This window comes from Micrococcus sp. EWR3.9.1 (assembly GCF_052615555.1).
Genome location: NZ_JBQXFD010000015.1, coordinates 1 through 53,914 on the forward strand (window position 1 = coordinate 1; position 53,914 = coordinate 53,914).

The 53,914-nt window shown below is 71.8% G+C and carries 45 protein-coding genes; 21 read left to right on the forward strand and 24 right to left on the reverse strand.

The window, feature by feature from the left end; genetic code table 11:
• A partial coding sequence (locus ACUJ8O_RS09275; protein WP_445373330.1) for an IS256 family transposase occupies nucleotides 1-1,235 on the forward strand: 1,235 nt, incomplete at its 5' end.
• A 576-nt stretch (nucleotides 1,236-1,811) separates the two neighbouring features.
• Here the strand turns inward: ACUJ8O_RS09275 and ACUJ8O_RS09280 are convergent.
• From ACUJ8O_RS09280 to ACUJ8O_RS09300, 5 genes are all read right to left on the reverse strand, one after another.
• Nucleotides 1,812-2,201 carry a heavy metal-responsive transcriptional regulator gene (locus tag ACUJ8O_RS09280; protein ID WP_036334145.1) on the reverse strand — a complete coding sequence of 130 codons (390 nt, stop codon included), beginning with the start codon at nucleotides 2,199-2,201 and terminating at the stop codon, nucleotides 1,812-1,814.
• A 122-nt stretch (nucleotides 2,202-2,323) separates the two neighbouring features.
• On the reverse strand, nucleotides 2,324-3,694 hold the full coding sequence (locus ACUJ8O_RS09285) for a dihydrolipoyl dehydrogenase family protein (protein WP_036336637.1): 1,371 nt from the start codon (nucleotides 3,692-3,694) through the stop codon (nucleotides 2,324-2,326).
• 163 nt (nucleotides 3,695-3,857) lie between these two features.
• Complete coding sequence (merB, locus tag ACUJ8O_RS09290) at nucleotides 3,858-4,520, reverse strand: organomercurial lyase MerB (protein ID WP_036336638.1); 663 nt, start codon at nucleotides 4,518-4,520, stop codon at nucleotides 3,858-3,860.
• Nucleotides 4,521-4,579: 59 nt separating this feature from the next.
• Complete coding sequence (gene merA, locus ACUJ8O_RS09295; protein ID WP_020624860.1) at nucleotides 4,580-6,016, reverse strand: mercury(II) reductase; 1,437 nt, start codon at nucleotides 6,014-6,016, stop codon at nucleotides 4,580-4,582.
• Between the two features lie 112 nt (nucleotides 6,017-6,128).
• Nucleotides 6,129-6,545 (reverse strand): SUMF1/EgtB/PvdO family nonheme iron enzyme, encoded by a 417-nt coding sequence (locus tag ACUJ8O_RS09300; RefSeq protein ID WP_227448837.1) that lies wholly within the window; start codon nucleotides 6,543-6,545, stop codon nucleotides 6,129-6,131.
• Between the two features lie 287 nt (nucleotides 6,546-6,832).
• Between ACUJ8O_RS09300 and ACUJ8O_RS09305 the strand changes: the two genes are divergently transcribed.
• The 3 genes from ACUJ8O_RS09305 to ACUJ8O_RS09315 are packed head-to-tail and all read left to right on the forward strand — an operon-like array spanning nucleotide 6,833 to nucleotide 8,891.
• Nucleotides 6,833-7,498 carry a biotin transporter BioY gene (locus ACUJ8O_RS09305; protein WP_036336642.1) on the forward strand — a complete coding sequence of 222 codons (666 nt, stop codon included), beginning with the start codon at nucleotides 6,833-6,835 and terminating at the stop codon, nucleotides 7,496-7,498.
• Nucleotides 7,495-8,256 carry an energy-coupling factor ABC transporter ATP-binding protein gene (locus ACUJ8O_RS09310; RefSeq protein ID WP_036336644.1) on the forward strand — a complete coding sequence of 254 codons (762 nt, stop codon included), beginning with the start codon at nucleotides 7,495-7,497 and terminating at the stop codon, nucleotides 8,254-8,256. Before ACUJ8O_RS09305 ends, ACUJ8O_RS09310 begins: the two co-directional genes overlap by 4 nt.
• On the forward strand, nucleotides 8,256-8,891 hold the full coding sequence (locus ACUJ8O_RS09315) for an energy-coupling factor transporter transmembrane component T family protein (protein ID WP_036336646.1): 636 nt from the start codon (nucleotides 8,256-8,258) through the stop codon (nucleotides 8,889-8,891). Before ACUJ8O_RS09310 ends, ACUJ8O_RS09315 begins: the two co-directional genes overlap by 1 nt.
• Before the next feature lie 96 nt (nucleotides 8,892-8,987).
• Here the strand turns inward: ACUJ8O_RS09315 and ACUJ8O_RS09320 are convergent, their stop codons facing one another.
• The gene (locus ACUJ8O_RS09320) at nucleotides 8,988-9,440 is read right to left on the reverse strand and encodes an acyl-CoA thioesterase (protein WP_049147545.1); all 453 of its coding nucleotides are present in this window, start codon (nucleotides 9,438-9,440) and stop codon (nucleotides 8,988-8,990) included.
• A gap of 631 nt (nucleotides 9,441-10,071) precedes the next feature.
• Between ACUJ8O_RS09320 and ACUJ8O_RS09325 the strand changes: the two genes are divergently transcribed.
• Entirely contained in the window at nucleotides 10,072-10,221 is a 150-nt protein-coding gene (locus tag ACUJ8O_RS09325) for a hypothetical protein (RefSeq protein WP_155395525.1), read from the forward strand.
• Nucleotides 10,222-10,227: 6 nt separating this feature from the next.
• Here ACUJ8O_RS09325 and ACUJ8O_RS09330 read toward each other — a convergent pair whose 3' ends face one another.
• The 3 genes from ACUJ8O_RS09330 to ACUJ8O_RS09340 all read right to left on the reverse strand — a co-directional run bounded on the left by ACUJ8O_RS09330 (nucleotide 10,228) and on the right by ACUJ8O_RS09340 (nucleotide 14,278).
• Complete coding sequence (locus ACUJ8O_RS09330) at nucleotides 10,228-12,759, reverse strand: HAD-IC family P-type ATPase (RefSeq protein WP_445373331.1); 2,532 nt, start codon at nucleotides 12,757-12,759, stop codon at nucleotides 10,228-10,230.
• A gap of 93 nt (nucleotides 12,760-12,852) precedes the next feature.
• Complete coding sequence (locus tag ACUJ8O_RS09335) at nucleotides 12,853-13,419, reverse strand: DinB family protein (RefSeq protein ID WP_041104677.1); 567 nt, start codon at nucleotides 13,417-13,419, stop codon at nucleotides 12,853-12,855.
• Nucleotides 13,420-13,672: 253 nt separating this feature from the next.
• Nucleotides 13,673-14,278 carry a TetR/AcrR family transcriptional regulator gene (locus ACUJ8O_RS09340; RefSeq protein ID WP_044658732.1) on the reverse strand — a complete coding sequence of 202 codons (606 nt, stop codon included), beginning with the start codon at nucleotides 14,276-14,278 and terminating at the stop codon, nucleotides 13,673-13,675.
• A 218-nt stretch (nucleotides 14,279-14,496) separates the two neighbouring features.
• Between ACUJ8O_RS09340 and ACUJ8O_RS09345 the strand changes: the two genes are divergently transcribed.
• The 10 genes from ACUJ8O_RS09345 (at nucleotide 14,497) to ACUJ8O_RS09390 (ending at nucleotide 28,614) form a co-directional block, all read left to right on the forward strand.
• Nucleotides 14,497-16,179, forward strand: coding sequence for a long-chain-fatty-acid--CoA ligase (locus ACUJ8O_RS09345; RefSeq protein ID WP_036336655.1), 1,683 nt, complete (start codon nucleotides 14,497-14,499; stop codon nucleotides 16,177-16,179).
• A gap of 45 nt (nucleotides 16,180-16,224) precedes the next feature.
• On the forward strand, nucleotides 16,225-17,439 hold the full coding sequence (locus ACUJ8O_RS09350; RefSeq protein WP_036336657.1) for an acetyl-CoA C-acetyltransferase: 1,215 nt from the start codon (nucleotides 16,225-16,227) through the stop codon (nucleotides 17,437-17,439).
• A gap of 46 nt (nucleotides 17,440-17,485) precedes the next feature.
• Nucleotides 17,486-19,663: a 3-hydroxyacyl-CoA dehydrogenase NAD-binding domain-containing protein gene (locus tag ACUJ8O_RS09355; RefSeq protein WP_036336659.1), complete on the forward strand. Its 2,178-nt coding sequence runs from the start codon at nucleotides 17,486-17,488 to the stop codon at nucleotides 19,661-19,663.
• Nucleotides 19,660-20,511, forward strand: a complete 852-nt coding sequence (locus tag ACUJ8O_RS09360) for a CoA transferase (protein ID WP_036336661.1) — start codon at nucleotides 19,660-19,662, stop codon at nucleotides 20,509-20,511. Before ACUJ8O_RS09355 ends, ACUJ8O_RS09360 begins: the two co-directional genes overlap by 4 nt.
• A 47-nt stretch (nucleotides 20,512-20,558) precedes the next feature.
• Nucleotides 20,559-21,740, forward strand: coding sequence for an acyl-CoA dehydrogenase family protein (locus ACUJ8O_RS09365; RefSeq protein ID WP_036336663.1), 1,182 nt, complete (start codon nucleotides 20,559-20,561; stop codon nucleotides 21,738-21,740).
• Nucleotides 21,741-21,779: 39 nt separating this feature from the next.
• On the forward strand, nucleotides 21,780-23,384 hold the full coding sequence (locus ACUJ8O_RS09370) for a long-chain-fatty-acid--CoA ligase (protein WP_256999298.1): 1,605 nt from the start codon (nucleotides 21,780-21,782) through the stop codon (nucleotides 23,382-23,384).
• 83 nt (nucleotides 23,385-23,467) lie between these two features.
• Nucleotides 23,468-24,466, forward strand: a complete 999-nt coding sequence (locus tag ACUJ8O_RS09375) for an LD-carboxypeptidase (RefSeq protein ID WP_316242181.1) — start codon at nucleotides 23,468-23,470, stop codon at nucleotides 24,464-24,466.
• 314 nt (nucleotides 24,467-24,780) lie between these two features.
• Nucleotides 24,781-25,713, forward strand: coding sequence for an HNH endonuclease (locus ACUJ8O_RS09380; protein ID WP_036336667.1), 933 nt, complete (start codon nucleotides 24,781-24,783; stop codon nucleotides 25,711-25,713).
• Nucleotides 25,714-25,941: 228 nt separating this feature from the next.
• Nucleotides 25,942-27,417: an aldehyde dehydrogenase family protein gene (locus ACUJ8O_RS09385; RefSeq protein ID WP_036336669.1), complete on the forward strand. Its 1,476-nt coding sequence runs from the start codon at nucleotides 25,942-25,944 to the stop codon at nucleotides 27,415-27,417.
• 261 nt (nucleotides 27,418-27,678) lie between these two features.
• Complete coding sequence (locus tag ACUJ8O_RS09390; RefSeq protein WP_095347226.1) at nucleotides 27,679-28,614, forward strand: hypothetical protein; 936 nt, start codon at nucleotides 27,679-27,681, stop codon at nucleotides 28,612-28,614.
• A gap of 120 nt (nucleotides 28,615-28,734) precedes the next feature.
• On the opposite strand, the gene ACUJ8O_RS09395 is transcribed toward ACUJ8O_RS09390, so the two are convergent.
• The 6 genes from ACUJ8O_RS09395 to ACUJ8O_RS09420 are packed head-to-tail and all read right to left on the reverse strand — an operon-like array spanning nucleotide 28,735 to nucleotide 35,623.
• The gene (locus ACUJ8O_RS09395) at nucleotides 28,735-30,273 is read right to left on the reverse strand and encodes a DUF1846 domain-containing protein (protein ID WP_445373332.1); all 1,539 of its coding nucleotides are present in this window, start codon (nucleotides 30,271-30,273) and stop codon (nucleotides 28,735-28,737) included.
• A gap of 31 nt (nucleotides 30,274-30,304) precedes the next feature.
• Nucleotides 30,305-31,306: a trimeric intracellular cation channel family protein gene (locus ACUJ8O_RS09400; protein ID WP_095347228.1), complete on the reverse strand. Its 1,002-nt coding sequence runs from the start codon at nucleotides 31,304-31,306 to the stop codon at nucleotides 30,305-30,307.
• A gap of 22 nt (nucleotides 31,307-31,328) precedes the next feature.
• Nucleotides 31,329-32,240 carry a trimeric intracellular cation channel family protein gene (locus ACUJ8O_RS09405; RefSeq protein WP_095347229.1) on the reverse strand — a complete coding sequence of 304 codons (912 nt, stop codon included), beginning with the start codon at nucleotides 32,238-32,240 and terminating at the stop codon, nucleotides 31,329-31,331.
• A 57-nt stretch (nucleotides 32,241-32,297) separates the two neighbouring features.
• Complete coding sequence (locus tag ACUJ8O_RS09410) at nucleotides 32,298-33,479, reverse strand: ATP-binding protein (protein ID WP_010080078.1); 1,182 nt, start codon at nucleotides 33,477-33,479, stop codon at nucleotides 32,298-32,300.
• 38 nt (nucleotides 33,480-33,517) lie between these two features.
• Nucleotides 33,518-34,951, reverse strand: coding sequence for an adenylosuccinate lyase (gene purB, locus ACUJ8O_RS09415; protein ID WP_095347230.1), 1,434 nt, complete (start codon nucleotides 34,949-34,951; stop codon nucleotides 33,518-33,520).
• A gap of 57 nt (nucleotides 34,952-35,008) precedes the next feature.
• The gene (locus ACUJ8O_RS09420; RefSeq protein ID WP_095347231.1) at nucleotides 35,009-35,623 is read right to left on the reverse strand and encodes a GNAT family N-acetyltransferase; all 615 of its coding nucleotides are present in this window, start codon (nucleotides 35,621-35,623) and stop codon (nucleotides 35,009-35,011) included.
• Nucleotides 35,624-35,776: 153 nt separating this feature from the next.
• Here ACUJ8O_RS09420 and ACUJ8O_RS09425 point away from each other — a divergent pair, with 153 nt between their 5' ends.
• Nucleotides 35,777-37,357, forward strand: coding sequence for an AMP-binding protein (locus tag ACUJ8O_RS09425; RefSeq protein ID WP_095347232.1), 1,581 nt, complete (start codon nucleotides 35,777-35,779; stop codon nucleotides 37,355-37,357).
• A gap of 1 nt (nucleotide 37,358) precedes the next feature.
• On the opposite strand, the gene ACUJ8O_RS09430 is transcribed toward ACUJ8O_RS09425, so the two are convergent.
• Complete coding sequence (locus ACUJ8O_RS09430; RefSeq protein WP_095347233.1) at nucleotides 37,359-40,949, reverse strand: TM0106 family RecB-like putative nuclease; 3,591 nt, start codon at nucleotides 40,947-40,949, stop codon at nucleotides 37,359-37,361.
• Between the two features lie 215 nt (nucleotides 40,950-41,164).
• On the opposite strand from ACUJ8O_RS09430, the gene ACUJ8O_RS09435 reads away from it, so the two are divergent.
• From ACUJ8O_RS09435 to ACUJ8O_RS09445, 3 genes are all read left to right on the forward strand, one after another.
• A complete protein-coding gene (locus tag ACUJ8O_RS09435; RefSeq protein ID WP_020624995.1) occupies nucleotides 41,165-41,581 on the forward strand; it encodes a PaaI family thioesterase in 417 nt (138 codons plus the stop codon).
• A gap of 71 nt (nucleotides 41,582-41,652) precedes the next feature.
• Complete coding sequence (locus ACUJ8O_RS09440; protein ID WP_095347234.1) at nucleotides 41,653-43,002, forward strand: phenylacetate--CoA ligase family protein; 1,350 nt, start codon at nucleotides 41,653-41,655, stop codon at nucleotides 43,000-43,002.
• A gap of 98 nt (nucleotides 43,003-43,100) precedes the next feature.
• Nucleotides 43,101-43,712, forward strand: a complete 612-nt coding sequence (locus ACUJ8O_RS09445) for a TetR/AcrR family transcriptional regulator (RefSeq protein WP_069941100.1) — start codon at nucleotides 43,101-43,103, stop codon at nucleotides 43,710-43,712.
• Between the two features lie 13 nt (nucleotides 43,713-43,725).
• Here the strand turns inward: ACUJ8O_RS09445 and ACUJ8O_RS09450 are convergent, their stop codons facing one another.
• The 3 genes from ACUJ8O_RS09450 to paaZ form a co-directional block, all read right to left on the reverse strand.
• On the reverse strand, nucleotides 43,726-44,649 hold the full coding sequence (locus tag ACUJ8O_RS09450) for a hypothetical protein (protein WP_095347235.1): 924 nt from the start codon (nucleotides 44,647-44,649) through the stop codon (nucleotides 43,726-43,728).
• Nucleotides 44,650-44,764: 115 nt separating this feature from the next.
• A complete protein-coding gene (locus tag ACUJ8O_RS09455; RefSeq protein WP_095347236.1) occupies nucleotides 44,765-45,697 on the reverse strand; it encodes a 3-hydroxyacyl-CoA dehydrogenase in 933 nt (310 codons plus the stop codon).
• Between the two features lie 138 nt (nucleotides 45,698-45,835).
• On the reverse strand, nucleotides 45,836-47,956 hold the full coding sequence (gene paaZ / locus ACUJ8O_RS09460) for a phenylacetic acid degradation bifunctional protein PaaZ (RefSeq protein ID WP_095347237.1): 2,121 nt from the start codon (nucleotides 47,954-47,956) through the stop codon (nucleotides 45,836-45,838).
• A 286-nt stretch (nucleotides 47,957-48,242) separates the two neighbouring features.
• Between paaZ and ACUJ8O_RS09465 the strand changes: the two genes are divergently transcribed.
• Together ACUJ8O_RS09465 and panD are read left to right on the forward strand one after the other, a co-directional pair.
• Nucleotides 48,243-49,235 carry a DUF559 domain-containing protein gene (locus ACUJ8O_RS09465; RefSeq protein WP_095347238.1) on the forward strand — a complete coding sequence of 331 codons (993 nt, stop codon included), beginning with the start codon at nucleotides 48,243-48,245 and terminating at the stop codon, nucleotides 49,233-49,235.
• A gap of 193 nt (nucleotides 49,236-49,428) precedes the next feature.
• A complete protein-coding gene (panD, locus tag ACUJ8O_RS09470) occupies nucleotides 49,429-49,866 on the forward strand; it encodes an aspartate 1-decarboxylase (protein WP_036340758.1) in 438 nt (145 codons plus the stop codon).
• Nucleotides 49,867-49,902: 36 nt separating this feature from the next.
• Here the strand turns inward: panD and ACUJ8O_RS09475 are convergent, their stop codons facing one another.
• The 5 genes from ACUJ8O_RS09475 to ACUJ8O_RS09495 all read right to left on the reverse strand — a co-directional run bounded on the left by ACUJ8O_RS09475 (nucleotide 49,903) and on the right by ACUJ8O_RS09495 (nucleotide 53,789).
• A complete protein-coding gene (locus ACUJ8O_RS09475) occupies nucleotides 49,903-50,382 on the reverse strand; it encodes an SRPBCC family protein (RefSeq protein WP_036340755.1) in 480 nt (159 codons plus the stop codon).
• A complete protein-coding gene (locus tag ACUJ8O_RS09480; RefSeq protein WP_036340752.1) occupies nucleotides 50,382-50,765 on the reverse strand; it encodes an MmcQ/YjbR family DNA-binding protein in 384 nt (127 codons plus the stop codon). Before ACUJ8O_RS09480 ends, ACUJ8O_RS09475 begins: the two co-directional genes overlap by 1 nt.
• A gap of 120 nt (nucleotides 50,766-50,885) precedes the next feature.
• Entirely contained in the window at nucleotides 50,886-51,773 is an 888-nt protein-coding gene (locus ACUJ8O_RS09485) for a 3-hydroxyacyl-CoA dehydrogenase family protein (RefSeq protein ID WP_095347239.1), read from the reverse strand.
• Between the two features lie 8 nt (nucleotides 51,774-51,781).
• Nucleotides 51,782-52,567, reverse strand: a complete 786-nt coding sequence (locus ACUJ8O_RS09490) for an enoyl-CoA hydratase/isomerase family protein (protein WP_095347240.1) — start codon at nucleotides 52,565-52,567, stop codon at nucleotides 51,782-51,784.
• 4 nt (nucleotides 52,568-52,571) lie between these two features.
• Nucleotides 52,572-53,789 (reverse strand): thiolase family protein, encoded by a 1,218-nt coding sequence (locus tag ACUJ8O_RS09495; RefSeq protein WP_095347241.1) that lies wholly within the window; start codon nucleotides 53,787-53,789, stop codon nucleotides 52,572-52,574.
• Nucleotides 53,790-53,914: the final 125 nt, after the last annotated feature.

Sequence of the window (53,914 nt, forward strand, 5' to 3'; positions counted from 1 at the left end):
TCGACCCTGCCGGCCTGCTCGGAGAAGCCCTGTCTGAAGCGTCCCCGGACATGATGCGCCATCTGCTGCAGACCATGATCAACACCTTGCTGTCCGCGGATGCCGACGCGGTGGTCGGTGCCGAATGGGGCAAGCCCAGCTCCTCGCGCACTGCTCAGCGGAACGGGTACCGCCACCGGGACCTGGACACCCGGGTCGGCACCCTGGACGTGGCCATCCCCAAGCTCAGATCGGGCACGTACTTCCCGGACTGGCTACTTGAACGCAGGAAGAGAGCGGAGTCGGCGCTGATCACCGTGGTCGCTGACTGCTACCTCGCCGGGGTCTCGACCCAACGGATGGACAAGCTGGTCAAGACTCTGGGCGTCAACGCCCTGTCCAAGTCCCAAGTCTCCCGGATGGCCACCGAGCTCGACGAGCAGGTCGAGGCCTTCCGCCACCGCCCGCTCGGGGTGGCCGGCCCGTTCACGTTCGTGGCCGCCGATGCGCTGAGCATGAAGGTCCGCGAGGGCGGGCGCGTGGTCAACGCCGTGGTGCTGCTGGCCACCGGGGTCAACGCTGACGGCCACCGCGAGGTCCTGGGCCTGCGGGTCGCCACCTCGGAGACCGGGGCGGCGTGGAACGAGTTCTTCGCCGACCTGGTCGCCCGCGGCCTGGCCGGGGTCCGGTTGGTCACTTCTGACGCCCACACCGGACTCAAGGACGCCATCGCGGCGAACCTGCCCGGAGCGACGTGGCAGCGCTGCCGCACCCATTACGCGGCGAACCTGATGGGCATCACCCCGAAGAACATGTGGCCGGCCGTGAAAGCCATGCTGCACTCGGTCTATGACCAGCCCGATGCGGCCAGCGTGCACGCGCAGTTCGACCGGCTCCTGGACTACGTGAGCGGGAAGCTGCCCACCGTGGCTGAGCACCTCGACGCCGCCCGGGCGGACATCCTGGCCTTCACCACGTTCCCGAAGGACGTCTGGACGCAGGTCTGGTCGAACAACCCGGCCGAGCGGCTCAACCGGGAGATCCGCCGCCGCACCGACGCGGTGGGCATCTTCCCCAACCGGGCGGCCATCGTCAGGCTCGTGGGTGCGGTGCTGGCCGAGCAGACCGATGAATGGGCCGAGGGTCGACGCTACCTCGGTCTCGAAGTCCTGGCCCGCTGCAGGCTCACCACCGTGACCAACACCGGAGACGAGGTGGACCCCGACACCGAACTCACCCTCGGCCTCAGCGCCTGACCCCCATGAAGGATCAGACCGCTACACCATCACGAGGGGCTTGACCAGGGGGGACGCTGGTCCATGAGCCGAGCGCAGCTTCCCTGCCGACAGGCCACCAGGGGCCCTGCGGGGCACGTCCAGGCAGGTATACCCCTTTACACGCCCCGCCCGCCCACGAGACCATCACGTCAGAGACGGTGTGAATCGCAGCGCTAAATGGCGTGGTTTTTGTAACGCTTTAAGGCCTGCTAATCAGGTGGGTGATCGGATCTGAGCTTTCCGCAGACGACAGGTTCTACGTCCGGCTGACGGCGGGTTTCATAGGCACCCCTGGCGCAACAAACGTTTTGTCGTGAAATCCTAGATCCCGCCCTAGAGGGCCTGTGGTTGAAGAGTCGGTCTTACGATGGACAATGGTCCAAACCAGCGACACCAGTGCGCACTGTTCGTGCTGTGGGCGGCGTCTGCCGTTGAGCAGGTTGCACGCGTTGGCGGATGGCGCGGCTTACGTCTGCCGGCGGTGCGGCTTATGGATTGCGGTCCGTCGTCGCTGAGTGATTCCGTTGAAACGTCTGGTTGTGGATGTGCCGATGATCAAAGGTAGCTACAGATGACTTCGGCATTGCACTGAGCGGGGTCGCCGGCCGCCGCGGTTCCGTGAAGGCCGGCAACGGTTTCTCTGAGCGCGGTGAGTTCGGCGATGTGCCTGTCCAGGTTCGTCAGGTGCTCGGCAAGCTGATCACGCACGTGGCCGCACGGCGCCGTGCCAGCATCCCGGATTTGGAGGATGTCGAGGATTTCGGCCAGAGTGAGGCCGGCAACTTGGCTGCGCCGGATGAATTCAAGCCTGACGATCGTGTCCTCTGGATAGTCGCGGTAGCCGTTGGTGGCTCGGTCGGCCTGCGGCAGGAGCCCTCGCTCCTCGTAAAACCTCAAGGCCTTGGTCGTCACGCCGGAGGCCGCCGCTACTTCACCGATACGCATGCTTCACCTCGTTCTCGAAAGACTCCGTAATCTTCCATTTTGCTGGAAGATCACGAAGGTGATGGGGGTCTTTGTGGTGTGCCAATTCCTTCGTGCTCCCGCCTGTACGTTTCTCGACCCGGTTAGGGGGTGAGGTCGAGTTGTTCGAGGGCGACCTGGTAGGCCTCGTGGTAGGTCGGGAATTGGGCGACCTGGTCCAGGAGCGTGTCGATCGGCAGTTGCGTGCGGATGGCGAGGGAGGCGTGGTGGATCCACTCTCCGGCCATGGGGCCGACGGCCCAGGCTCCGATGAGGATCTTCCGGTCGGCGTCGGCGAGTAGGCCGAGGTGCCCGCGGGGGTCCTGCTCGTAGGTCCAGGGTCGGGCGATGGCGTCGGCGAGGTCCAGTTCCGTGGCGATGGTGCGGATGCCCTGCTTCGTTGCCTGTTCCTGGGTTAGTCCGGCGCCGGCGATTTCGGGGTCGGTGAATACGACACGCGGTATGCCGTCGTAGGTGGCCGGGTGGGGTCGGCCGAGGATGGCGTCGGCGGCGATCCGGCCTTGGTACTTCGCGACGTGGGTGAAAGGCATGATGCCGGTGACGTCGCCGATGGCCCACGTGTTTTCGCCGGCGCGGCAGTGGTCGTCGATCTGGATTTCTCCGTGGTCGCCGAGGGTTACGCCAGCGTGTTCGAAGCCGAGTCCTTCGGTGCGTGGTGTGCGGCCGGTACCGAAGATCACGACGTCTGCTGCCACCTCACCGGCTGGATCGCCGTCGCGTGTCTGAAGCTCGATGATGCTGTCGGCTCCCTCGCGCCGCGCCTGGACGGCGGAGGTGGCCAGCCGGATGTCGATGCCGGCCTCCTGCAGGTACTGGTGGGCAAGTTCCCCCACCCGGGGCCCTTCGCGGTCCAGTAACCTCTCGCCGCAGTGGATCAGGGTGATGGCCACTCCGAAGCGGGCCAGGAACGTCGCGGTTTCCACGCCGACGGCGCTGCCGCCGATGATGACCGCCCGCTCGGGGAGCGTGCTGGTGGTGTAGGTTTCACGGTTCGTCCAGGCCGTGATCTGGTCGATGCCGTCCAACGGTGGGATCACGGCGTCGGAGCCGGTGGCGATAATGATGTGCTCGGCTGTGATCTCGCGGTCTCCAGCCTGGATCCGGCCCGGTCCGGTAATCCGAGCTTCGTCCTTGATCACCACGGCGCCCTCTTTGATGTACCCGTCGACCTGTGCCTGGTCATCGAGGTTCCGGATCATGTAGTCCCGGTACTTTGCAGTGGCAGCCCAGTCCAGTTCGGCGCCGGAGACACCGGCGGCCCGTTGAACTTCCGTGCGCGCTTCCGGCGGCCGCAGGACGGTCTTGGAAGGGATACACGCCCAGTAGGCGCATTCCCCGCCGATTAGTTCCCGCTCGAAGACCACGACGTTCTTCCCGGCTTTCAGAAGCCGGTCGGCCGCGACCTCCCCGCCTGGGCCCAGACCGAGGACGGCAACATCGAAATGTTCACTCATGAGAATTTCTCCTTCAGATTCAGCGGATCTTTCCCGGCTCTTTCCGGTCCTTCGTCAACATCTCGCACCGGCCCCGGCCCGCCTCCTGCACCGGTACTGAACCCGTGCAAGCCCTCCAGTTGCCAGTGGTGGTCCGGCGGGTAGTGGTGGGTGGTCGGTTGGTTCAGCAGGCGCAGCTTTGGACGCCGTTGCTTACCTGGTCGGTGGCGGGTCCTGGTGTGTGGGTGAGCATCTTCTCAGCCATGGAGGATCCGAGTTCGTAGGCCTCTTTGACAGGCATGATGGTGCCGCCGGGGTGGGTTTCGAGCCAGGGCGCTGCGTCGTCGGGTGAGGCGAAGAAGTGGACCTGGTTGCAGAACGATGAGCGGACGGAGCTGATGTCCTCCGGGTTCACCAGGGACACCACGGCGGTGGCCGGCTCCACGCTGGTGACACCCATCGCTGTGACAGCCACCCGTACCGGGGTGCCTGTGGCCTGATGTGAGGATTCGATACGCGCGGATGCGCCCAGCAGGGTCGGGAAGATCAGGGTGTCCAGCGCGCACCAGGTGTAGAGTTGCTCACCGTTTACCTCGAACCGGTGCTGCGTGGGGCGCTGCGTCAGGCCCTGCCCGATGATCCGCCCGGACCCGTCGTACTCCGTGTCGCCCATCGCCTTGAGGGCAGTGCGGACTTCCTCCCCGGCACGGCCGGTCGCCGCGGCGAGGTCGCTCACGTCGACCGGGTCGCCCAGGGCGAGGAGTTTCAGTAGGGGCATCCACAGCCAGGGCTCCATCCCCGTCTCGTTGGACGCAAGCCGGTCAGTGACCTCGCTGATGTTGTTCATCGCGGTCGTTCCTTTCAAGGCATGGTGTGTCAGTGTTCGGCGATCGGTGGTTCAGGTGTTCAGGCGGCGCAGCAGGAAAGTTTGGAGACATCCGTCTTGAAGGACTGGGCAACGATCTTGATGCCCTCGGCCATGGTCAGGTACGGGCTCCAGAGGTTCGCGACCTGATCGACGGTCATCCCGGCCTGCAGGATGTACACGCCTGTTGCAGCGAGGTCGCCGGCTTCCTTCGCGACGGCGGTGATACCGACGATCCTGCCGGTGTCGGCGTCTGCGACCATCTTGATGAATCCGCGGGTGTCCCGGTTCACCACGGCGCGGGGTATGTATTCCAGCGGTACAACCCGGCATTCGCACCTGATCCCGGCGTCTCTTGCCTGCTTGTCGGTCATGCCGACAACCGCGAGGTTAGGGCTGGTGAACGTGACGCGGGGCAGGTGGCTGTAGTCCACGGCGCGGCCGGCGTCGCTGAAGGCGTTGTCGACCATCAGGGTGCCGTGGGATGCGGCGACGTACACGTATTCGGGGTGCCCGGTCACGTCCCCCGCAGCCCAAACGCGTGGGTTAGAGCTCACCAGGGTGTCCTCGACGACGACTTCCCCCTTGTCCCCGGTCTTCACGCTCACCCCGGCCAGGTTTAGCCCGTCGGTGACCGGGCGCCGACCCGTGGCGATGAGGACCTTGGAGGCCCGGAGGGTTTCGCGCCCGCCGGCGATGTCGGCCTGGGCGGCAATGCCGCCGTCCGTGTCCTGGGTGATGGAGGAGACGGTGGAGCGGCGGATGACCCGGATGCCCTCGTTGGCGAAGACGCTCATCAATGCCCTGGATGCTTCGGGTTCCTCACCCGATGCCAGGCGAGAGCGCACCAGCATGGTGACCTTCGAGCCGAGGCGGGCGAAGAGTTGGGCCTGTTCCAGGGCGACGTACCCGCCGCCGATGACCAGCAAGGACTCGGGTACCTCGTCGAGTTCCATGGCCGTGGTCGATGTCAGGTAATCGACCGTGTCCAGACCATTGATCGGTGCGGCCCACGGGGTGGAGCCGGTCGCGACCAGATAGTGGGCGGCCGTGATCGTCTCCCTGGTCCCGTCCTGCGCGGTGACCTCCAGCGCAGGGTCCGCGGCGGTGCCGGTGAATACAGCATTGCCGTGGCGCAGCTCCCACCCGTAGTCCGCGACGAGGTCCACGTACTTATCGGAGCGCACGTTCTCCACCAAGGCGCGCTTTCCCGCGATGAGTGCTTCCATGTCCACGGGTCCCGCGGTGGCGGTGAGGCCGGGGAACCTGCCGGCGTCCTGGGCGGTGTGGCGTGCCTCGGCTGCGGCGAGCAGAGCCTTGGAGGGGATGCATCCGGTGTTCACGCAGGTCCCGCCCACGGTCCCGCGTTCGATCATGACGACCCGTTTGTCGAGGTTCGTTGCCCTGATCGCGGCAGCGAACGCGCCACCACCGGAACCGATGATCGCCAGATCGAAATGCGGTACTGCCTCGTTCATGCGAATCTCCCTACACTGCCATCGGGCACCGGTTCATTGCGTGACGGCAGAAGCTGATGGCTGGTTTTCCAGTGGTTGATCTTCAGTCTGCACCTTCCCCTACGGGGGAAGGTCAAGGGTTCTCTGAACGGACGACGGGCTGGGGGCCCTCGAGGTGGTCGAGGCCGGTCCAGGCGATGTCTTCAAGCGGCCCGTAGGCGGGCGAGGTCGTTCCGGCGCGGCAGGCGTACTCCCACTCGGCCTCGGTGGGCAATCGGTACCCGTCAGCGCTCGTGTTCCAGGTAACGGAGCGTCCGTCCCCAGCACGCGTGTAGGCCGGCTGCAGCTCTTCGGCATTGGATAGCTCGTTGCAGAGGTTGATGGTCTCGAACCATGTCAGAGGCGTGAGCGGGCGTCCGGTGCTCCGGTCATGGAGGGGGTGCACTGCCATCTCGAAGGGCTCCAGTTCCACATCCCGTGTGGTCCCGCGGCGGGCGTCGCGCAGGGTGATTTTTCCCGAAGACAGGGTGGCCATGGAGGGCTGGTTCATGGTGTCAGCGTCGCACACGGGCTGACTGGAGAACTATGACCCCTAGTCGATCAAGGTTCAAATGTCAATACCTAAGTGACTCATGGTCGCATGAAACATATTTGCGCGTTTGTGAAATCTTCGCTGCATCTCGACAGCACCATCGCCCGGAAGCGCACCCCGGCCGCCCACACCTCCGCCCCTGCAGTAGACTCCTGAACACTGTTCAACTCGTCGGGCACTCGCCATGCGCCCAGCGCCTCGGCTGAGCGCCCCCTCGCACTCGCTTCCGCACCAGGAGTCCCTCCATGAGCACTTCCGTGCCCTCGTCCCACGACGGCCACGTCCGCCCCGCGGCCACCACGACGGCGGACCGCCCCGCCGACGCCGGCCGCCCCCGTCGCGGTTCCGCCGGCGGCAGCCTCGCGCGCATCGCCGTCATGACCGCGTTGATGGCCGTCCTCGGTCTGGTGCCGCCGATTGCCGTCGCCGGTGTGCCCGCCCCGATCGTGCTGCAGAACATCGCCGTGATCCTGGCCGGTGTGATCCTCGGCCCGTGGCGTGGGGCCGCCTCGATGGCGCTGTTCGCCGGCCTCGTGGCGCTCGGCCTGCCGCTGCTCAGTGGCGGCCGCGGCGGCCTGGGCGTGTTCGCCGGCCCGACGGCCGGCTTCATCCTCGGCTGGATCCCGTCCGCCCTGATCGTCGGCCTGATCTTCTGGGCCCTCACCTCCCGGGCCCGCCCCGGCCTCGGCGCCGGACGGGTCGCGCTCGGCGCGGCCGTCGCCGGGCTGATCGGCGGCGTCGTGATGGTCTACTTCTTCGGCGTGCTCGGCTTCGTGGGGATCGCCGGGATGGAGTTCGGCGCCGCCGTCCTCTCCATGGCCCCGTTCGTGCCCGGTGACCTGATCAAGCTCGTCGTGGCCGTCATCCTCATCGTCGGCCTGTGGAAGGCCTACCCCCGCGCCTTCCGATGAGCCCGGACCGTTCCCTCACCCTCACGGGCGTCCGCGTCGAGGCCGACGGCCCTGAGGGCGTCGTCGTCCTCCTCGACGGCGTGGACCTCACCCTCACCGCCCCGCGTGTGGCGGTGATCGGGGAGAACGGCTCCGGCAAGTCCACGCTGGCCCGCGCGATCGCCGGGCTGGCCGACGTCGTCGCCGGGGAGGTGACCGTGCACGGGGTGGACGCCGTCCGGGACATGAAGGCGCTGCGCCGCACCGTCGGCTTCGTGTTCGCGAACCCGGCCGCGCAGATGGTCATGCCCACCGTCCGGGAGGACGTGGAGCTGACCGTGAAGTCGCTCCGGGACGACGCCGGCCGCCGCCTGGCCAAGGACGACGTCGCCGCGCGCGTGGCCGCGGCGCTCCAGGAGCACCGGCTCACCGCGCTCGCGGACCGGGCGTGCCTGTCCCTGTCCTCGGGGCAGGCGCAGCGGCTGGCCATGTGCTCGGTGATGACCGCCGGGCCGTCCCTCGTGATCGCCGACGAGCCGACCTCCCTGCTGGACGGCCGGCACCGGCGGATCGTGGCCGACCGGCTGCTGGCCGCCGACCCCTCGGCCCCGGACGGGTTCCAGCTGCTGCTGGTGACCCATGACCTCGAGCTGGCCCGTGCGTGCGACGAGGCGGTGTGGATCCACGGCGGCCGTGTGGAGCGGACCGGCCCGGCCGAGGACGTGGTCGAGGCGTACGAGCGCTTCCTGGACCACGCCGTGGCGGCGGAGCTGCGCTGATGCTCTCCTTGTACATCCACGGCGACTCACCCCTGCACCACGCCCGCGCCGGCCTCAAGACGGGCCTGTTCGCGGTGTGGGTGCTGGCCCTGACCCTGCTGCCGCTGTCCCTGTGGACGGCGGGCGCCGCCGTCGTGGGCGCCGTGACCGCGTATCTCGTGGGCTTCGGGCTGCGGCGCGGGGCGGCGATGATCGCCTCCGACCTGCGCGCTCTGTGGCTGTTCTACGTGGTCCTGTTCGCGGCGCAGTGGATCTTCACCGACGCGTTCGCCGCCGGACTCATGGTGGCGCGCGTGCTCGGGCTCGTGCTCACCGCGCAGGTGTTGACGCGCACCACCCGGATCGCGGACATGACCGGGGTGGCCGAGGCGGTGCTGCGGCCGGTCGAGCGGATCCCGTGGGCGGGGCCACGCCTGGCGCGGGCGGGGTTCCGCGCCGACCGCGTGGGCCTGGCGATGGGCCTGGTGCTCTCCTCGATCGGCCACCTGCGCGCGCTGGCCGAGCAGATCCGGCATGCGCAGGCCGCCCGCGGGGTGCGGATGGCGCCGTGGGCCTGGGCGCTGCCGCTGCTGGTGCTCAGCTTCAAGCACGCCGACGACGTCGGGGACGCCCTGGCCGCCCGCGGCATCGACTAGAACCGCCCGCCCTTCCGCGTTGGGGGCGGAACTCGGTGGTATTCCGGGCGGGGATCCCCGAGTTCCGCCCCCGGACCGCGTGGGGTGGCGGCCGGTTCAGAGGGGGTTGTCCAGGGGCAGACGGTCGCGGTCGTAGGTGATCTCGGTGAAGCCGTGGGGCACGGGCTTGCCGTCCTCACCCAGGGACACGAACACGATCTTGTCGATGGTCAGGATCATCTCGCCGGTCACGATGTTCCGCACCTTCGCCCGCATGGTCAGGGACGTGCGCCCGAACTCGGTGGCGCGCAGGCCCATCTCGATCATGTCGCCCTGCTTCGCCGAGGCCAGGAAGTTGATCTCCGAGATCAGCTTCGTCACGCACCGCGGGTTGCCCAGCTGCAGGGTCGCGTAGATGGCCGCCTCCTCGTCGACCCAGCGCAGCAGCGAGCCGCCGAAGAGGGTGTTGTTCGCGTTGAGGTCCTCCGGCTTGACCCACTTGCGGGTGCGGAAGTTGACGTCGTCGTGGGCGGCGCGGTCGGCCGAACGGGTGAAGAGCGTGGAGTCCATGGCCCCACGGTAGAGCGACGCCGACGCCGGCACGAGGGAGGGCGCCCGATGCGGAGACGTGCTCGAGCAGGCCGTAGGGTCGCCGGAAGGGATCCGCAACGGAGCACACAGGAAGGACCCGGCCGATGACCATCCGCCCCCACTCCGACCCCGTCACACCCGACGCCACCTGGCGCGATGTGCCGGTGCTCGGCTTCACGGTCGCCGCCGGCATCGCCGTCCTGTTCTGCCTGGTCTGGCTGCTCCGGGACGGACTCACCACCGACTACACGTGGGGGCTGCTGCTGTCCCCGGTGCTCATGAGTGTGCCCGGGGCGGCGGTGATGGTCCTCTGGGAGCGGCTCCTCGCCCGCGTCCCGCGGCTGGCCGCCACGCTGGTGGCCGTCGCCGCCCTCCTGGCCCTCGGGCTGGTGCTCGCATGGTGGCTCGTCGAGGTGAACGCGCAGACGCACCTGTTCACCGGGAGCACGTTCTGGCTGCTCGCCGTCGCCCCGGTCTGCGCGGGCCTCGCCTGGCTCGCGCACCGGCTGCTCCCGGCGGCCCGCCGTCCCGTGGAAGAGCCCCCCGCCGCCCTCGACGACGACGCCTGGGCCCGCCGCCCCGCCGGCGGGCCTGGGCGGTCACCGCGCTCGTGCTGCTCATCCTGGCCACCCGTCTCCCGGGCGTGGTGGCCGGGGAGCGGCTCAGCGCGTGGGACGTCGCGTACCTGTTGGTCGCCGTCGTCGTGCTGGTGTCGGAGTGGTGCGGCTACCGGGCGGCGGTGCGCCGGGCCCGCCGCTGAGGGGTCTCAGGCCCCCGCGGCGGCCAGCACCCGCGCCACGTGGCGGCGGTGCACCTGGTGGATGATTTCGATCAGTCCGCACCCGAGCGCCGCGATCACCAGCGCGGCCACGAGCACGTCCGTGGGCGGGACCTCCATCTGGTGGTACCAGCGGGAGGCCGGCACCAGCACGACGGCGGCCAGCACCGCGTACATCGCCAGGATGAGGACCACCACGCGCGCGCTCAGCGGCCGGGACATCACGCTGAGCACCCACAGGCCCAGCAGGGTCAGGGTGATCATGAAGGCGGCCTGCTGGCGGGGCAGGTCGACGTCGCCGGCGGTGAGGCGCACGTACGTCTGCAACGTCACCATGGACAGCAGGATCACCGCGCCGGAGGGGATCGCGAACCGCAGCGCCCGCCCCAGGAAGCCGGGCACGTAGCGGCGCGGGTTCGGCAGCAGGGCGAGGAAGAACGTGGGTGCGCCGATCATGATGAAGTCCACGGTGGAGGCCTGCCGTGGCAGCAGCGGGAACTGCCACGCGAACAGGGAGAACACCACGCCGAACAGCAGCGCGTACGTCGTCTTCGTCAGGTAGATGTGGGCGAGCCGCTCCATGTTGGCGATCACCTGGCGGCCCTCGCCGAGCACGCGTGGCAGGCGGTCGAAGCGCCCGTCCAGGAGCACCATCCGGGACACCGCCTTGGTGGCCGGGGCCGCGTTGCCCATGGCGATGCCCAGGTCCGCGGTCTTCAGGGCCAGGGCGTCGTTCACGCCGTCGCCGGTCATGGCCACCACGTGCCCGCGCGACTGCAGCGCCTGCACCATCGCCTTCTTCTGGTCCGGGCTGACGCGGCCGAACACGTCGTGCTCGGCCATCACGGCGGCGAGCTCCCCGGGCTCGTCCGGCAGGGTGCGCCCGTCGTAGGCCTGGCCCGCCACCTCGAGGCCCACCTCGCGGGCCACGGCGGCCACGGTGCGCGGGCTGTCCCCGGAGATCACCACGGTCCGCACGCCCTGCGCGTGGAAGTAGTCGAGGGTCTCGGCGGCGTCCGGGCGCACGTTCTCGCGGAACGTCACGACGGCGACCGGGACGCCTCCGGCGGGCAACGCATCCCCGATCAGGGGCTCGTCCGTGCGGGCCAGCAGCAGCACGCGGCGGCCGGCGTCCGCGTCGGCGTGGACCTGGGCGCGGACGGCCTCGGCGGCGTCGGGGCCCAGGAGCCGCTCGTCCACGAGGGCCTCGGGCGCGCCGAGCAGCCACGTGCCGGCCGCGGCCCCGGCCTCCGGGCCGAACGCGACCGCCGACCACCGGCGCGCGGAGGAGAACGCCACCTGGGCCGCGGGGTCCACGGCCGGGACGGCCGTGAAGGGCTCGCGCAGGGCCGCCGCGGTGGGGTTCACGTCCGGGTCCGCGCCGAACCAGGCGAGCACGGCCCGAGCCCCGTCGCCGACCTCGGCCGGGGCGCCGTCGTCGTGGGCGTCCGGGGACGCGTCCGCCGAGGCGGGCGGGGTGAGCCGGTCGAACCGGACGCCGCCCTCGGTGAGGGTGCCGGTCTTGTCCAGGCAGACGGTGTCCACGCGGGCCAGGACCTCCACGGCGGGCTGCTCCTGGATGAGGACCTCCTGCTGGGCCAGCTTGAGCGCGGAGACGGCGAACGCGATGGTCGTCATGAGCGCCAGGCCCTGCGGGATCATGCTGGTCACCGCCGCCACGGACGCGATCAGCGCGGGCTCCAGGGCGGCCTCGCGCGGCTGGGAGAGGGCGAGGGACCAGCCGCCGACCGCCGTCATCTGGCCGTGCACGATGACCGCGATGATCGGCACCAGGGCGATCGTCAGCCAGCGGGCCACCTTCTCCAGGGCGCCGCGCAGCTCCGAGTGGATGGCGGAGTAGCGGCGGGCCTCGGCGCTCAGCCGGGCCGCGTGCGAGGCCGAGCCCACCGCCGTCGCGCGCACCAGGCCCGCGCCGGCCACGACGGCCGAGCCCGAGAGCACGGCGTCCCCGGGGGTCTTGGGCACGGGGTCGTTCTCGCCGGTGAGCAGCGCCTCGTCCATGTCCAGGCCGTCCGAGACGAGGACCTCGCCGTCCACGGGCACCTGGTCGCCGCGGCGCAGCACCACGACGTCGTCCCGCACGATCTGCGCCATCGGCAGGGGCACGCGCGCCCCGTCCCGGATGACGAGGACGTCGTCCTGGTGCAGCAGCGCGATCCGGTCCAGCTTCCGCTTGGCCGAGTACTCCTGGACCACGCCGATCACCACGTTGGCCACGGCCGCCAGCGAGAACAGCAGGTCCAGCCAGCGGCCCATCAGGATCACGACGACGGCGCACAGCGCGATCGCCAGGTTGAACAGCGTGAACACGTGCACGCGCAGGATCTGCCCCAGCGAGCGGGACGTGTCCCGCGACTGGACGTTGACCAGGCCCGCGGCCTCCCGCTCGGCGACCTCGGAGGCGGTGAGCCCGGTGATCCCCTCCACCCCGGTGAACCCCAGGCCCGTCCCGCTCTCGGGGGCGGACGGGTGCGCGGACGCAGGGGAGGGGGAGGCCATGGCACAGAATCTACCCAGCCGGCGCGGGGCCGGGCATCCGACGAGGGGATGAACCCGGGTGCGACCGCAGGCGGGACCGCGGGTGGGGCGGGCTCACTCGCCGGCCTGGCCGTCGATCCCCTCGCGCAGCAGGTCGGCGTGGCCGGCGTGGCGGCCGTACTCCTCGATCATGTGGGTGAGGATCCACCGCAGCGAGACCGGGTCCCGCCCCTCCCGGATCCGGTGGGCGCGGGCCAGGGCCGCGGCGCCGTCGTCGCCGTCCGCCGCGAGCAGGTCCACCACGATCTGCCGGGACCGCTCCACCTGGCCCTGCCAGAGGGCGCGCAGGTCCGCCGCGGAGTCCTGCGCCGCGCTGTGCCAGTCCCAGTCGGGGTCCGCGTCGAAGTCCGCGCCCACCCAGGGCGTCGAGGTGGGCTCGCCGAGGGCGACGGCCTCGAACCACCAGAACTCGACGAACGCGAGGTGCTTGAGCAGGCCGCCGAGCGTCATCGCGGACGGGTGCCCCGGCAGGCGGCGGTGCAGCGCGGCCGTGTCCAGGTCCGCCGTCTTCCACTCGATCGTGGCGCGCAGGAAGTCGAGGAAGCCCAGCAGGGTGGCGGCCTCGCCCGCGGCGAAGGGCGGCTCGGGGCGGCCCTGGTCGTCGTAGAACACGGTGGTCATGGCGGCCAGGCTACGCCCCACCCGCGTTGTCGTTCGGGAAACGGCGCGTGCGGGGGCGGGTGAGCTGGCGGACCTGGAACGCGTGCGGTCGCTCCGAGCCTGAAAAGTGCGCTCATACCGACCGCAGGCGTTCCCGGAAGGGGCGGGCCGGCGTCGTGGCCACCCAGGAGGACCCGGAGGAGCTCGTCGGGGTCAGCGAGGACTGGGCGGCGCAGGCGTACGCGGACGCCGCCGCGGTGGGCGGCGATCCTGCTCACCGCGGCGGATCCACCACGAGCCGCACCCGCGGGCTCGCCTGTTCGGCGGCGCCCTCCTGGGTCTCGGCGATCCGGCGCCAGATGCGGTCCGCCGACGGGTCGACCATCAGGTGCCCCATCTGCCGGATGACGGTGCCGAACACGGACGTCGGCATGCTGCGCCGCGGGGCGAAGCCGGACCGGCGCAGGCGCTCGGTCTGTTCCGTGGTCAGGTCCACGAGGCGCTCCAGCAGGGACTCGGTCTCCCCGCCGGCCTCCAGCAGCGAGCGGCGCACGTAGGCCCCCACCACCGGGTGGTCGGCCAGCAGGTCCGCGAACGCCGCGTCGCGGGCCGCGGACACCTCCTGTGGGGTGCCCACGAGCGGGACCTCGTCGAGGGTCGCGGCGATCAGGCGCAGCACGTCGTCGTCGACGGCGCGGGTCAGCCCCGCCTTGCTGCCGAAGTGGTGCCGCACCAGCCCGGGGGCGACGCCGGCCCGTTGCGCTATCTCGCGGACGCTGGCCATCTCGACCCCCCGCTCGGCATACAGCTCGAGGGCCGCCAGGCGCAGGCGCGCGGGGGAGGAGAGATCGTCCTGATCGAAGGGCAGGGGGGTGTTCATCGGGTCCTCGGGGCTGGGTCGGCGGATGGGATGGCCCGTGGTCGGGAGATGAGGATGCGGGGGCTCGCTGAACCCTACGGCAGGGATCGAAACGCCCCCCGCACCCTTCTTGCACGCTAGTGCAACATCGTGCTTGAGTGTGCAACATCAGCTCAGTGAGGCATGTCACAGACGACTGCCGCCCGCCTCCGCGACCACCACACCTCCCAGGGGGACCCATGCAGACCACCGACACCGTCCTCGGCACCCCGTCCACCATGGGCGACGACGAGCAGCTCACCACCACTCGCCTCCTGCGGGACGCCGCCCGGACCTTCGGGGATCAGCAGATCATCCACACCCGCGGCGGCGGCTCCCGGTGGCAGACCACCACCTACGCGGCCGTGTGGGAGCGGGTGCGCCGCATCGCCGCGGCCCTGCGCGCCGAGGGCGTCGGGCCGGGGGACCGGGTCGGCCTGCTGCTGTGGAACGACGTCCGCCACCTCGAGTCCTACTTCTCCGTCCCGCTGCTGGGCGCGACCATGGTGCAGCTCAACCTGCGCCTGGCGCCCACGGACCTGGCCTACGTGATCACCCACGCGCAGGTGGGGACGATCGTCGTGGACGAGACCCTCCTGGAGCTCGCCGCCGCGCTCGAACCGCACCTGCCCGACGGCGTCCGCTGGATCGTGGCCGGCGACGGTGAGCTCCCCGCCGACTGGGCCGGTCGCGACGACGTCCTCTCCTACGAGGCCCTCCTCGACGGGCACGAGCCGCTCGAGACAGGGGGCCTGCCGAACGTGAGCGAGCGCTCCGCCTCCGGCGCCTGCTACACCACGGGCACCACCGGCCGCCCCAAGGGCGTCTTCTACTCGCACCGTGCCACCTGGCTGCACGCGCACGCCGTGGTGTCCACCCTGGGCATGACCATGGCGGACACCGCCCTGCTGCTGACCCCCATGTTCCACGCGCAGTGCTGGGGCCTGCCGTTCGCCGCCGTCGCCGTGGGCGCGCGCCTGGTGCTGCCGGGCCGGTTCAACCTCACGGACACCCCGTGGCTGACCTCCACCCTCGTGGACCACGGCGTCACCGTGGCCCCGGCAGCCCCCGCGATCCTCATGCCGATGCTCCACCACCTCCGCACCCTCGAGACGCCCCCACGGATGGACGGCGTGCGCCTGCTGTGCGGCGCGACGGAGCCCCCCGTGGCCATGATGCGCGGCTTCGACGAGCTCACCGGCGCGGAGGTCATCCACGCCTACGGCGCCACGGAGACCTCGCCCATCGTCTCCCTCAACCGCATGAAGCCGAGCCTCATGGACACCCTCTCCGAGGATGAGCGGTGGAACCTCAAGCGGTTCCAGGGCCTCGTCGTCGTCGGGGTGGACGTGAAGATCACCGACCCCCTGGGCGAGCTGCTGCCGCCCGGCGAGGAGAACGTGGGCGAGATCCGCCTGCGCGGGCCCTGGGTGACCACCTCCTACGCAGACAACGCCGAGGCCACCGAGGCCGGCTTCGACGACGAGGGCTACTGGCGCTCCGGGGACCTGGGCTACCTCTCCCCGGAGGGCTACCTCAAGGTCACCGACCGCCTGAAGGACGTGGTCAAGTCCGGTGGCGAGTGGATCTCCTCGATCGACCTGGAGAACCACATCATGACCGTCCCCGGGGTCCGCGACGCCGCCGTGATCGGTGTCCCCCACCCCCAGTGGGAGGAGCGCCCCCTGGCCCTCGTGGTGCGGGACGAGGACTCCGACGTCGACCAGGACGCCGTCCTCGCCGCACTCGCCGAGCGCTTCGCCACCTGGCAGCTGCCCGACGAGGTCCGCTTCGTGACGGAGATCGATCGGACCGGCGTCGGGAAGGTCAACAAGCGCAAGCTGCGCGCCGACTACGCCGACGCCCTCACCTCCGGCCGCTGACCGGCCCGCCCCCTCCCCAGACCCACCCCGACCCCAGGAGACCCCGTGACCCAGGACGCCTTCCTCTACGACGCCCTCCGCACACCGCGCGGTGCCGGCAAGCCCTCCGGCTCCCTCCACGAGGTCAAGCCGATCGACCTCGTCGTCGGCCTGACCCACGCCCTGCGCGACCGCCATGAGGGGCTCGACCCCGCCGACATCGAGGACATGATCCTCGGCTGCGTCAGCCCGGTGGGCGACCAGGGCGCGGTCCTGCCCCGGGTGGCCGCCCTCAAGGCGGGCCTGCCGCAGACCGTGGCCGGCGTGCAGCTGAACCGGTTCTGCGCCTCCGGGCTCGAGGCCGTGAACCAGGCCGCCGCCCGCATCCGCTCCGGCTGGGAGTCTCTGCTCGTGGCCGGCGGCGTGGAGTCCATGTCCCGCGTGCCCATGGGCTCCGACGGCGGCGCGTGGGCCATGGACCCGGCCACCTCCCTGGCCACCGACTTCGTCCCGCAGGGCGTCTCCGCGGACCTGATCGCCACCCGTGAGGGATTCAGCCGCGCAGAGCTGGACCGCTTCGCCGCGCAGAGCCACCGCCGTGCTGCGGCGGCGTGGCAGGAGGGCCGGTTCGCCCGCTCCGTGGTCCCGGTGACGGACATGAACGGGATGACCGTGCTGGACCGGGACGAGACCATCCGCCCCGACTCGTCCGTGGAGACCCTGGCCACGCTCAAGCCCTCCTTCGAGGCGCTGGGCCGGGAGGCGGGCTTCGACGCCGTGGCGCTGGAGAAGTACAGCTCGCTGGCGGGGATCGAGCACCTGCACCACCCCGGCAACTCCTCGGGCATCGTCGACGGCGCCGCGCTGACGCTGATCGGCTCCGAGGAGGCCGGCCGGCGGGCCGGGATGAGTCCGCGGGCCCGGATCGTCTCCGCCGCCGTCGTCGGCTCCGAGCCCACCATCATGCTCACCGGCCCCACCCCGGCGTGCCGCAAGGCCCTCGAGGTGGCCGGCATGACCGCCGCGGACATCGACCTCGTGGAGATCAACGAGGCGTTCGCGGCCGTGCCGCTGCTGCTGATGAAGGAGATGGGCTGGACCGAGGAGCAGACCAACGTCAACGGCGGCGCGATCGCCATGGGCCACCCCCTGGGCGCCACCGGCGCCATGATCCTCGGCACCCTCGTGGACGAACTCGAGCGGCGCGACCTGCGGACCGGCATCGCCACGCTCTGCATCGGCGCCGGCATGGGCGTCGCCACGATCGTCGAGCGCGTCTGAGCGCCCCACCCACCCGACCGACCAGCACGGCAGGAAGAGCACCGGCATGAGTGAGCACATGATCACCTGGGACCAGGACGCCGACGGCGTCGTCACGCTGACCATGGACGACCCGCAGGCGCGGGTCAACACGATGAACGAGCGGTACCAGGACGCGATGGACGCCGTCGTGGACCGCCTGGAGGCGGAACGGGACACGGTGACCGGCGTCGTCCTGACCAGCGCGAAGAAGACCTTCTTCGCCGGCGGCGACCTGGACTCCCTGGCCCAGGCCGGCCCCGAGGACGTGGAGTCCGTGTTCGCGCTGACGCAGCGGGTCAAGGGCCAGCTGCGCCGCCTCGAGACCCTCGGCCGCCCCGTGGTCGCCGCGATCAACGGCACGGCGCTCGGCGGCGGCCTGGAGATCGCGCTGGCCTGCCACCGGCGCATCGCCGTGGACGACCCGGGGCTGAAGGTCGGCCTCCCGGAGGTCACCCTGGGCCTGCTGCCCGGAGGCGGCGGCATCACCCGCCTGGTGCGCATGGTGGGCGTGGAGCGCGCCCTGATGGACTGGCTGCTGCAGGGCACCGCCCGCGACGCCCGGGCCGCGATGGAGAAGGGGATCATCGACGAGGTCGTGACCGACCCCGCGGACCTGGTGCCCGCCGCCAAGCGCTGGATCCTGGAGCACCGCGACGACGCCGACGCCGCCGTGAAGCCCTGGGACGTCAAGGGCTTCACGATCCCCGGCGGCACCCCCGCCCAGGCCTCCTTTGCCTCCCGCCTGCCCGCGTTCTCCGCCACCCTGCGCCGGCAGCTCCACGGCGCGGACCTGCCCGCCCCGAAGGCGATCCTCAGCGCCGCGGTGGAGGGCTCGCAGGTGGACTTCGACACCGCCTCGCGCATCGAGACCCGGTACTTCGTGTCCCTCGTGACGGGCCACACCTCCTCCGCCATGATCCAGGCGTTCCACTCGGACATGCAGGCGCTGCGTTCCGGCACGGCCCTGGGCGGTCCCTCCCGCGAGCGCAGCACGATCACCACGGCGGCGGTGCTGGGCGCCGGGATGATGGGCGTGGGCATCGCCCACGCGCTCGCGCTCAACGGCGTGGACGTGATGCTCAAGGACGTCAGCCTGGAGGCCGCCGAGCGCGGCCGTGAGCGGGTGGGCGCCCTCCTCGAGGGGCGCGTGGCGAAGGGGCGCATGAGCCGCGAGGACGCCGACGCCGTCCTGGCCCGGGTACAGCCCACCGAGGACTATCAGGACCTCGCCCACGTGGACGCGGTGATCGAGGCCGTGTTCGAGGACGTCGAGCTCAAGGACGCGGTGTTCGCCGAGGTGGAGGAGGTGGTCGGCCCGGACACCCTGCTGTGCAGCAACACCTCCACGCTGCCGATCACCCTGCTGCAGGGCCCGCGGGAGCGGCCCCAGGACTTCATCGGCCTGCACTTCTTCTCCCCGGTGGACCGGATGAGGCTCGTGGAGATCATCCGTGGTGAGCAGACCTCCCAGCGCACGGTGGAGCGCGCCTACGACCTGGTGCAGCAGATCCGCAAGCTGCCCATCCTGGTCAACGACGGGCGCGGCTTCTACACCTCCCGCGTCTACGGCACGCTCGTGCTCGAGGCCGCGGCCCTCGTGGAGGAGGGCGTCGACGCGCAGCGGATCGAGCGGGCGGCCCGCCACGCCGGCTTCCCGGCCTCCCCGCTGGCCATGATGGACGAGGTCTCCCTGACCCTGATCCAGCACATCCGCCGCGAGGAGGAGAAGGCCGTCGCCGAGGCCGGCGGTGAGCGTCCGGTGCGTCCGGGCGAGCGCGTGGTGGAGCGCATGGTGGACGAGTTCGGCCGCCCGGGCCGCGCTCAGGGCGCCGGCTTCTACGAGTACCCGGAGGAGGGCCCCAAGCACCTCTGGCCGGGCCTGGCCGAGCACTTCGCCACCGGGGCGGACGTGCCCGAGCAGGACCTGCAGGACCGCCTGCTCTACCGCATGGCCATCGAGACGGCCCGCTGCTTCGACGACGGCGTCCTCACCGACGCCCCCTCGGCGAACCTCGGCGGCGTGTTCGGCATCGGCTTCCCGCCGCACACCGGTGGGCCCGTGACGTTCATGACGCACCGCGAGGGCGGACCGGCCGCGTTCGTGGCCCGCGCCGACGAGCTGGCCGACCGCTACGGCGAGCGGTTCCGTCCCGGCGACACCCTCCGGCAGCGGGCCGAGCGAGGCGAGGGGCCGGGCCGATGAGCGCCGCACCGCTGGCCGGGGTGCGCGTGGTGACCATCGCGCTGAACCTGCCCGGGCCCGTCGCCGCGGCCCGCCTGCAGGAGCTGGGCGCCGACGTCGTCACGGTGCTCCCGCCCAGCGGGGACCCCGTGGCCACCCTGGTGCCGGCCCTCTACGAGGAGCTGCACCGCGGGCAGTCGGTGCGCACCGTGGACATGAAGTCCCAGGCCGGGGCCGCCGAGATGGAGCAGATCCTGGCCGAGGCGGACGTGTTCCTCACCTCCCACCGCTCCGGGGCGCTGCGCCGGCTGGGCCTGGACGCCGACGCCGTCCGCGCCCGCCACCGGCGGATCTGCCAGGTGGACATCACCGGATACGACGGGGACCGCACGGACGTGCCAGGCCATGACATCAACTACCAGGCCGCGGCGGGCCTCCTGGCGCCGGGGGCTCCACCGCGGATCCTCGCGGCGGATCTGCACGGTGCCGAGCGGGCCGTCTCCGCCGCGCTGGCCCTGCTGTGGGCCCGCGGCGCGGACGGGGACGGCGGGCACGCCACGGTGGCGCTCGCCGATGCCGCGCACGCCCTGGCCCTGCCCAACCGGCACCGCATGACGGGCCCGCGCAGCCCCCTGGGCGGGGCCCTGCCCCACTACGGGGTGTATCCGGCGGCCGAGGGCCATGTTGCCGTCGGCGCGCTCGAGCCGCACTTCGCGGCCGCGCTCGTCGAGGGTCTCGGGCTGGACGCGGACGGGGACGTCCGCGCGCAGCTCACCGAGGCCCTCTCCCGGCACGACGCCGCCCACTGGCAGGTATGGGGGGAGGAGCGGGGCATCCCGCTCACCGCCCTGGCCAGCCCCACCGCCTGACCCCCACGACTCAGCACCCCCCCTCGAACGACCTCCAGGAGCCCCTCATGACCACCACGGATTCCCGCACCCGCTCGCTGATCGACGTCGACGTCCTCGAGTACCACCGCCTCCTGACGCCCGAGCAGCAGGAGAAGCTCGCGGAGATCCGCGCCGCCCTGGCCGAGATCGTCACCCCGCACGTGGCCGAGGCCTGGAGCCGGGACGAGTTCCCGCACGAGATCGCCCGCCGCGTCGGCGAGCTGGGCTACAACCACATCAGCGGCATGACCGAGGACCCGCTGTTCCGCGGGCACCTGATGGCCGAGCTGGCCCGCGCGGACATCTCCCTCAGCGTGTACTTCGCCCTGCACAACGACCTCGTCGGGGCCACCCTGGAGGCCCTGGGCTCGGAGGAGCAGAAGCAGACGTGGCTGCCGGGCCTGTACGCGATGGAGTACACCGGCTGCTTCGCGCTGACCGAGCCGGAGCACGGCTCCGACGTCGCCGGCGGCATGGCCACCACGGCCCGCCGAGAGGGGGACGAGTGGGTGATCAACGGGGCCAAGCGGTGGATCGGCAACGGCACCATGTCCCGCATCGCGATCGTGTGGGCCCGGGACGAGGAGGACGACCAGGTCAAGGGCTTCATCGTGGAGACCGACACCCCCGGCTACGAGGCCACCAAGATCGAGCACAAGACCGCGGTGAAGATCGTCCAGAACGCGGACATCACCTTCACGGACGTGCGCATCCCGGCGGAGAACAAGCTGGAGAAGGCCAACACCTTCGCGGACACCAACGTGATCCTGCTGGGCTCCCGCAACGGCCTGGGCTGGCAGGCCGTGGGCGCGCAGCAGGGCATCCTCGACGCCGCCCGCCGCTACGCGCTGGAGCGCACCCAGTTCGGCCGCCCGATCGCCGGGCATCAGCTGGTGCAGTCCCTGCTCGTGCAGATCGCGGCCAACCTGGCGGCCACCCTGGGCATGGCGCACCGGGCGGTGCAGCTCGAGGCCGCCGGCGAGGTGTCCATGACGCAGGCCTCCCTGGTGAAGCTGAAGACCTCCCAGATGTGCCGCGAGTCGGCCGCGCTGGGCCGGCAGATGATGGGCGGCAACGGCATCCTCGCCGACGTCGGGCTCGGTCGGTTCTTCTGCGACGTCGAGGCGATCTTCACGTACGAGGGCACCTACGAGGTGAACTCGCTGATCGTGGGCCGCGGCCTCACCGGACACTCCGCCTTCCTCTGACCCCCCTCCGACGACCGCCCCACCAGATCAGGAGCCACCGTGACGACCTCCGAGACCACCTCCGAGACCACCTCCGAGACCCCCGACACCTCCGCGACCACCCACGGCCGGCCCACCGAGCGCCGGGGTCATGTGGCCGAGCTGCTCTCGGCCACCGTGGCCCGGCAGCCGGATGCCGTGGCCCTGCGGATCGGTGAGGCCCGCATGACCTACCGCGAACTGGACCAGGTCACGGCCGCGACGGCCGGCTGGCTGCGCCACCGCGGGGTGGGCCCGGGGGACCGGGTGGCCGTGATGCTGCCCAACGTCCCGGCCTTCGTGGCGGTCTACGAGGCGCTCATGCGTCTGGGCGCGGTGATGGTGCCGCTCAACCCGCTGTTCACCGCCCGTGAGCTGGAGTACTTCCTCGAGGACTCCGGGGCGCGCATGCTCTGGGCCATGCCCGGGCTGCCGGCCGTGGACGAGGTGGCCGGGAACGTCGACGTCGAGGTGGTCACCCTGGACCTCGAAGCGGTCGGGCGGGAGTGCGCCGCCGAGGGCATCGCCCCGGTCACGGAGATCACCCCGCGGGACCCCGACGACGACGCCGTCCTGCTCTACACTTCGGGCACCACGGGGCGATCCAAGGGTGCCCGGCTGACGCACACGAACCTGCGTTCCAACGCCATGGCGACGGCGACCGGTCTGGGCCGGCTCGGCCCGGACGACGTCGTGTTCGCGGCGCTGCCGATGTTCCACGTGTTCGGGCTCTCGGTGGTGCTCAACGGCGCGGTGTTCGCCGGGTCCACCCTGTCCCTGATGCCGCGCTTCGTGCCGGAGGCCGCCTACGACCAGCTGCAGGACCACGGCATCACGTTCCTGCCCGGCGTGCCCACCATGCACGGGGCGTTCCTCTCCGTGGCCCGGGCCCGCCGTGAGGCCGGGGCCGAGCCGGCGGACTTCTCGCGGCTGCGCATGCCCCTCTCCGGCGGTGCGAGCCTGCCGGTGGAGACGCTGCGCGCGGCGGAGAAGCTGTTCGGCGTGCCCGTGTTGGAGGGCTACGGGCTGTCCGAGAACGCGGGTGCGTGCTTCTTCAACCCCGTGGACGCGCCGACCCGCCCGGGCACCGTGGGCCGGCCGGTGGACGGCTTCGAGTTCCGGATCGTCGCGATGGACGGCACCGAGGTGCCCGAGGAGGACCTCGAGACCTCCGGTGAGCTGCGCATCCGGGGCGAGGGCATCATGGCCGGCTACTGGGGCCGCCCGGAGGACACGGAGGCGGCGTTCGACGAGGACGGCTGGTTCCGCACCGGGGACATCGCCCGCCGGGACGAGGCCGGGTACGTGATGATCGTGGACCGGCTCAAGGACGTGATCATCCGCGGCGGCATGAACGTGTACCCCCGTGAGGTGGAGGAGGTCCTCTACGAGCATCCGGACGTGGTCGAGGCCGCCGTGGTGGGTGTGCCGGACGAGCGGCTGGGCGAGGAGATCGCCGCCTTCGTCTCGCTGGCCCCGGGCAGCACCGCCACGGGGGAGGAGCTCCAGGCGTTCGCGGCCGAACGTCTGGCCCGCTACAAGCAGCCGCGGGAGGTGACCATCATGGACGGGCTGCCCAAGAACGCCACGGGCAAGATCCTGCGGCGCGAGCTGCGTCAGGGGTGAGGGGCGCCGGGCGGTCTGGGCGCAGGTCGTCTGGTCTGAGTGAGAGGAACGACGGACAGGTGGCCTCTCGCTACGCTCCCGCGGTGCACGAGCAGGCGATGCGCCGCCTGGCCGAGGTGACCGGACTGGTGCCGGTCGAGTACCCCACCACCCGGCAGCTCGGGGCGAGTCCCGAGAGCCGAGCGCGGGACCTGAACGCGGCGTTCGCGGACCCGCAGATCCGGGCGGTGATCGCCACGGTCGGCGGGGAGGACCAGATCACCGTGATCGGCCACCTGGACGCGGACGCCGTGCGCGCGGACCCCAAGCCGTTCCTCGGCTACAGCGACAACACCAACCTGCACCAGTGGCTGTGGGCGAACGGCGTGGCGAGCTTCTACGGCGGCTCCACCCAGGTGCACCTGGGGCCGGGGCCGGCTGTGGATGAGGTGCACGCCGCGTCCCTGCGGGCCGCCCTGCTGACGGGAGGGCGGCTGGAGATCACGGAGCCGGGGGAGTCGGAGGATCACGGCGTCGACTGGCTGGACCCGCGGGCGCTCACCGAGTTCGGGACGCGCGAGCCGGTGCCGGGCCCGCACGACGACGGCGCGCGCGGCGTCGGCGCGGGCGCCTCACCGTGGCGCTGGGCCGGGCCGCGGCGCGCCGTGACCGGCCGGACGTGGGGCGGCTGCCTCGAGGTGCTGCCGTGGGTGATGGCGGCCGGCCGCGGGCCTGCGGACATGGCGGTGCTCGAGGGTGGTGTGCTGCTCATCGAGACCAGTGAGGAGCTGCCGAGCGCCGGCGAGGTGCGGCGGCTGCTGCGGATCCTGGGGGAGAGCGGCGTGCTCGGCGCCGTGGACGCCGTGCTGGCGGCTCGCCCGCCGACGAGATCCTTCGAGGTGCCGCGCGGTGCGGAGGAGCGGGCGCGGCGGCGCGCGGAGCAGGCCGATGTGGTGCTGGAGGAGGTCGGGCGCTACAACCCGGACGCGGTGGTGTGCGTGGGCGTCCCGTTCGGCCACACCCGGCCGCAGTGGGTACTGCCGCACGGCGGGGTGATGACCGTGGACGGAGCGGAGCGGCGGGTGTGGGCGGAGTACTGCTGAGAACAGGCACCGCGACCCAACACCCAGAAAGATGCACATCACAGCCAGGCCCGCGAGCCCGGCGCGCCACGCCCCGTGCCCACCATGGGCATGGACCTCAGCTCTGCGCTGGACGGCGTTTCCGTCCTGACCATCACCCTGAACCTGCCCGGCCCAGCGCCGTCGTCGGGCTGCCGACCCGGCACGGCCTGCTCGAGCCCGACACCATCCTCGGCAGCGTGGCCCGGTGCGGCCAAGCCCGATGCGGGGCCGTGCTTGGTACGGTGCGACATAGACGGCGTCCGCGTCTGAGGCGCTCGCGAGCAAGGACCCCCATGAGTGAACCGATAGGGCTGCGTGACGCTGCCATTGAGTGGCTGAAGATGCGTTCGCTCGATGGCCAGGTACCGCTCACCCGGGAGGACATCGGTGACTTCCGGTGGAACGGGGAGCCGTTCCCGCTGATCTCTACGCAGAACGGAATCCGCAAGCCGGCAGGGTTTGATGCCGCGCTTTCCTTTTACACGGTGTATCGCCCAAAGGGTCATGCCCGTCCCTACGAGGATGAAATCGGCGACGACGGCCTCATGCGCTACAAGTGGCAGGGCACGAATCCCCGTCTCCCAGCGAACCAGGGGCTCTTCCGGGCATACGAGCGCGGCCTCCCGCTGATCTGGTTCGTTGGCGTGGGCATGAGTCCGGCACGGTTTCAAGTGGTGGCTCCGGTCTATGTTGTAGGACGCGAGGATGAGCGACACCAAATCGTCTTTGCGCCGATGGAGCCGGAGGACTATTCGCCGGAACTCATGCATGAGTCTGTTCTGGAGGCGTCTCTCAAGCGGTACCTGAGGCGGGAGGTCAAGATCCGCGTTCACCAGCCGCATTTCCGTTCCACCGTGCTGGCCGCCTACGACAACCACTGCGCGGTCTGCAATTTTGCGCATCCGGAATTGCTGGACGCTGCTCACATTGTTCCGGATCGTGAGGTGCATGGTCTGCCGACCGTTGTCAATGGCCTTGCCATGTGCAGGATCCACCACGGTGCTTTCGACAATCACTTCTTGGGCATCACACCTGACTTCACCGTGGAGATCCGACAAGATCTCTTGGACGAGGTAGATGGGCCGATGCTGCGGCACGGACTTCAGGACCTCCACGGGCGAAAACTCATGAAGCTGCCCACGCGGCGGGCGGACCGCCCATGCCGTGAGAATCTCGCGTGGGCATACGAGCGCTTCCGGGAGGCCACCGTTGCCGATGTCGCCTGATGCGGCTCGGCCGTCGTGATGGTCCGCGGGCTGTGACGTGCCGGGGATGGGGAGCAACCATGACGGCGACGAAGATGCGTCGGGGAGAGCCCGTTGCGGTGACGGCACCCGGGGGCTCGAGCTTGTCCCTTCTCTCCTCAGTGGCCCCAAGGTCTCGCCAAGCCCCCCACCCATGCGGGTGAACTGGGTGTTCCAGTCCCGAACTCCCCGTTGAGAGAGGAGCACCTCATGACCCCCACGACCTCCACCCCCGCCACGTTCCACGACACCCGTGTGGACCAGCAGTTCATCGCCGGCCAGTGGCGCGACGGCGCCTCCGGTGACCGCGCGTCGGACATCAACCCCTACACCGACGACGTCGTCGCCGAGTTCGCCCTCGCCACCGCGGAGGACCTCGACGAGGCCTACCGCGCCGCCGCCGCGGCCCAGGAGGAGTGGGCCGCCATGCCGCCGAAGGACCGGGCCGCCGTCCTGCGTCGTGCGGCCGAGATCCTCGAAGAGCGCCGCGACGAGGTCATCGACTGGCTCGTGAAGGAGGCCGGCTCCACCCGCATCAAGGCGGACTCCGAGGTCAGCCTCGCGATCGCCATCACCCAGGAGGCAGCGAGCTTCCCCACCCGAGTGCACGGGAAGATCTTCGATTCCAACACGCCGAACCGCGAGACGCGGGTGTACCGCAAGCCGATCGGCGTCGTCGGGGTCATCTCACCGTGGAACTTCCCGCTCCACCTGTCCCAGCGCTCCGTGGCTCCCGCGCTCGCGCTGGGCAACGCGGTGGTCCTCAAGCCCGCGTCGGACACCGCGGTCACGGGCGGAACCCTGATCGCCCGCGTCTTCGAGGAGGCAGGACTGCCCGCCGGCGTGCTGTCCGTTGTGGTGGGTTCCGGCTCCGAGATCGGTGACGCCTTCGTCACCCACCCCGTGCCGCGCCTGATCTCCTTCACCGGCTCCACCGTCGTGGGCAAACAGGTGGCCGCGAACGCCGTCACCGGGGACACCATCAAGAAGGTGGCGCTCGAGCTCGGCGGGAACGCGCCGCTCGTGGTGCTCGACGACGCCGACCTCGACGCAGCGGTCGACCAGGCCGTGCTCGGCGGCTACCTCCACTCCGGGCAGATCTGCATGTCGGTGCAGCGCGTGATCGTGGACGAGTCCGTCTACGACGAGTTCCTGCCCAAGTACGAGGGCGCGGTGAAGGCGCTCAAGGTCGGCGACCCTGCTGAGGAGGGCGTCCTGGTGGGGCCGATCATCAACGACTCCCAGGTCGAGAGCCTCAGGAAGAAGATCGCGTCGGCGGAGGCGGACGGTGCCCGGGCACTCGTGGGCGGCGAGATCCAGGGCCGTGTGGTGCCGCCTTTCGTCTGGGTGGACGCCACGGCCGACATGGACATCGCGCGTGAGGAGATCTTCGGCCCCATGACGGTGGTGCTCAAGGCCCATGACGAAGCCCATGCGCTCGAGCTGGCCAACGACCACGAGTACGGCCTCTCCTCGGCCGTCTTCACGCAGGATCTGGACCGCGGGCTGCGCTTCGCGAACGGACTGGCGGCGGGCATGAGCTTCATCAACGAGATGACCGTGCAGGACGAGGCGCACGTGGCCTTCGGTGGCGCCCGGAACTCCGGTCTGGGGCGGTTCAACGGCGAGTGGGCCCTGGAGGAGTTCACCACCGACCACACCATCGGCGTGACGCGGGTGGGCTGACCCAGACCGGCTACGCGCAGACCCCCTGCTGAGTGACGAGCCCTGCGATATGGCCCCTAAAACCCGCTGGCAGGGGCCATATCGCAGGGCTCGTCACCGGGGGTGGGTGGGGGCGGTGCTGGACGGTCTCCTGCACAGGTGCGTGTGGCCGGGCCGTGGTCCACCGGTCGGACTCCGCGCGCCCCGATCGCCCACGCGGAGCACCAGCCTGGTCGCATGCCGCGACCCCTCGCTCCTCTCGCCACGTCGCTTCCTACGATTTTGACCGTCCCGGAGGGCCGAGAGGCCGGCCTGAGCCGCGCCCGGCTCCGCGCACCGGACCTGGTCGCGATCGGCCACGGCCTGCGCATGAGCCGGGATGTCGAGGCCACGTGGACGGACTATCTGCGCGCCGTCCAGTCGCTGAACCCCTCGGGGGTGTTCTCCCACGCCACGGCCGCGCGGATCTGGGGGATGTGGATCCCGGGCCGGCTGCTCGAGGATCCGCGGGTCCATCTCGCGAAGGAGCGCGGCCACGGAGGACGGACGAGTCGGTCGGGCCTGGTCACTCACCAGCTCCAGCCGGACGCACCCGTGATCGAGTACCGGGGTCTGCGTCTGACCGCCCCCGCCTGGACCTGGGTGGACCTCGCCCACCACCTCTCTGTCGAGGATCTCGTGGTCGCTGGGGACAGCCTGCTGCCGTCACCGCACGGGGCGGAGGCGCGCCGTCTCGGTCACCTGCCTCCCCGGGCCACCACGGTGGACGAGATGCGGCGTCTCGCGCACGCACGGAAGAACGTCCGCGGCATCGTGCGGGCTCGCGCTGTGCTGGACCTGTTGCGCACGGGCGCGGACTCTCCGCCGGAGTCGCGGCTACGGCACCGGCTCCACGAGGCGGGATTCCCCGAGCCTCAGGTGAATCCCCCGATCCGCTTCAGCTCCGGGGAGACGGTCCGCGTGGACCTGGCCTGGGAGGAACTGCGGATGTGCCTCGAGTTCGACGGCGACCAGCACCGTACGGATCGGGCTCAGTGGCAGCGGGATCGGGCGCGCAGGCGCGGTCTCGAAGCCGACGACTGGGCCGTCACCTGGGTCGCGGGCGAGGTCTTCACACGCGGTGGCTGGCCCCGCTTCGTCGGGGACCTGTCCCGCCTCATGCGTCGCCAGGCCGCCCGACACGGCACGGTGCTGCCGCCGCGACTGCCCGGGGAGTGAGCCGGCGGCGCGTGCCGGCGTCGTGGTCTGCCTCCACGGGACGACGAGCCTTGCGATATGGCCCCTAAAACGCCCCGGAAAGGGCCATATCGCAAGGCTCGTCGCAAGAACCGCCTCGCCTCAGCGCTTCCGGTACAGCCCCTTCTTCTGGAACTTCGGCTCGCTCGTCACGAGCATCCCCAGGGACCGGAAGATGCCCTCGTCCACGGAGCCGAGGATCGTCGTCGTGTGCACGTCGCAGCCCTCGAGGCTCGCCAGCTGCTCGACGGCCGCCCTCGCGTTCGCGTCGGTCGCCGCGGACACGGACAGCGCGATCAGCACCTCATCCGTGTGCAGCCGTGGGTTCTTGGAGCCCAGGTGCACGGTCTTGAGCGTCTGGATCGGCTCGATCGAGGCGGGGGAGAGCAGGTGCACGTCGTCCTCGATGCCGGCCAGCACCTTGAGGGCGTTGAGCAGCACCGCGGCGGAGCAGCCCAGCAGCTCCGAGGTCTTGCCGGTCACCAGGGTGCCGTCCGCCAGCTGCACGGCCGCGCCGGGCTCACCGGTGCGCTCGGCCACCAGCTGCGCGGCACCCACCACCGGGCGGTCCTCCGAGCTCAGGCCCAGCTTGGACATCACCAGGGCCACGCGCTCGGACTCGGTGTCGTCCGCGCCCTCCAGGGCCTCGTTGACCTGGGCCTTGTAGTAGCGCCGGATGATCTCCTGCTTCGCGGCCTCCTGGCACACCTCGTCGTCCACGATCGCCGCGCCGGCCATGTTCACGCCCATGTCCGTGGGGGACTTGTACGGGGTGGTGCCCGTGACCTTCTCCAGCAGCGCGGACAGCAGCGGGAACACCTCGACGTCGCGGTTGTAGCTCGTCACCCGCTCGCCGTACTCGGCCAGGTGGAACGGGTCGATCAGGTTGATGTCGTCCAGGTCCACGGTGGCGGCCTCGTAGGCGGCGTTCACCGGGTGCTCGAGCGGCAGGTTCCAGATGGGGAACGTCTCGAACTTCGCGTAGCCGGCCGGGATGCCCCGCTGCCGATCGTTGTACACCTGGCTCAGGCACGTCGCCAGCTTGCCGGAGCCCGGGCCGGGGGCCGTCACGACGACGAGGTCCCGCGTGGTCTCGGACCACTCGTTCGCGCCGAAGCCCTGCTCCGAGACGATCGTGGACATGGCGTGCGGGTAGCCGGGGATCACGCGGTGGCGGGCCACCTTCAGGCCGAGCCGCTCGAGCTTCTCGAGGAATGCCAGCGCGCGGTGGTTGGCGTCCTCCAGCTGCGTGACCACCACGTGCTCCACCAGGAACCCGCGCTCCCGGAACACGTCCACGAGGCGCAGGACGTCGTCCTCGTACGTGATGCCCAGGTCCGCGCGGACCTTGTTCCGCTCGAGGTCCTTGGCGTTGAAGCACACCAGGATCTCGGTCTCGTCCTTGATGCGGTCGAGCATCGCGATCTTGTTGTCCGGGGTGAAGCCGGGCAGGACGCGGGAGGCGTGCAGGTCGTCGAAGAGCTTGCCGCCCATCTCCAGGTACAGCTTCCCGCCGATCTGGCGGCGGCGTTCCTGGATGTGCTGGGACTGCAGCTCGATGTACTTCTCGCGGTCGAACCCGAGGGGACGCGCGGTGTACTGGGTGGCCATGGTGGGGACGCTGTCAGCGGTGCCGGTCATGGACCTCCAGCATAGCCACTCTCAGCGCCCGTCAGCCCCGCGACCCGTCCCGGTCCGGGCCAGCGTCGTCCTCGGGGCTGCGGTCCGCCACCCAGTCGTCCTCCGGGTCGTCGTAGGAGCGGGTGCGGCCCGTGCGCAGGTCCGTGACGTCCATGATGCCGGTCTCCGGGTGGTAGCGGACGGACTGCCGGGTGGCCTCGTCCACCACGGTGATGGACTGCGTGTCCGGGTCGTAGTCCTCCACCCGCACCTGGTCCTCGTACTCTTCGGCAGGGCCGAACACCGGCCGCAGCGTGCGCTCCCGGGCGCGCGCCGCGCGTCGGGCCGCCGCGGCCTGCGCCTGCTCCGCCAGGCGACGCAGACGGTCCAGCTGGTCCTTGTCCTGGGTGACGTGTGCCCCGGGCAGCCGCCACTGGTAGCGGTACGCCACCATGCGCACCGTGAAGATCAGCAGGGCGATCAGGAAGCCCGTGAACGCGTTCAGGGCGCCGTTCTGGGCGGCCATCTCCGCCACCCCCGCCCCCACGAAGGCGGGCATCACGTAGACGCCGCGGGGGTCGAAGATGGAGGGCACCTCGTTGGCCACGATGTCCCGCAGCACACCGCCGCCGAGCGCCGCGACGGTGGCCACCACCACCACGGACACCGGATGGATGCCCATGGCGTGCGCGATCATCACGCCGGACACCGTGAACAGGGCGAGGCCGGCGGCGTCGAACAGGGTGATGGTCAGGTTCAGCCGGTTGGGCCGGATCGCGCCCACGTACACCAGCAGGGACACCAGCACGGGCGGGGCCAGGTAGACCGGGTCCTGCAGCGACGCCGGCAGGCCCCGGTCCAGGACGATGTCCCGGGTGATGCCGCCGCCCAGGCCCGCCAGCAGGGCCAGCGCCACGGAGCCCACCAGGTCGAAGTCCTTGCGTGCGGCCAGCAGGGCGCCGGAGACCGCGAAGAAGAACACCCCCACCAGGTCCAGGACGGTCAGCAGCCAGGGGACGTCGGCCAGCTCGGCGAACAGCTGCGGCAGGGCCACGGCGGCTCCTTTCCAGGGGGGGTCAGCGGCGGGAGGCGGCGTCGTCGCCGTCGACGGTGCGGTCCATGGCGTTCTCCTCCACCTGCGGGGTGGGCGTGGTGGGCTCCTGGCCGCTCTCGCGCGGCGGGTCGGCGGGGCTGCCCTGGTCCCGGACGTCCGGCACGGGCGGGGCGTCGTCCGGGTCCATGCGCTGGCGCTGGGTCTCCCCGGTGATCTCCGCGCCCGGGGCCATCCACTCCCGGCGCAGGGAGACCACGCGCAGCGCCAGGACCACGAGCATCACCGCGAGCATCGTGTAGATGCTCAGCAGCTCGGCCTGGCCCAGCGCGGAGGTGGCGGCGGCGCCGATCAGCGCCGGCACGGCGTACCAGCCGCGCCCGCCGAACACGGCCGGGGGCTCGCCCGCCACCACGTCTCGCAGCAGGCCGCCGCCCACCGCCGTCACGAGCCCGAGCACCGCGGCCGAGACGGGGGAGAGCCCCCCGAGCAGCGCGATCCGGGTGCCGACCACGCAGTACACGGCCAGTCCCACCGCGTCCACGAGCATCACCGCGTGCTTGCCGCGCTCGCCGTCGAGGACCTTGAAGAACACGGCCAGCGACGCCAGCACCGGCAGGATCAGGTACCACGGGTTGCGGAAGGCAGCCGGGACGTCCTGGTTGACGATCAGGTCGCGGATCACGCCGCCGCCGGTGCCCACCATGAGCGCCAGCAGCAGGGAGCCGACGATGTCGTACCCCTTCCGGACGGCCAGGATAGCGCCGGAGATCGCGAAGAAGAACACGCCCACCAGGTCCACCGCCGTGACGATCTGGGTCACGGCCTCGGCCACCTGGCCGGTCTCGTCGACGGCGGAGGGCAGGTCGCGCTGGAGCTCTTCCGGGCTCTTGGGGGACGTGGTCAGCAGCCAGACGGCGACGGAGCAGGTCAGCATGGGGTCACGGTAGCGGGGACGCTCCTGTGGTGTCCCCGCAGCCCGGGCCGGCGCCCGTCATGTCAGGGGAGGCGGGTAGGCGCTCCAGTCGTCGTCCGGAGCCGACGCCGGGCCCCTGTCGGTCAGAGAGCGGATGTAGGCGCCGAGGTAGGGAAGGGCGAAGCGGAGGTACCCGTGTCCGTCCGGTTGCACGTAGCCGCTGTCGATGAGTCGGTTCCGATACTGATTCACATACTGGCTGTAGGAGCCGAGGCGCGCGGTGATGTCGCCGATGCGGGATCGCTCCTCGTCGACAGCCATGGCGCGGAGGAACTCCTGATCCTTGGCGGAGAGGTCGTTGAAGACCTTTGACAGCACGCGGTCCATCACCGCCTGCAGCCCCCGGGCGCGGGCTGCCTCGGCGGCAGACAGGTCGATCCGGGGCTGGTTCGGCCGGTGTCGCCACGCGTAGTCGCCCAGCAGCTGGACGAGGTAGGGGTAGCCCTGGGCCGCGGCGATCAGCATCTCCAGGGCTTCTGCGGTGAACTCCCGGCCGCCGAGGCGTGCCGTCTCCGCGAGGACGTGGCGGGTCTCCTTCGGGGAAAGTCGGTGGAAGTCGGCGGTCCGGGAGCGGCGGAGAAAGGTCGTGTGCTCCTGCCGTACGAGTTCGTCGAGGTCGACCTTGATGCCGGCGAATGCCACGACGATGTCTGCTCCGCGGCTGATGGCATGGGAGATCTCCCGTGCGACGGCGCTGACCTCTCGCAGGCGCGTCTTGCCCGAGGAGACCTCGTCGATCGTGATGAGGATTCCGCGCACCCCGGCATGTTGGGCAACGGTCACCAGATCATTGCGCATGAGTGGACGAGAGGGACGCTCTGTGACCTCCCACGCGGCGGAGAAGTGCCAGAGCCCCAGTTCCTTGAGCTCACGTTTGGTCTGCCGGGGTAGGGAATTCACGACGTCTGGCAACGTGCTCTCCACCAGCCGGCGTTGGAGGCCCGCGCTGGCATCCTCGCTGATCACGAGCCAACCAGCATCTCGGGCGAGGTCTTCGATCCGCTGCAGCATGGAGGTCTTTCCGGCGCCCCTCAGCCCGGACAGGAGGACGGACTGGTTCTCGCCGAAGTCATGGTCTTGGAAAACTCTGCCCATGTCGCGGAGCAGGTCTTCGTGGCCGCCGAACACGAGGGGACGCCGCCCGTACCCCGGCGTGAAGGGGCTGTTCGGCTGGTCTGGGCAGGGCACGGGATCGCGCATGCTCACATCGTATTTGTTTTTTTTGTTCGGCAGACCCGTCAGCGCCCGCCGAACTCGGCGGCCAGGCGCGCCGCGAGGCCCGTGTAGCCGGCGGGCGTGAGGGCGAGCAGGCGCGCCTGAGCGCCCTCGGACAGGCCCAGGCCCTGCACGAACTCGCGCATGCGCGCCCCGTCCACGCGGTGGCCGCGGGTCAGCTCCTTGAGGCGCTCGTAGGGGTTGTCCATGCCCGGCACGCCGGCGATCGCCTCGGCACGCATCACGGTCTGGACGGCCTCGCCGAGCACCTCCCAGTTCGCGTCGAGGTCCTCGGCCAGCACGGACTCGGCCACCTGGAGCTGGCCCATGCCCTTGGTGACGTTGGTCAGGGCGAGCACCGAGTGGCCGAGGGCCACGCCGATGTTGCGCTGCGACGTCGAGTCGGTGAGGTCGCGCTGCCAGCGTGACTCCACGAGGGTGGCGCCCAGCGAGTCGAGCAGGGCGCAGGAGAGCTCGAGGTTGGCCTCCGCGTTCTCGAAGCGGATCGGGTTCACCTTGTGCGGCATCGTGGAGGAGCCGGTCGCGCCGGCCACGGGGATCTGCGCGAAGTAGCCGATGGAGATGTAGCTCCACACGTCCACGCAGAAGCCGTGGAGGATCCGGTTGAAGCGCGCGACGTCGGCGTACAGCTCCGCCTGCCAGTCGTGGGACTCGATCTGGGTGGTCAGCGGGTTCCAGGTGAGGCCGAGGTGCTCCACGAAGGACCGGGACAGGGCCGGCCAGTCCGCGTCCGGGGCGGCGGCGAGGTGGGCGGCGTAGGTGCCGGTGGCGCCGTTGATCTTGCCCAGGTACTCCTGGCCGGCGATGCGCCGGGTCTGGCGGGTCAGACGGTGCACGAACACGGCCATCTCCTTGCCCAGCGTGGTGGGCGTGGCCGGCTGGCCGTGCGTGCGGGAGAGCATGGGGGTCTCGGCGGCCTCGGCGGCCATCGCGGAGACGGTGGCCACGGCGGCGCGGGCGGCCGGCAGCCAGACCTGCTCGACGGCGTCGCGCACGCCCACCGCGTAGGCGAGGTTGTTGATGTCCTCGGAGGTGCACGCGAAGTGCACGAGCGGCTTCAGCCGGCCCAGGCCCAGCCCCTCGAGGCGGTCGGCGATGAAGTACTCGACGGCCTTCACGTCGTGCACCGTGACCTTCTCGGTGGCCGCCAGCTCGGCCACGGACTCCGCGTCGAAGTCCGTGACGATCGCCCGCAGCCCCGCCTGCTGCTCGGCCGTGAGCGGCTCGAGACCCGGCAGCACGCGGTGCTCGGCCAGGTGGATGAACCACTCGACCTCCACGTGGATGCGGTTGCGGTTCAGCGCCGCCTCGGACAGGTGCTCCACGAGCGGCTCCACCGCCGCACGGTAGCGGCCGTCCAGGGGGCCGAGGGCGATGCCGGCCTCGGCGAGGGAACGGCGGTGGGCGGTGGACGCGGGCGCGGGCTGCGAGGTCATGGCCCCCATTCTGGCAGGCGCCGCGGACGCCCGACGAAGGCGGCGACCGGGCCGTCCTCAGCCGTCCGCCGACGCCGGCCACCAGTCTCGCCGGAGCACCGCGAGCTGCACCGAGTCCCATCGCCGGCCCTCCCAGGAGTGCGCCTCGGGGATGCGGGCGACCTCGGCGTACCCGACGCGGACCGCCGACGCGATCATCCGCGCGTTGCCGGACCACGTGACCAGGCTCAGCAGGTGCGCGTCCGTCTCCGCGAACGACGCGTCCGACCACAGCGTGAGCGCCGCCCGCCCGACGCCGCGGCCCCACGTGGTCGGGTCGAACAGCAGGATGCCGAGCTCCCACCAGCCCGAGCCCGCCGGATGCTGCTCCGTGCGGGTCACGAGACCGACGGGGGCGCCCTCCACTGTGACGACCCGGACGTCCGGGTCGCCGACGCGCCGGCGCGCGTGGTCGGCATCGAAGTCCGCGCGGCTCGGCGGGGCGGTCGTGTCCGCGGCGTGGAAGTAGGGGGCGTCCCACGACTTCCACTCGGGGTCCTCGGCGCCGTGGATCCAGGTCCACAGGAAGTCGGCGTCGTCGGCGGCCACCGGGCGCAGCGCGACGTCGGTCCGGGGTGGGGCGGCCGCGCGCGTCCCGGAGGGGCGAGGGGTGGCGGGATCGAGCTCGGTCATGGCGCCATCCTGCCCTCAGCCGCGACGGGGTGGCGAGTGCAACATCGAGTGCAACATGCGGACGCGCCCGGTGGCCCGGGGCGCGGCGGACCTACCGTGGCTGACGTCGCCGTCGCCCGGCGTCGGCGTGCCGAGAGGGATGAGGAGACCGAGATGACGGAACTGACCGGGCAGGCCAGCGAGGCCGGGACGATCGACCGGCTGATGGCCGGGTGGGTCGCCGACGTCGAGACCCCGGACGCCTGCGCCGCCCACCTGCTCTGCGACCGATGGCCGGCCGACGCCGTGGCGTTCCGGTTCGTGGCGGAGGACATGTCCGCCGTCGACCTCACCTTCGGCGAGCTGGCCGACCGCTCCCGCCGCCTCGCCACCGGCCTCGCCGCCCGCGGCGTCACGCGCGGCGACCGCGTCCCCGTGATGATGTCCAAACGGGAGGAGCTCGTCATCACGCTGCTGGCCCTGTGGCGGCTCGGCGCCGTGCACGTGCCGCTGTTCACCGCGTTCGCCGAGGGCGCCGCACGGATGCGCATCGAGGGCGCGGCGGCGCGGTTCGTCGTCGCCGAACCCCGCCAGGCCGAGAAGCTCACGGACATCCCCGGCATCGAGATCATCCGCACCGGCGCGGAGTGGGACGCGCTCGCGGACTCCGCGCCGCTGGCCGAGGACGTCGCCGTCGGCGGGGATGGGCCGATCGCCCTGCTGTTCACCTCCGGCACCACCGGCCGCCCCAAGGGGGTGCCCGTGCCGCTGCGCGCGGCCGCCGCGTTCGCCGTCTATCTCACGTGCGCGGTGGACTTGCGCCCCGAGGACCTGTTCTGGAACGCGGCCGACCACGGCTGGGCGTACGGGCTGTACTACGGGATCGTCGGCACGCTGGTGCTCGGGGTGACCTCGGTGCAGTACCGCGGCGCGTTCTCCCCGGCGACCATGGTCGAGGTGATCCGCTCGCAGGGCGTCACGAACCTCGCCGGCGCCCCCACGATGTTCCGCGCGCTGGCCAAGGCCGGGGAGGTCACCGAGGACGCCCCGCTGCGGCTGCGGCGCGTGTCCACGGCGGGGGAGCCGCTGCCGCCGTCCGTGCTCGAGTGGGGCCGGTCGGCCCTCGGCACGGAGATCCGCGACCACTACGGCCAGACCGAGCTGGGCATGGTCATCTGCACCCTCGCGCACCCCGAGCTGGCCGCGCCGCCCCGCCCGGGTTCGATGGGTGTGCCCCTGCCGGGGATCGCCGCCCAGATCCGGGGCGGGCAGATCGCGATCGACGCGGCCTCGCCCCTGTTCTGGTTCCCCGGGTACCTCGGGGAGCCGGAGAAGACCGCGGAGCGCTTCACCCCGGACGGCCGCTGGTACCTGACCGGGGACACCGCCCGGCAGGACGACGACGGCTGGTTCTTCTTCTCCTCCCGGGACGACGACGTGATCCTCGCCGCCGGGTACCGGATCGGCCCGTTCGACGTGGAGTCCGTGCTCATCGACCACCCGCGGGTGCAGGACGTGGCCGTCGTCGGCCTGCCGGACCCGGAGGGGGTGCGGGGCGAGGAGGTCGTGGCGTTCGTGGTGCCCGCCGGGGCCGTCGCGGACCCGGACGCCCTGGCGGCCGCGCTGCAGGCGAAAGTCCGCGACGAGTACTCCAAGCACGCCTACCCGCGCCGGGTGCACTTCGTGGACCGGCTGCCCAAGACCCCCTCCGGCAAGCTGCAGCGGTTCCTGCTGCGCCAGGGCGCCGCCGGCTGAGTCAGCGGTGCACGAGCCGCAGGAACGCGCCGATCATCGGCAGGTCCTCGGGGCTGGTGGGCAGCGCGTCCGCGAGGGCGGGGGAGTGGACGAGGTAGGCGGCCCACTGTCCGCGCGAGATCGACACGTTGAGCCGGTTCCGGTTCAGGAGGAAGTCCAGCCCGCGCGGCACCTCCTGGGGTGAGGACGCCGCCATCGTCAGGATCGCGACGGCGGCCTCCCGGCCCTGGAACTTGTCCACGGTGCCGACGGTGGTGCCCTCGAGGCCGGCGGCGTCGAGCGCCTCCCGGACCGTGGCGACCTGCGCGTTGTACGGGGCCACCACGATCACGTCGGACGGCTCGAGCGGTCGGCCGGGGTCGTCCGGGCCGGTGGACCAGGTGCGGCCGAGCAGTGACCGGATGATCTCGACGACGGCCGCGGCCTCCTCCGGCGAGGACACCGCGTTGCCCGTGTGGGAGACCGGCCACGGGTGCAGCCCGGGCTCCACGCCGTCGAGGCGGCGGGCGTCCGTGACGTCCTCCTTCGCGCCGAGCTCGCCGGCGTAGGAGAGCGTGGAGACGGCCTCCGTCAGCGCGGAGTGCATACGCCAGGAGGTGTCCAGGAAGAAGCCGCGGTCTGCGCGCAGCACCGGCTCGTCGGCGGCCAGCCAGCTCAGCGCGGCCTCGCCAATCGGCTGGGGGTGGGTCCCCTTGGTGACCTGCGGCAGCTGCTGGGGGTCGCCGAGCAGGAGCACAGTGCGGGCCATGGCCGCCGCGGCGAGGGTGTGCGCCAGGGAGAATTGCCCGGCCTCGTCGATCACCAGGAGGTCGAACTCCTGCACGTCCTCGTGCGCGAAGGTCCAGGCGGTGCCGCCGACGACGTGGCCGGGGAGGCCGATGTACGGCTTGGCGTCCGACACCGTGGCCCAGGGGCGCTCGGGCGCGTCCTTGCCGCGCTTCTCCGCCTTGAGCACCTGTTTCTTCGGCACCCCGATGGACACGAGCTTGCCCAGGAAGTTCTCCACCACGGCGTGGGACTGGGCCGTGACGCCCACGCTCCACCCGCGTTCGAGCAGGGCCTTCACGGCGTGGCTCCCCACGTGGGTCTTGCCCGTCCCGGGAGGGCCCTGGACGGCGACGTAGGAGCCCCGCGCGGACTCGAGCGCCTCCACGAGCGCCTCCCAGCCCTGGCGGGCGGGAGCGGGCGCGGAGTCGCCCTCGCGCAGCTCGGTGGAGATGGCCGCCAGGGGGCGGCCGGCGGTCGCCGGGGGGCGGCGCGCCAGGATGTCGAAGGCGGCCGTGGACGGGGCGGCGGCGTCGCCTCCCGATCCCGGCAGACCGCCGGCCTGCACCGCGGTCCGGGCGCGCTCGCGCAGGCGCTCCTTGAGCTTGTCCGTGTTCACCACCGTGTGGGCGAACGCCGCCATGGGCAGCTCCGAATGCTGCTCCACGTCCTGCGTGGGGATCTTCTCCCGCAGCAGCACCACGGAGCTGCCGTCCGGGCGGTCCTCGACGTCCTCCACGACGGCCTTGGCACCGACCCAGCGCACCGCGTTGGGTTGGAGGAGGTCGCGGCGGTCCGCCGGGACGTCCTCGTACACCGTGATGGCCTCGGCTCCGGGCTGCAGCGAGCTCCCCGGCTCCAGGGTGCCGGCCATCCGCAGCACCCGCTGGAAGGTCCGAGCGCCCTTGGGTCGGTGCCAGTCCTCGGCCACGTCCACGCGATCCGCCACGACGTTGGCGCGGGCGTCCTGCCACTCATCCGGCGGGGAGATGCCGCGGTCGAAGAAGGCCCACCACACGGGTTTGTCCTCGCGCTGGTAGAAGCCCAGCCCGGCGGCGAGCAGGGCCACGCCGCGCTGCTCGTCGTCCAGGACGGCGTCCGCGTCGTCCGCGGTGGGCAGGAGGCCCAGGAGGTCCGCCTCCAGGCGCGCGTCCTCGCCCTCCAAGGCGGGGGCGGGCTCGACGAGGTGCTCATCGTCGTCGGGCCGGGGTGCCGTGGCGCCGTGCTCGGCGGTGCGCCCCACCTGCTCCAGCAGCCAGTCCCGCAGCCGCGCCGTGGAGACGCAGTCGTACCGGTTGTAGTCCTCGATGTCGGCGCGGATCGCCCTCGCGACCTCGGTGTCCCCGGCCTCCAGCGCGGCGACGTACCGGTGGTACTCGGTGACGCTGTCCGCCGCCGTCGTGACGCCGTCCTCCGCCCGGTGCTCCGCCCCCATGTAGAGGGGCTCCAGCTTCTTGATGGAGTAGCTCGGCACACCGGCCCGCAGGGCGGCGCGGACCGTGGAGTAGAGGTCCACGAACAGCCCCGCGCGCAGCCAGTCGTCCAGCTCGCGCTCGCCCACGCCGTGGCGCACGGTCAGCCGTTTCAGCGCGGTGACCTCGTACGCGGCGTAGTGGTAGATCCGCATCCCCGGGTGGGTCGCACGCCGCGCCTCCACGAACGCCACGAACTGCTCGAGCGCCGCCCGCTCGGCGGCACGGGTGTCCGCCCACAGACCCGTGAACCGGAAGTCGGCCGAGGCGGTGCGCGCGGTGTCCCCGCCCGGCGCCTCGACCCAGCCCCACAGGTACTCGAGGCCCTCCATGCTCCCGTCCGCGGAGACCCACAGCGGGTCCCCCTCGAAGTCGAAGAAGACGTCTCCGGCGTCCGGCGCCGGCAGCCCCGCCACGGCGCGCGGGTCCACGATCCGATGCGGCGGAAGCCCGTCCGCCCCGGCCGGCTCCAGCTGGATGGCCGCCTGTTCCCGCAGCGCCTCCCACGTGCGGCGGGCCATGCCCTCCGGCGGTGCGACGGACGCCGCGAGCTGCTCGATGGTCGTGATGCCGGCCTCGCGCAGCCGGGTGCGCTGCAACCGCGTGGCCCCCGCCGTGAGCAGCACGTCCCGGTGCTCGGCGACGGCCTCCTCGCACGCCTCGCATGCGCCGCAGACGCTCAGGCGGTCGTCGCCCCAGCGGGCGGGCTCCCCGGCGGCCACGTGATCCTGCAGCAGCGCCTCCAGCCGGGCGCGCTGGTGCCGGTACACCGGGATCACCTCGTCCAGGTCCGCGACGTGCCGGGAACCGTCCCCGAGCCACAGGCTGCCCTGCCGCGTCCGCGGCACGCCCATGCCGTCCAGCAGGTCCGCGTACGCGGCGATCTGCAGCAGCGCCGTCACCCGTGCATGCCGGGCCAGCTTCGTGTCCACCACCTCGTACGCGCCCTCGGGGTGCTCCTCGTCCGTGCGGAGCACGAGGAAGTCGGCCAGGCCGCCGAACGCGCCGTCGTGCAGCATCCCCTGGAACACGACGGCGGGACGCGCGGCCAACGCCGCCGCGGTGCGCTCGCGGGCGGCCCGCACACCCTCGGGCGTGTAGCGCTCCGGGCGGGCGAGCCGGACCACCTGGTCCCCGCCGCGCTCCGCCTCGAGTCGCGCGAGCACGCGGGACTCGTGCTCGTCCCCGAGGCGGGAGACCCGCTCGAGGAACGCGTCCGCCACGCCGATCCGCGGGGCGCGCCCGAGCGCGGGGTCCACCGTCCCGCGCAGCCACCCGTACGTGCACGTCGCGGCGGCGGTGATGTCCGAGGGGCTGAGCATGAAGGAGGCGCGGTCCGGCGCGAAGGTCACCATGCCGTCACCCTAGACAGGAGTCGCGGACGCGATGGGCAGGGCCCGCGCACAGGATCCCGGCGCGCCTCGCCCCGGCGGCGGCAGGGTGGGGCCGGCGCGCGTCACACACCGGAACGGACTTGACGTGGGTCACATCCAGGGAGTTACCTAATGATCGTTCAGTAATTCTCTGCGCCGCCGCGCCGGCGCGCCCGTGCCGGCAGGGAGGCCCGCCCATGACCGAGACCGCCCACCACCCCATGCTCGCGGAGGACCGCGTGGCACGGTGGCTCGGCGTCACCCTCGAGGCCGCCGAGAAGGACCACGCGCGCATCCGGATGACGCTCACCGAGGACCAGCACAACGGCTTCGGCCTGGCCCACGGCGGCGCCGTCTTCGCGTTCGCGGACACGTGCTTCGCGCTGACCTGCAACGACCCCGCCTCGGACGGCTCCACCCTCACCGTGGCCTCCGGCGTGGACGTCAACTTCCTCGCGGCCACCCGCGCCGGGCAGACCCTCGTCGCGGAGGGCCGCCTGGTCGCCGCCGCGGGCCGCTCGGCCGTCTACGACATCACCGTCACCACCGACGACGGCACCCCGGTGGCCGCCTTCCGCGGCCGCTCCCGCACCATCCCCGCCCCCGGACGCTGACCGGCGGGCGCACCCGCCGGTGCGCCGCCGTCGTCGACCGCCGCCCGACCCCGCATCCCCAGGAGGACGCCATGCTCGAGGCCTCGATCCCCAACCCGTACACGCCGGCACCCCTGCCCGCCCCCGCCGACCGCGGGGCCCCGGACCCCGAGGAGACGATGAGCCGGGACCAGATCGAGGCGCTTCAGTTCGAACCCCTCCGCTGGACCCTGCACCACGCCTACGAGAACGTGCCCGCGTATCGGGAGCACTTCGACGCGCACGGCGTCCACCCCTCGGACTTCACGGAGCTCGGGGACCTCGCCAAGTTCCCGTACACGGACAAGGAGTTCCTGCGGAAGAGCTACCCGTTCGGCGCGTTCGCCGCCACGGGCCCCGAGCTGCGCCGCATCCACGCCTCCTCCGGCACCACCGGCCAGCCCACCGTGGTCGGCTACACCGACGACGACCTGGCCACGTGGACCACCCTCGTCGCCCGCTGCTTCCGCGCCGGCGGCATCCGCCCCGGTGACCGCGTGCACAACGCGTACGGCTACGGCCTGTTCACCGGCGGCCTCGGCGCCCACTACGGCGCCGAGCGCGTCGGGGCGGCCGTGATCCCGATGTCCGGCGGGCAGACGGAGAAGCAGGTGCAGCTGATCACCGACTTCCAACCGCGCGCCATCCTCTCCACGCCCACCTACCTGCTGACCATCGCGGACGGCTTCAAGAAGCTCGGGCTGGACCCCCGCGAGTCCTCCCTCGAGGTCGCGATCCTCGGCGCGGAGCCGTGGACCGAGGAGATGCGCCGCGAGATCGAGCAGACCTTCGACCTCGACGCCCTGGACATCTACGGCCTCTCCGAGGTCATGGGCCCGGGCGTGGCCGGCGAGTCCGCGGCCACCAAGGACGGCTCCCACATCTGGGAGGACCACTTCCGCCCCGAGATCATCGACCCGCTCACGGACGAGGTCCTCGAGACCGGCCGCCACGGCGAGCTCGTCTTCACCTCGCTCACCAAGCAGGCGCTGCCGATCATCCGGTACCGCACCCACGACCTCACCCGCCTGCTGCCGGGCACCACACACCCGGGCCACCGCCGCATGGGACGCATCACCGGCCGCTCGGACGACATGATCATCCTGCGCGGCGTGAACCTGTTCCCGTCGCAGATCGAGGAGCTGGCCCTCAAGGAGCCGGCCCTGTCGCCGCACTTCACCCTCGAGATCACCCGCCCGGACCGCATGGACCAGATGGCCGTGAACATCGAGCGCCGCGATCATGCGACCCTCGAGGAGGCCCAGGCCTGCGCCGCGCACCTGCGCATGGAGATCAAGACGAAGATCGGCTCCTCGTGCGTGATCAACGTGGTGGAGCCGGAGACCCTCGCCCGCTCCTCCGGCAAGCTCAAGCGCATCTACGACCTGCGCGACCAGGCCTGATCCCGCCCCCGCGGCCGAACCCGACGCCGGCGTGCCCGGTAGAGTGGACCGGTGCACCGTCGTCGTCGTCGGCGTCCGCCCGCCCCCGAAGGAGCCCCGTGCCCCAGAGCAGCCCCACCCCGCGCCGCGGCCGGCCCGGCTATGACCGGCAGACGCTGCTGGCCGAGTGCGTCGAGCTTTTCAACCGGCACGGCTACGAGGCGACCTCCATGGGCATGCTCGCCACCCACCTGGGCATCTCCAAGTCCGCGATCTACCACCACGTGGAGTCCAAGGAGGCGATCCTCGACCACGCGGTGACGGAGGCGCTCGACGCCCTCGAGGCGTGCCTGGACGATGTGGTGGCCAGCGGGGTCGACGCCGGCGCGCAGGTCGAGGCGGCCATCCGCGGCACGCTCGGGGTGCTGGCGGAGAAGCAGCCCGAGGTGACCCTGCTGCTGCGCCTGCGCGGGAACTCGGCGGTCGAGGTGGCCGCCGTCGAGCGCCGTCGTGAGATCACCCGGCGCTTCGGTGACCTGCTCGAGGCCGCCCAGGCCGCGGGTGCGGTGCGCTCCGACGTGACCCCGCGCAACCTCGCCCGTCTGGCGCTCGGGATGATCAACTCGATCGTCGACTGGTACCGGCCGGATCGCGGCGTCCCCGGCCAGGAGGGACCGGGCCAGATGATCGACGCCGTCACGGGCGTGGTGCTCGGGGGCCTGCGGGGCTGAGGGCCCGCTGTCCTCAGCCCTCGCCGTCGAGCGCGGCGAGCACGTCGGCCACGATCGAGGCCGCGCGGTCCTCCGCGTCCGCGGGCACCCCGCCGTCCGCGTCGGCCTGGGCCACGGCCACGGTGCGGGCGCCGTCCTGCACGGCCGTCAGGTGAGAGTAGACGGACCCCCCGGGGGCCGGGAGCGCCGTGTACGCGGTGCCGCCCTCGTGCTCGGTCCGCGTCACGCTCTCCACGCCGAGCCCGGCCAGGTCCACCCCGGTGCAGGCCTGCGCCGCCGCTCGGGCGTCCTCCAGGGCGGCGCGGGCGGCCTCCTCCGTGGGGTACACGGTGACGCGCACGCCGAGCGGAGTGACCTCGGCGTCGGGGGACGCCGTGAAGGAGGGCACCGGCGTCGTGGTGGGCCCGCCGCCGGTGGTGGCGGCCGTCTCCGGCTGGGCCGTGAGCCCCAGGTCCGCGGCCCCGGCCTCGGCGTCCCGCTCCAGGGCGGAGCGGGTGGCGTCCAGGCATGCCTGCTGTTCCGCGCTGCGGGTGGGAGCCGGGCTCGCGCCGGCGTCGACCGCCTGCTCCAGGCCGGCGGCCCGCTGGCGCAGCTCCGTCTGACGCTCCAGCGGCGAGGCGGCGCTCAGCCCCACCTCGGACCCCGGCCCCGCGGCCCGCTGCACGGCGGCCTGCACCGCCAGCGTCCGCTGCCCGTCCAGCGCGGGGGGCATCTCGAGGGACAGACTGCTGGAGGCGGAGGCGCTGGCCGTGCTCTCCGTGGAGGTGCTGGCCGCGGGCGACGCGGACGCGGACGAGGCCGCCGTCGTCGTGGACGACGCCGACGACGCCGACGAGGGGGCGGGGGAGGAGGGCTCTGCGCCGCCGCCCGCGCACCCGGCGAGGGCGAGCGCGCCCACGGCGAGGGCGCCGAGCAGGGGGAGTCGGGAGGTCGTCATGGCCCGACTCTACGTGCGCTGTGACGGATGCCACAAGGAAGCGGCGGGGGCATGCGTCGGGGCCGCCCGATGCGTGGTGCGCACCGGACGGCCCCTGATCCGTCAGTCGAGGAGGTCAGCCGAGCGGGGTGTCCTTGTCGCCCAGGTTCCAGTCCTCCACCGGGCCGAGGTTCTCCCCGTCCGGCCCGTAGCGGTAGAACCCCTGGCCGTCGGCCACACCGCTGTGGCCCTCCGCGATGCTCTTCTCGAGCAGCTCAGCGAAGCCGATCTGCCAGTCGACGCCCGCGTTGCGGGAGACGTTGGCGGCCACGTGGAAGCCCACGATGTCGTAGGTCTGGAACGGGCCGCGCTCGTTGCCGGTGGCCACGCGCCAGGTGCGGTCGATGTCCGCCGGGTTGCCCACTCCGTGCATGTACAGCTTGGAGCCGGCCTGGAGCCACGGGATGAGCAGGGAGTTGAGGAAGTAGCCCGGGATCTCCTTGCGCACGTGCACGGGGACCATGCCGGTCTCCTCGGCGAACTGCAGGGCTCCCGCGACGGCCTCCGGCGAGGTCGCGGCGGTGCCCATGACCTCGGCGGTGTTCTGCGCCCAGATGCGGTTGGCGTAGTGCAGGGCCAGGAAGCGCTCCGGATGGCCGCTGGCGTCGGCGAAGTCCGAGGGCAGCAGGGAGGAGGTGTTCGTGGCGAACAGGGTCGTGGCGGGGGCGAGCTCGCCCACCTGGGCCCACACCTTGCGCTTGAGCTCCAGGTTCTCCGGGACGGCCTCGATCACGATGTCCGCATCCGCCAGGGCCTCGCCGAGGTCCGAGGTCGGCGTGATGCGGGCGATGGCCTCGTCGAAGCGCTGCGCGTCGTAGCCCTCCCCGAGGTCCGCTTCGTAGCCCTGGCGGATCCACGCCCATCGGCGCTCGATCCCCTCGAGGGCGGCGGGGACCGCGTCGTAGGCCATCACCTTCTTGCCGTGGTACGCCGCCTGCATGATGATCTGCGAACCCAGCACGCCGGTGCCCAGCACGGCGACCTGCTCGAAACGGGTGAACTCGGACATGTATGTCGACCTTCTTCTCTCGCGGTCCGAATGGGACGCCCAGGTGAACGTCCCGGGCACTCTCCTTGTTCCCGGGGACGACGACGGGCCGCCCGGTGCGCAGCGGGCGTACGGGACGGCCCATCGAAGCAGGGGGGCTCAGCCCTGGGAGGCCTCGGACGGGGCCATCGGCCAGGTCTTGGCCACGAGCGTCAGCACGTCGTACTGAGCGCAGAGCTCGTCCTTCTGGTTGTGGATCCGGCAGTCCCAGGCCACCTCGCCGTACTCGTCGCTCACGCGCGGGGTGATGCGCTTGGCGGTCAGGGTCACGCGGATGGCGTCGTCGTAGGTCACCGGCGTGATGAAGCGCAGGTTCTCCAGGCCGTAGTTGGCCAGCACCGGGCCCGGATCCGGGGCCACGAACAGCCCCGCGGCCCACGAGACCAGCAGGTAGCCGTGAGCCACCCGGCGCGGGAAGAACGGGTTGGCCATGGCGGCCTCCTCGTCCGTGTGCGCGTAGAACCTGTCCCCGGTCTCCTCCGCGAAGGCCGTGATGTCCTCCAGGGTGACGGTGCGCAGGCCGGAGGCGAACTGGTCGCCCACCCTCAGCTCGGCCAGGGACTTGTAGAACGGGTGCACGGCCGTGCCGGCCTCCACGTCCTCGCGGGTCACCGTGTGGGCCGCGGCGCCCTGATGCCACACGCCGGTGATGGCCGTGAGCATGTCCGGGGAGCCCTGGATCGCCGTGCGCTGCATGTAGTGCTTCACGGCGCGGACCCCGCCGAGCTCCTCGCCGCCGCCGGCGCGGCCGGGGCCGCCGTGGACCAGCACCGGCACGGGGGCGCCGTGGCCCGTGGTGGTCGTGGCGGTCTGGCGGTTCAGGACGTGCACGCGGCCGTGGTGGGCGCCGATCCCGGCGGTGAACGCCCGGGCGGTCTCACCGTCGTTCGTGGCGACCGTGGCCACGAGCGATCCCGAACCCAGGGCGGCCAGGGCCACGGCGTCGGCCACGTCCGTGTAGCCGATCACCGAGGTGACCGGACCGAACGCCTCGACGCTGTGCACCTCGGGGGTGCGCGCGTCCTCGAAGGTGAGCACCGTGGGGGCGAAGAACGCGCCGGACTCGGCGTCGGCGTCGCCGGTCGAGCCCTCGGGGCCGCCGAGGCGGACCTGCCCGCCGGCGTCGACCAGGCGCTGCACGGCCTGACGGACCTCGCTCTGCTGCTCCTTCGAGGCCAGGGCGCCCATGGTGGTGCCCTCGACGCGCGGGTCCCCCAGGACGACCTTCGCGGCCAGGCGCTCGGTGAGGGCGGCGGTCACGGCCTCGACCCGATCCTGCGGGACGATCACCCGGCGGATGGCGGTGCACTTCTGTCCGGCCTTGACCGTCATCTCCTGGAAGACGACCTTCACGAACGCCTCGAACTCGGGGGACTCCGGGTCCGCGTCCGGGCCGAGGATGGCGGCGTTGAGGGAGTCGGTCTCCGCGGTGAAGCGGACGCCGCCCTCCTGCACGTTCGGGTGCTTCTTCAGCGTCGCCGCGGTGGCGGCGGAGCCGGTGAACGCGACGTGGTCGCGGTAGTCCAGGTGGTCCAGCAGGTCGCGGGCGGAGCCGGAGATCAGCTGGATCGAGCCCTCGGGCAGCACGCCGGACTCGAGCATCAGCTCGACGCACTTCTGCGTGACGTAGCCGGTGGGGGTGGCCGGCTTGACCACGGTGGGCACGCCGGCGACGAAGGCCGGGGCGAACTTCTCGAGCATGCCCCACACGGGGAAGTTGAAGGCGTTGATCTGCACGGCCACGCCCGGGATGCGCTGGTAGATGTGCTCGCCGATGAAGGAGCCGTCGCGGGAGAGGGGCTCCACGTCCCCGTCGATGATCACGGTGGAGTTCGGCAGCTCGCGGCGGCCCTTGCCGGAGAACGTGAAGAGGGTGCCGATGCCGCCGTCGACGTCGAAGGCGTGGTCGCGTTGCGTGGCGCCGGTGGCGAAGGAGACGTCGTAGAGCTCCTGGACGCGGGAGTTCAGGTAGAGCGCGAGCTCCTTGAGCTTGAGGGCGCGCTCGTGGATGGTCAGCTCGCCCAGGGCCTGCTGGCCGACGGTGCGGGCGTGCTCGATGGCGGCGGCCGTGTCGAGGCCGTCGGTGGAGACGCCGGTCAGGCGCGCGCCGGTGTTCGCGTCCGTCACGTCGGTGACCTTGGACGGGTGCGACGGCGTCCACCAGCTGCCGGCGACGTAGCTGGGGAGGATCTCCGGGAGGGAGGGGGCGGTGACGGTCACGGGGTCTCCTGGTGTCGGGGGCACGGACGAGTCCCGACCGATCGGTCGGTTATTGGTCCTCACCCTAGCCGAGACGTGCGTCACGCGGGAGGGGGAGCCGGGCCGGTGACGCCGTCGTCGTGGGGAGGGGTGGGGTGGGGTCTGGCGGCGACCCGTGGCGCCAAAGCCCGCAGACACGCCGCTATGGCCAGGACGTGGCGGCGCGTCTGCGGGCCTCGGTGGGGCGTCGTCCACAGATCCCGGCGGACGACGACGGCGGCGCGCCCGGATCGGGCACGCTCGGCCCATGCCCCGCTCGCCCGCGCCCCTGCCTCCGATGCGCTGCGGACTGGACGGCCTCCTCCGCGCTCCGACGGTGTTCTCGACCCCGGCCGCGCGCGAGGCGGGCGTGAGCGCGGCCCGGCTGCGGCGCGGGGACGTGGTCTCCCTCGGCTGGGGGCTCTGGGGTCGGCGCGGCGTCGAACCGGACCCCATGGACCATGTGCGGGCACTGCAGGATCTGCACCCCGAGGGCGTGTTCAGCCACGTCACGGCCGCCAGGGTGCTCGGCCTGTGGCTGACCGGGCCGCTCGCCGCCGACCGGTCCGTGCACGTCGCGACCCCGCGCGGCCACGGCACCGCGTCGAGCCGGGCCGGGGTCCGCTCACACCGCCTCCGCGCCGACGCACCGGTGCGGATCGTGGACGGGGTGCGCGTGACCGCACCGGGGTGGATCTTCGTGGACCTCGCCGCGCAGGCCGGGCCGCTCGAGCATCTCGTCGCGCTCGGGGACAGCATGGTGCGGACGGCGACCACGGAGGCCCGCCGCCGTCGGCTGCCTCCCGGGGTGACGGACGTGGCCGAGCTGCGCGCCGCCGTCGAGGAACGCGGTCGGGTGCGCGGGATCCGTGCGGCCCGGGAGGCGCTGGAGCTCGTGCGTCCCGGGGCCGACTCGCCGCAGGAGAGCCGGCTGCGGGTGCGGCTCGTCCTGGACGGCGTCCCCGAGCCCGCGGTGAACCCGTGCATCCGCCTCGCCACGGGACAGCGGCTCCGCGTGGATCTGGTGTGGGCGGACGCCAAGGTGGCCGTCGAGTACGACGGCGATCAGCATCGCACGGATCGCCGGCAGTGGCGTGAGGACCGCGAGCGGGACGCGGCCCTGCGCGCGGAGGGGTGGGAGGTGATCCGGGTGACCGCCGACGTGTTCCGGCCGGGGCACTGGGAGCTCTTCGTGCGGCAGCTGCGGGGCCTGGTGGCTGCGCGGACCCCGCCGGGCCGAGTGCCGCCGTCGTGGATCTGACCCGCCCAGGCCCGCAGACGCGCCGCTACCGCCGGGACGTAGCGGCGCGTCTGCGGGCCTGGGCGAGAGGGGCGGAGGCCTCGGGCCATCGGGCCGCCGTCGACCCCCTGCCCCTCGTCTCCGGACCGGCGTAGAATCGACCACCGGTCCCCTCGGACCCGCCCCACCCCCTTCATCCGGAGAGTTCTGCCGCATGCTGCGCACCATGTTCCACGCCAAGATCCACCGGGCCACCGTGACCCAGGCGGACCTGCACTACGTGGGCTCCGTGACCGTGGACCAGGACCTGCTGGACGCCGCGGACATCCTCCCGGGCGAGCTCGTGTCCATCGTGGACGTCACGAACGGCGCGCGACTGGAGACCTACACCATCGCGGGCGAGCGGGGCTCCGGCGTGCTCGGCATCAACGGCGCCGCCGCCCACCTCGTGCATCCGGGGGACATCGTCATCCTCATCGCCTACGGGCAGATGGACGACGACGAGGCCCGCCACTTCCAGCCCAAGGTCGTCCACGTGGACGCGGACAACAGGATCGTCGAGCTCGGCGTCGACCCCGCCGACGGCCTCCTCGACGGCCTCTCTCGCCCGCCGCTGTCCCGCGAGTGGAACGAGGCCCAGGCCGAGCTCTGAGCCGGCCGGCGCGCCGGGCCGTCATGGACGAGTTGTTCAAGCGGGATCAGCGGTCGGCACGGCCTTCGCCCCGAGCGCCCGACGCGCGGAGCGCATCGCGGCCGCGTGGCTGAGGCCCATCGCGGTGCGGGCGCCCGGCACGCGGGCCACGGCGCGCATCCACGGCGAGGTCAGCACCACCTCCTGCTCCCACGCCACGATGCAGCGCGGCGCGTGTCCGGCCGGGGCGCCGTCGTCGTGGACGGTGACCCGTACGGTGCCCGTCAGGTCGCCGCTCAGGCGGGCGAGCAGAAGGCCGCGGGCGCGGTCGTCGATGAGACGCTCCATCGTCAGGCGCACCGGCACGAACCCGCGCAGCCGGACGGCGGCGCGGTCGGGGCCCAGGCGACGGGCGCGCGGGACGGCCGGCCACCAGTGTGGGTAGCCGGCCGGGTCGGCGAGCAGGGTCAGCACGGACCGGGCGTCCGCGGGGACGGCCCAGCGGTGGGTGAAGCGGAAGGGGCGGTCGGCCGACATCAGGCCCGGCCGAAGGTCTCGGGGTCCACGGGGCGCCGGGTGCGGGGGAGCTTCGCGACGATCAGCAGGTACGACTCCGTGACGAGGTCCCGGACGAGCTGCTCGTCGAGGTCCGGGTGCGCGGCCAGGCTGAGCCAGTGCCGCTTGTCCATGTGATAGCCGGGCGTGATCGCCGCGGGCAGGGCCGCGCGCAGCTGGGCGCCGTCCTCCGGGCGGGCCTTGACGTTCACGAGGCGGCGCCCGTCGTGGTCGATGAACACCGCGAACAGCTTCCCCTGCACCTTCATGACCTCGGTGTCCGGGCCGAAGGGGTGCGACGCGGCGCTGCCCGGCAGCTCGAGGGCGCGGTCGCGGGCGACGCGCAGCAGCGTGGGCTCGTCCATACCCGTCACGCTAGCCGCGCCGCCCCGCCCCCGCACTTTCGAACGTGATATTGGGGGAATGGGTGCTTTCGAACGGGAGATAGGCCCTATCTCACGTTCGAAAGCGCCTGCCCCGGGGGCTCAGCGGTAGTCGAAGAAGCCCTTGCCGGACTTCCGGCCGAGCTCGCCGCGGGCCACCATGTCTCGCATGAGCTGCGGCGGGGCGAAGCGCTCACCCAGCTGGGACTCGAGGTACTCCGCGATGCCCAGGCGCACGTCCAGGCCCACGATGTCGGTCAGGGCCAGCGGGCCGACCGGGAACTTGTAGCCGAGCACCATGGCGGCGTCGATGTCCTCGGGGGAGGCCACGCCCTCCTCGACCATGCGGATGGCCTCGAGCGCGATCGCCACGCCCAGGCGCGACGAGGCGAAGCCCGGGGCGTTCTTGACGACGACGGGGGTCTTGCCGAGCCCGCGGACCCACTCGGTGGACAGGGCCTGGAGCTCCGCACCGGTCTGCTCGCCGATCACGACCTCCACGAGCTTCGAGGCGGGCACCGGGTTGAAGTAGTGCAGGCCGCAGAAGCGTTCGGGGCGCTGCAGGTGCGTGGCGATCTCGTCGATGGAGAGGGAGGAGGTGTTGCTGGCCAGCCAGGCGTCCTCGCGCAGGTGGGCCTCGACGTCGGTGAGCGCCTCGATCTTCACCTGCATGTCCTCGAACACGGCCTCGACCACGAGGTCGCAGCGGGCGAAGTCGGCGCGGTCCACGGTGACGGTCAGGCGCTGCGCCCATTCGTCCAGGTCGCCGTCGATCTTGCCGCGCTCGAGGGAGGCGGCCAAGTCGGCCTCGATGCGTTTCTTGGCCGCCTCGGCCGACTGCGGGTCGCGCTCGACGACGACCACCTCGGACGATCCGGAGACGAGGAACGCGTGGGCGATGCCGCCGCCCATCCGGCCGCCGCCGAGGACGCCGACGACGGCGGGCACGGAGGACGGAACGGTATCAGGGGTGTGCTGCTGGTCGGTCATGTCGGTCCTCACTTCTTCTTGCGGTCCAGGAACGCCTGCATGCGCTCGAACTTGGCGTCGGACTCGAACAGGATGGCCTGCGCGATCTCGTCCACGTGGGGGTGAACCCCGCGAGGGAGGTGGAAGACGCGCTTGGACAGCCGCACCGCCAGCGGGTCCTGCTGCGCGATGCGGTCGGCGAGGGCGTCGGCGGCGTCGAGGAGGGCCTCCGGCTCGTGCAGCTCGGTGACGAGCTTGAGCTCCAGGGCCTCGTGAGCGTCCAGGATCCGCCCGGCGAGCAGCAGCTCGAGGGCCACGGGCTCGCCCACGAGCTCCTTGAGCCGCCACTGGGCGCCCGCAGCGGCCGTGATCCCCAGGCTCGTCTCGGGCTGGCCCATCTTCAGCGCCGGGGTGGCGATGCGGAAGTCGGCCGCGTAGGCCAGTTCCGCGCCGCCGCCCAGGGCGAAGCCGTCGATCGCCGCGATCACGGGCATGGGCAGCCGGTGGATGCGGTCGAAGACCTGCGAGTTCACGCCGCGCAGGGCGTCGTCGCGGCGGCGCTCGCGCAGCTGTCCGATGTCCGCGCCGGAGGCGAAGATGCCGGAGAACGTCCCCGGCTCGCGCGTCGACTCCACCTGCGTGCCCGAGATGATCAGGATCTTCGGCTCGCGTTCGAGGTGGGCGCAGAGCTCGTGGAACTCGTCGACCATGGTCTGGTCGATCGCGTTGCGCACGCCCGGGCGGTCCATGCGCGCGTGGACGCGGTCCTCACGCTCCTCGACGCGCAGTGCCGTGAAGTGGCTGAAGTCGTCCATGCGCTCAGACCTTCTGGACGAGCATCGCGGAGCCCTGGCCCACGCCCACGCACATCGTGGCCAGGCCCCTGTCCGCGCCCTCGCGCTCCATCCGACCGAGCAGCGTGACCACGAGGCGCGAACCCGAGGAGCCCAGCGGATGGCCCAGGGCGATCGCGCCGCCGTCGGCGTTGACGGTCTCCGGGTCCAGGCCGAGGCGCCGCATCGAGGCCAGGGACTGGGTGGCGAAGGCCTCGTTGAGCTCGACGGCGCCCAGGTCCGCCACGGACCAGCCGGAGCGCTCGAGGGCCTTCTCGGTGGCCGGGACGGGGCCCAGGCCCATGATCTCGGGGGCCAGGCCCGCCGAGGTGGACTCGACGACGCGGGCCCGCGGGGTCAGGCCGTACTTCTGCGCGGCCCGCTCGGAGACGACGAGGATCGCCGAGGCGCCGTCGTTGAGGGAGGAGGAGTTGCCGGCGGTGACCACGCCGTCCTTCTTGATGATCGGGCGCAGGCCGGCGAGCACCTCGGGGGTGGAGCCGGGGCGGGGGCCCTCGTCCGTGTCCACGATCGTCTCCGCGCCCTTGCGGCCCGTGACGACGACGGGCACGATCTCGTCCGCGAAGCGGCCGGCCCCGATGGCGGCCAGCGCGCGCTCGTGTGAGCGGGCGGCGAAGGCGTCGGCGTCCTCGCGGGTGATGCCGTCCACCTCGCCGACCTCCTCGGCGGTCTCCGGCATGGAGAAGGTGAACTTCTCCCCGAACTCGCCGTCCGCGAAGCGCGGGTTCACGAAGCGCCAGCCGATCGCGGTGTCGAAGGCCGCACCGGGCTTGGCGAACGCCGTCGTCGGCTTCTCCATCACCCAGGGGGCGCGGGACATCGACTCCACGCCGCCGGCCACGACGACGTCGGCCATCCCGGAGCGCACCATCGCGGTGGCGATGCCGATCGCGGACATGCCGGACGCGCAGAGACGGTTCACGGTGATGCCCGGGACGGTGTCCGGGAAGCCGGCCAGCAGCCAGGCCATGCGGGCGACGTTGCGGTTCTCCTCGCCCGCGCCGTTGGCGTTGCCGAGGATGACGTCGTCCACGACCGACGGGTCGATGCCGGCGTCCTCGATCACGGCCTTGATGGTCAGGGCGGCGAGGTCGTCGGGGCGGACGGAGGAGAGGGCGCCGCCGTACTTGCCGACGGGCGTGCGGCGACCGCCGACGAGCAGGGCCTGGGACTGTGCGGACATGGAGACTCCTTGAGTGACCGACGACGGGGCGGGGCGGGCGCGGCGAATTACCGACCGTGCGTTCAGGTTCAGTATCCCGGGCCGGTGTGACGGGGGTCAACTGCGGGGGCGGGGTGTGACGGGGT

Coding starts and splice junctions, on each gene's coding strand:
- ACUJ8O_RS09450 (WP_095347235.1), bottom strand. CDS start 44,649: ATGACGACCTCCCGACTCCCCCTGCTCGGCGCCCTCGCCGTGGGCGCG.
- ACUJ8O_RS09280 (WP_036334145.1), bottom strand. CDS start 2,201: ATGCGTATCGGTGAAGTAGCGGCGGCCTCCGGCGTGACGACCAAGGCC.
- ACUJ8O_RS09410 (WP_010080078.1), bottom strand. CDS start 33,479: ATGCGCGATCCCGTGCCCTGCCCAGACCAGCCGAACAGCCCCTTCACG.
- ACUJ8O_RS09475 (WP_036340755.1), bottom strand. CDS start 50,382: ATGTCGGCCGACCGCCCCTTCCGCTTCACCCACCGCTGGGCCGTCCCC.
- ACUJ8O_RS09345 (WP_036336655.1), top strand. CDS start 14,497: ATGCAGACCACCGACACCGTCCTCGGCACCCCGTCCACCATGGGCGAC.
- purB (WP_095347230.1), bottom strand. CDS start 34,951: ATGACCTCGCAGCCCGCGCCCGCGTCCACCGCCCACCGCCGTTCCCTC.
- merA (WP_020624860.1), bottom strand. CDS start 6,016: ATGAACGAGGCAGTACCGCATTTCGATCTGGCGATCATCGGTTCCGGT.
- ACUJ8O_RS09490 (WP_095347240.1), bottom strand. CDS start 52,567: ATGGACGACTTCAGCCACTTCACGGCACTGCGCGTCGAGGAGCGTGAG.
- ACUJ8O_RS09330 (WP_445373331.1), bottom strand. CDS start 12,759: ATGGCCTCCCCCTCCCCTGCGTCCGCGCACCCGTCCGCCCCCGAGAGC.
- ACUJ8O_RS09495 (WP_095347241.1), bottom strand. CDS start 53,789: ATGTCCGCACAGTCCCAGGCCCTGCTCGTCGGCGGTCGCCGCACGCCC.
- panD (WP_036340758.1), top strand. CDS start 49,429: ATGCTGCGCACCATGTTCCACGCCAAGATCCACCGGGCCACCGTGACC.
- ACUJ8O_RS09365 (WP_036336663.1), top strand. CDS start 20,559: ATGACCACCACGGATTCCCGCACCCGCTCGCTGATCGACGTCGACGTC.
- ACUJ8O_RS09430 (WP_095347233.1), bottom strand. CDS start 40,949: ATGGTGACCTTCGCGCCGGACCGCGCCTCCTTCATGCTCAGCCCCTCG.
- ACUJ8O_RS09305 (WP_036336642.1), top strand. CDS start 6,833: ATGAGCACTTCCGTGCCCTCGTCCCACGACGGCCACGTCCGCCCCGCG.
- ACUJ8O_RS09380 (WP_036336667.1), top strand. CDS start 24,781: ATGAGTGAACCGATAGGGCTGCGTGACGCTGCCATTGAGTGGCTGAAG.
- ACUJ8O_RS09310 (WP_036336644.1), top strand. CDS start 7,495: ATGAGCCCGGACCGTTCCCTCACCCTCACGGGCGTCCGCGTCGAGGCC.
- ACUJ8O_RS09485 (WP_095347239.1), bottom strand. CDS start 51,773: ATGACCGACCAGCAGCACACCCCTGATACCGTTCCGTCCTCCGTGCCC.
- ACUJ8O_RS09405 (WP_095347229.1), bottom strand. CDS start 32,240: ATGCTGACCTGCTCCGTCGCCGTCTGGCTGCTGACCACGTCCCCCAAG.
- ACUJ8O_RS09285 (WP_036336637.1), bottom strand. CDS start 3,694: ATGAGTGAACATTTCGATGTTGCCGTCCTCGGTCTGGGCCCAGGCGGG.
- ACUJ8O_RS09440 (WP_095347234.1), top strand. CDS start 41,653: ATGCTCGAGGCCTCGATCCCCAACCCGTACACGCCGGCACCCCTGCCC.
- ACUJ8O_RS09425 (WP_095347232.1), top strand. CDS start 35,777: ATGACGGAACTGACCGGGCAGGCCAGCGAGGCCGGGACGATCGACCGG.
- merB (WP_036336638.1), bottom strand. CDS start 4,520: ATGAACAACATCAGCGAGGTCACTGACCGGCTTGCGTCCAACGAGACG.
- ACUJ8O_RS09335 (WP_041104677.1), bottom strand. CDS start 13,419: ATGACCACCGTGTTCTACGACGACCAGGGCCGCCCCGAGCCGCCCTTC.
- ACUJ8O_RS09320 (WP_049147545.1), bottom strand. CDS start 9,440: ATGGACTCCACGCTCTTCACCCGTTCGGCCGACCGCGCCGCCCACGAC.
- ACUJ8O_RS09395 (WP_445373332.1), bottom strand. CDS start 30,273: ATGACCGGCACCGCTGACAGCGTCCCCACCATGGCCACCCAGTACACC.
- ACUJ8O_RS09360 (WP_036336661.1), top strand. CDS start 19,660: ATGAGCGCCGCACCGCTGGCCGGGGTGCGCGTGGTGACCATCGCGCTG.
- ACUJ8O_RS09355 (WP_036336659.1), top strand. CDS start 17,486: ATGAGTGAGCACATGATCACCTGGGACCAGGACGCCGACGGCGTCGTC.
- ACUJ8O_RS09480 (WP_036340752.1), bottom strand. CDS start 50,765: ATGGACGAGCCCACGCTGCTGCGCGTCGCCCGCGACCGCGCCCTCGAG.
- ACUJ8O_RS09340 (WP_044658732.1), bottom strand. CDS start 14,278: ATGAACACCCCCCTGCCCTTCGATCAGGACGATCTCTCCTCCCCCGCG.
- ACUJ8O_RS09455 (WP_095347236.1), bottom strand. CDS start 45,697: ATGTCCGAGTTCACCCGTTTCGAGCAGGTCGCCGTGCTGGGCACCGGC.
- ACUJ8O_RS09315 (WP_036336646.1), top strand. CDS start 8,256: ATGCTCTCCTTGTACATCCACGGCGACTCACCCCTGCACCACGCCCGC.
- ACUJ8O_RS09420 (WP_095347231.1), bottom strand. CDS start 35,623: ATGACCGAGCTCGATCCCGCCACCCCTCGCCCCTCCGGGACGCGCGCG.
- ACUJ8O_RS09465 (WP_095347238.1), top strand. CDS start 48,243: ATGCCCCGCTCGCCCGCGCCCCTGCCTCCGATGCGCTGCGGACTGGAC.
- ACUJ8O_RS09435 (WP_020624995.1), top strand. CDS start 41,165: ATGACCGAGACCGCCCACCACCCCATGCTCGCGGAGGACCGCGTGGCA.
- ACUJ8O_RS09300 (WP_227448837.1), bottom strand. CDS start 6,545: ATGAACCAGCCCTCCATGGCCACCCTGTCTTCGGGAAAAATCACCCTG.
- ACUJ8O_RS09385 (WP_036336669.1), top strand. CDS start 25,942: ATGACCCCCACGACCTCCACCCCCGCCACGTTCCACGACACCCGTGTG.